General features: G+C 72.7%; 50 protein-coding genes (1 of these 50 only partly in view). 13 read left to right on the top strand and 37 right to left on the bottom strand.

Features of this window, described 5'->3' with window-relative positions; translation table 11 throughout:
* The 3 genes in view from AB0C78_RS09455 to AB0C78_RS09445 are tightly spaced (at most 5 nt apart) and all read right to left on the bottom strand, a layout consistent with a single transcriptional unit that may run on beyond the window.
* Positions 1–533 carry the 5' portion of a DsbA family protein gene (locus AB0C78_RS09455; RefSeq protein ID WP_360744244.1) on the bottom strand. The gene continues 175 nt to the left of window position 1, outside the view, so only the first 533 of its 708 coding nucleotides appear in the window; the start codon lies at positions 531–533; the stop codon falls past the left edge of the window.
* On the bottom strand, positions 530–1,177 hold the full coding sequence (locus tag AB0C78_RS09450; RefSeq protein WP_360744241.1) for a TetR family transcriptional regulator C-terminal domain-containing protein: 648 nt from the start codon (positions 1,175–1,177) through the stop codon (positions 530–532). Before AB0C78_RS09450 ends, AB0C78_RS09455 begins: the two co-directional genes overlap by 4 nt.
* Positions 1,178–1,182: 5 nt before the next feature.
* On the bottom strand, positions 1,183–1,785 hold the full coding sequence (locus AB0C78_RS09445; protein WP_360744239.1) for a TetR/AcrR family transcriptional regulator: 603 nt from the start codon (positions 1,783–1,785) through the stop codon (positions 1,183–1,185).
* A 110-nt stretch (positions 1,786–1,895) separates the two neighbouring features.
* Here AB0C78_RS09445 and AB0C78_RS09440 point away from each other — a divergent pair, with 110 nt between their 5' ends.
* From AB0C78_RS09440 to AB0C78_RS09430, 3 genes are read left to right on the top strand one after another with little or no spacing between them, the layout of a single operon-like run.
* Positions 1,896–2,045 carry a hypothetical protein gene (locus AB0C78_RS09440; protein WP_360744236.1) on the top strand — a complete coding sequence of 50 codons (150 nt, stop codon included), beginning with the start codon at positions 1,896–1,898 and terminating at the stop codon, positions 2,043–2,045.
* 15 nt (positions 2,046–2,060) lie between these two features.
* The gene (locus AB0C78_RS09435) at positions 2,061–4,091 is read left to right on the top strand and encodes a glycoside hydrolase family 3 C-terminal domain-containing protein (protein ID WP_360744233.1); all 2,031 of its coding nucleotides are present in this window, start codon (positions 2,061–2,063) and stop codon (positions 4,089–4,091) included.
* 44 nt (positions 4,092–4,135) lie between these two features.
* The gene (locus tag AB0C78_RS09430; RefSeq protein ID WP_360744230.1) at positions 4,136–6,610 is read left to right on the top strand and encodes a glycoside hydrolase family 2 TIM barrel-domain containing protein; all 2,475 of its coding nucleotides are present in this window, start codon (positions 4,136–4,138) and stop codon (positions 6,608–6,610) included.
* Positions 6,611–6,672: 62 nt separating this feature from the next.
* On the opposite strand, the gene AB0C78_RS09425 is transcribed toward AB0C78_RS09430, so the two are convergent.
* A complete protein-coding gene (locus tag AB0C78_RS09425; RefSeq protein WP_360744227.1) occupies positions 6,673–7,554 on the bottom strand; it encodes an isocitrate lyase/PEP mutase family protein in 882 nt (293 codons plus the stop codon).
* Between the two features lie 182 nt (positions 7,555–7,736).
* Here AB0C78_RS09425 and AB0C78_RS09420 point away from each other — a divergent pair, with 182 nt between their 5' ends.
* Positions 7,737–9,038: an FAD-binding protein gene (locus tag AB0C78_RS09420; protein WP_360744224.1), complete on the top strand. Its 1,302-nt coding sequence runs from the start codon at positions 7,737–7,739 to the stop codon at positions 9,036–9,038.
* A 42-nt stretch (positions 9,039–9,080) separates the two neighbouring features.
* Here AB0C78_RS09420 and AB0C78_RS09415 read toward each other — a convergent pair whose 3' ends face one another.
* The 20 genes from AB0C78_RS09415 to AB0C78_RS09320 form a co-directional block, all read right to left on the bottom strand.
* Positions 9,081–9,680 carry a TetR/AcrR family transcriptional regulator gene (locus tag AB0C78_RS09415; RefSeq protein WP_360744221.1) on the bottom strand — a complete coding sequence of 200 codons (600 nt, stop codon included), beginning with the start codon at positions 9,678–9,680 and terminating at the stop codon, positions 9,081–9,083.
* Positions 9,681–9,759: 79 nt separating this feature from the next.
* Complete coding sequence (locus AB0C78_RS09410; protein ID WP_360744218.1) at positions 9,760–10,710, bottom strand: hypothetical protein; 951 nt, start codon at positions 10,708–10,710, stop codon at positions 9,760–9,762.
* Positions 10,707–12,002: an MCE family protein gene (locus tag AB0C78_RS09405; RefSeq protein ID WP_360744215.1), complete on the bottom strand. Its 1,296-nt coding sequence runs from the start codon at positions 12,000–12,002 to the stop codon at positions 10,707–10,709. The genes AB0C78_RS09410 and AB0C78_RS09405 overlap by 4 nt, the downstream gene beginning before the upstream one ends.
* Complete coding sequence (locus AB0C78_RS09400) at positions 11,999–13,039, bottom strand: MCE family protein (protein WP_360744212.1); 1,041 nt, start codon at positions 13,037–13,039, stop codon at positions 11,999–12,001. The genes AB0C78_RS09405 and AB0C78_RS09400 overlap by 4 nt, the downstream gene beginning before the upstream one ends.
* A gap of 8 nt (positions 13,040–13,047) precedes the next feature.
* Positions 13,048–14,091, bottom strand: a complete 1,044-nt coding sequence (locus tag AB0C78_RS09395; protein WP_360744209.1) for an MlaD family protein — start codon at positions 14,089–14,091, stop codon at positions 13,048–13,050.
* Positions 14,088–15,158, bottom strand: coding sequence for an MlaD family protein (locus AB0C78_RS09390; protein WP_360744206.1), 1,071 nt, complete (start codon positions 15,156–15,158; stop codon positions 14,088–14,090). Before AB0C78_RS09390 ends, AB0C78_RS09395 begins: the two co-directional genes overlap by 4 nt.
* A gap of 29 nt (positions 15,159–15,187) precedes the next feature.
* The gene (locus AB0C78_RS09385) at positions 15,188–16,348 is read right to left on the bottom strand and encodes an MCE family protein (RefSeq protein WP_360744203.1); all 1,161 of its coding nucleotides are present in this window, start codon (positions 16,346–16,348) and stop codon (positions 15,188–15,190) included.
* Positions 16,348–17,415, bottom strand: a complete 1,068-nt coding sequence (locus AB0C78_RS09380) for an MlaD family protein (RefSeq protein WP_360744200.1) — start codon at positions 17,413–17,415, stop codon at positions 16,348–16,350. The genes AB0C78_RS09385 and AB0C78_RS09380 overlap by 1 nt, the downstream gene beginning before the upstream one ends.
* Entirely contained in the window at positions 17,412–18,263 is an 852-nt protein-coding gene (locus AB0C78_RS09375) for an ABC transporter permease (RefSeq protein WP_360744197.1), read from the bottom strand. The genes AB0C78_RS09380 and AB0C78_RS09375 overlap by 4 nt, the downstream gene beginning before the upstream one ends.
* Positions 18,264–18,273: 10 nt before the next feature.
* Entirely contained in the window at positions 18,274–19,035 is a 762-nt protein-coding gene (locus tag AB0C78_RS09370) for an ABC transporter permease (RefSeq protein WP_225991973.1), read from the bottom strand.
* Between the two features lie 414 nt (positions 19,036–19,449).
* Entirely contained in the window at positions 19,450–20,658 is a 1,209-nt protein-coding gene (locus AB0C78_RS09365) for a cytochrome P450 (RefSeq protein WP_360744194.1), read from the bottom strand.
* Positions 20,659–20,672: 14 nt separating this feature from the next.
* Entirely contained in the window at positions 20,673–21,509 is an 837-nt protein-coding gene (locus AB0C78_RS09360; protein ID WP_360744191.1) for a mycofactocin-coupled SDR family oxidoreductase, read from the bottom strand.
* A gap of 29 nt (positions 21,510–21,538) precedes the next feature.
* Positions 21,539–22,234 carry an SRPBCC family protein gene (locus AB0C78_RS09355; RefSeq protein ID WP_360744188.1) on the bottom strand — a complete coding sequence of 232 codons (696 nt, stop codon included), beginning with the start codon at positions 22,232–22,234 and terminating at the stop codon, positions 21,539–21,541.
* Positions 22,231–22,731, bottom strand: coding sequence for a (2Fe-2S)-binding protein (locus AB0C78_RS09350; protein ID WP_360744185.1), 501 nt, complete (start codon positions 22,729–22,731; stop codon positions 22,231–22,233). The genes AB0C78_RS09355 and AB0C78_RS09350 overlap by 4 nt, the downstream gene beginning before the upstream one ends.
* The gene (locus AB0C78_RS09345) at positions 22,724–23,623 is read right to left on the bottom strand and encodes a xanthine dehydrogenase family protein subunit M (RefSeq protein ID WP_360744182.1); all 900 of its coding nucleotides are present in this window, start codon (positions 23,621–23,623) and stop codon (positions 22,724–22,726) included. The genes AB0C78_RS09350 and AB0C78_RS09345 overlap by 8 nt, the downstream gene beginning before the upstream one ends.
* A complete protein-coding gene (locus tag AB0C78_RS09340; RefSeq protein ID WP_360744179.1) occupies positions 23,620–25,962 on the bottom strand; it encodes a xanthine dehydrogenase family protein molybdopterin-binding subunit in 2,343 nt (780 codons plus the stop codon). The genes AB0C78_RS09345 and AB0C78_RS09340 overlap by 4 nt, the downstream gene beginning before the upstream one ends.
* A gap of 519 nt (positions 25,963–26,481) precedes the next feature.
* A complete protein-coding gene (locus AB0C78_RS09335) occupies positions 26,482–27,573 on the bottom strand; it encodes an acyl-CoA dehydrogenase family protein (RefSeq protein WP_360744176.1) in 1,092 nt (363 codons plus the stop codon).
* Positions 27,570–28,784: an acyl-CoA dehydrogenase family protein gene (locus AB0C78_RS09330; RefSeq protein ID WP_360744173.1), complete on the bottom strand. Its 1,215-nt coding sequence runs from the start codon at positions 28,782–28,784 to the stop codon at positions 27,570–27,572. Before AB0C78_RS09330 ends, AB0C78_RS09335 begins: the two co-directional genes overlap by 4 nt.
* A complete protein-coding gene (locus tag AB0C78_RS09325; RefSeq protein ID WP_360744170.1) occupies positions 28,781–29,734 on the bottom strand; it encodes an acyl-CoA dehydrogenase family protein in 954 nt (317 codons plus the stop codon). Before AB0C78_RS09325 ends, AB0C78_RS09330 begins: the two co-directional genes overlap by 4 nt.
* 37 nt (positions 29,735–29,771) lie before the next feature.
* On the bottom strand, positions 29,772–30,917 hold the full coding sequence (locus AB0C78_RS09320) for an acyl-CoA dehydrogenase family protein (protein ID WP_360744167.1): 1,146 nt from the start codon (positions 30,915–30,917) through the stop codon (positions 29,772–29,774).
* Between the two features lie 107 nt (positions 30,918–31,024).
* Here AB0C78_RS09320 and AB0C78_RS09315 point away from each other — a divergent pair, with 107 nt between their 5' ends.
* Positions 31,025–31,831 (top strand): FCD domain-containing protein, encoded by an 807-nt coding sequence (locus AB0C78_RS09315; protein ID WP_360744164.1) that lies wholly within the window; start codon positions 31,025–31,027, stop codon positions 31,829–31,831.
* A gap of 10 nt (positions 31,832–31,841) precedes the next feature.
* Here the strand turns inward: AB0C78_RS09315 and AB0C78_RS09310 are convergent, their stop codons facing one another.
* On the bottom strand, positions 31,842–32,615 hold the full coding sequence (locus AB0C78_RS09310) for an SDR family oxidoreductase (RefSeq protein ID WP_360744162.1): 774 nt from the start codon (positions 32,613–32,615) through the stop codon (positions 31,842–31,844).
* 29 nt (positions 32,616–32,644) lie between these two features.
* Entirely contained in the window at positions 32,645–34,162 is a 1,518-nt protein-coding gene (locus AB0C78_RS09305) for a class I adenylate-forming enzyme family protein (RefSeq protein WP_360744159.1), read from the bottom strand.
* Between the two features lie 89 nt (positions 34,163–34,251).
* Here AB0C78_RS09305 and AB0C78_RS09300 point away from each other — a divergent pair, with 89 nt between their 5' ends.
* From AB0C78_RS09300 to AB0C78_RS09290, 3 genes are read left to right on the top strand one after another with little or no spacing between them, the layout of a single operon-like run.
* Complete coding sequence (locus tag AB0C78_RS09300) at positions 34,252–35,415, top strand: CoA transferase (protein WP_360744156.1); 1,164 nt, start codon at positions 34,252–34,254, stop codon at positions 35,413–35,415.
* Entirely contained in the window at positions 35,412–36,305 is an 894-nt protein-coding gene (locus AB0C78_RS09295; protein ID WP_360744153.1) for a CoA ester lyase, read from the top strand. The genes AB0C78_RS09300 and AB0C78_RS09295 overlap by 4 nt, the downstream gene beginning before the upstream one ends.
* A complete protein-coding gene (locus tag AB0C78_RS09290) occupies positions 36,302–37,573 on the top strand; it encodes an acetyl-CoA hydrolase/transferase C-terminal domain-containing protein (protein ID WP_360744150.1) in 1,272 nt (423 codons plus the stop codon). Before AB0C78_RS09295 ends, AB0C78_RS09290 begins: the two co-directional genes overlap by 4 nt.
* Here AB0C78_RS09290 and AB0C78_RS09285 read toward each other — a convergent pair.
* The 7 genes from AB0C78_RS09285 to AB0C78_RS09255 form a co-directional block, all read right to left on the bottom strand.
* Positions 37,570–39,009 carry an aldehyde dehydrogenase family protein gene (locus AB0C78_RS09285; protein ID WP_360744147.1) on the bottom strand — a complete coding sequence of 480 codons (1,440 nt, stop codon included), beginning with the start codon at positions 39,007–39,009 and terminating at the stop codon, positions 37,570–37,572. The genes AB0C78_RS09290 and AB0C78_RS09285 overlap by 4 nt on opposite strands.
* Positions 39,010–39,014: 5 nt before the next feature.
* Complete coding sequence (locus tag AB0C78_RS09280) at positions 39,015–40,721, bottom strand: thiamine pyrophosphate-binding protein (RefSeq protein WP_360744144.1); 1,707 nt, start codon at positions 40,719–40,721, stop codon at positions 39,015–39,017.
* A gap of 5 nt (positions 40,722–40,726) precedes the next feature.
* Entirely contained in the window at positions 40,727–41,653 is a 927-nt protein-coding gene (locus tag AB0C78_RS09275; RefSeq protein ID WP_360744141.1) for an SDR family NAD(P)-dependent oxidoreductase, read from the bottom strand.
* The gene (locus AB0C78_RS09270; RefSeq protein WP_360744138.1) at positions 41,646–43,475 is read right to left on the bottom strand and encodes an NAD(P)/FAD-dependent oxidoreductase; all 1,830 of its coding nucleotides are present in this window, start codon (positions 43,473–43,475) and stop codon (positions 41,646–41,648) included. The genes AB0C78_RS09275 and AB0C78_RS09270 overlap by 8 nt, the downstream gene beginning before the upstream one ends.
* 68 nt (positions 43,476–43,543) lie before the next feature.
* Entirely contained in the window at positions 43,544–44,920 is a 1,377-nt protein-coding gene (locus AB0C78_RS09265) for an aromatic ring-hydroxylating dioxygenase subunit alpha (protein ID WP_360744135.1), read from the bottom strand.
* 63 nt (positions 44,921–44,983) lie between these two features.
* Positions 44,984–45,829, bottom strand: coding sequence for an SDR family oxidoreductase (locus tag AB0C78_RS09260; RefSeq protein ID WP_360744132.1), 846 nt, complete (start codon positions 45,827–45,829; stop codon positions 44,984–44,986).
* On the bottom strand, positions 45,826–47,466 hold the full coding sequence (locus AB0C78_RS09255) for an SMP-30/gluconolactonase/LRE family protein (RefSeq protein WP_360744129.1): 1,641 nt from the start codon (positions 47,464–47,466) through the stop codon (positions 45,826–45,828). The genes AB0C78_RS09260 and AB0C78_RS09255 overlap by 4 nt, the downstream gene beginning before the upstream one ends.
* A 226-nt stretch (positions 47,467–47,692) precedes the next feature.
* On the opposite strand from AB0C78_RS09255, the gene AB0C78_RS09250 reads away from it, so the two are divergent.
* From AB0C78_RS09250 to AB0C78_RS09230, 5 genes are read left to right on the top strand one after another with little or no spacing between them, the layout of a single operon-like run.
* Positions 47,693–48,676: an MDR family oxidoreductase gene (locus tag AB0C78_RS09250; RefSeq protein ID WP_360744126.1), complete on the top strand. Its 984-nt coding sequence runs from the start codon at positions 47,693–47,695 to the stop codon at positions 48,674–48,676.
* 19 nt (positions 48,677–48,695) lie between these two features.
* Positions 48,696–49,883, top strand: a complete 1,188-nt coding sequence (locus tag AB0C78_RS09245) for a MaoC family dehydratase N-terminal domain-containing protein (protein ID WP_360744123.1) — start codon at positions 48,696–48,698, stop codon at positions 49,881–49,883.
* Positions 49,884–49,905: 22 nt separating this feature from the next.
* The gene (locus tag AB0C78_RS09240) at positions 49,906–51,612 is read left to right on the top strand and encodes an AMP-binding protein (RefSeq protein WP_360744121.1); all 1,707 of its coding nucleotides are present in this window, start codon (positions 49,906–49,908) and stop codon (positions 51,610–51,612) included.
* 60 nt (positions 51,613–51,672) lie between these two features.
* Positions 51,673–52,752, top strand: coding sequence for a dihydrodipicolinate reductase (locus AB0C78_RS09235; protein WP_360744118.1), 1,080 nt, complete (start codon positions 51,673–51,675; stop codon positions 52,750–52,752).
* The gene (locus tag AB0C78_RS09230) at positions 52,749–53,228 is read left to right on the top strand and encodes a carboxymuconolactone decarboxylase family protein (protein ID WP_360744116.1); all 480 of its coding nucleotides are present in this window, start codon (positions 52,749–52,751) and stop codon (positions 53,226–53,228) included. Before AB0C78_RS09235 ends, AB0C78_RS09230 begins: the two co-directional genes overlap by 4 nt.
* Positions 53,229–53,245: 17 nt before the next feature.
* Here the strand turns inward: AB0C78_RS09230 and AB0C78_RS09225 are convergent, their stop codons facing one another.
* From AB0C78_RS09225 to AB0C78_RS09210, 4 genes are read right to left on the bottom strand one after another with little or no spacing between them, the layout of a single operon-like run.
* Positions 53,246–53,551, bottom strand: a complete 306-nt coding sequence (locus AB0C78_RS09225; RefSeq protein WP_360744113.1) for a hypothetical protein — start codon at positions 53,549–53,551, stop codon at positions 53,246–53,248.
* Positions 53,552–53,609: 58 nt separating this feature from the next.
* Positions 53,610–54,854, bottom strand: coding sequence for an amidohydrolase family protein (locus AB0C78_RS09220; RefSeq protein ID WP_360744110.1), 1,245 nt, complete (start codon positions 54,852–54,854; stop codon positions 53,610–53,612).
* Positions 54,851–55,183, bottom strand: a complete 333-nt coding sequence (locus AB0C78_RS09215) for a hypothetical protein (RefSeq protein ID WP_360744107.1) — start codon at positions 55,181–55,183, stop codon at positions 54,851–54,853. The genes AB0C78_RS09220 and AB0C78_RS09215 overlap by 4 nt, the downstream gene beginning before the upstream one ends.
* Positions 55,180–56,439, bottom strand: coding sequence for an aromatic ring-hydroxylating dioxygenase subunit alpha (locus tag AB0C78_RS09210; protein WP_360744104.1), 1,260 nt, complete (start codon positions 56,437–56,439; stop codon positions 55,180–55,182). Before AB0C78_RS09210 ends, AB0C78_RS09215 begins: the two co-directional genes overlap by 4 nt.
* Positions 56,440–56,461 lie beyond the last annotated feature (22 nt).

Raw genomic sequence — 56,461 nt, 5'->3', positions numbered from 1 at the left:
GTGACGGTCTCCCAGAGCCGCACGGCGCGGTCGCCGGCGGGCGGGTCGATCAGCACCGGCCCGAACAGGCACTGGCCGTCCGGGAAGAACAGGGTCGGCACGCCGAAGCCGCCGGCGTCGACCACCCGCCGGTGGTCGGCCCGGACGTCGTCGTGCGTGCCGGGGTCGGCGAGGGCCTCGTCCAGCACCGAGGCGCCGAAGCCGAGCTCGTCGAGCAGCCGCCGCGCGACGGCGGGATCGTGCGGCCTGCCGCCGCGCACGTGCAGCTCGGCGCCGATCGCGCCGTACCAGGCGTCGAGCGCCGCCATGTCGCGGCGCCGCAGCAGCGCGCCGATCCGCATCAGCGACCAGCCGTACGACCACGGCCGCTCCCACGGATGCTTCTTGCCCTCGGCGCGGTTGACCTCCTCCAGGCTGAAGAAGCGCCAGGCGACCTCGATCCCGAGCCGGTCGCGCACCTCGCGCAGCCAGACCGAGGTCGCGTAGGCGAACGGGCACATCGGGTCGAAATGGAAGTCCACGGCTTCGGTCATGCGCGCTCCCGGAGGTTGGCGGCGATCACCTGGTGCAGGGCCCGGGGGATCTGCGACGCGTCCGACCGGCCCGTCTTGGCCAGCAGGATCATGCCCTGGAACTGGGCGACCAGGATCGTGGCCAGCAGGTCCGGGTCGACGCCGTCGCGCAGCGCGCCCCGGTCGGCCGCCGCGCGGCACAGCACGGCGAGGCGCCGCTGCCATCCGGCGAAGACCGCGGCGAGATGCGCGCGGAGGCCGTCCTCGGTGGTCGCCAGCTCGGCGGCGAGGTTCCCGAACGGGCAGCCGACGACCCGTCCGAACCGGGCCTCGAAGCCCGACTGGATCTCCCCCACCGCGTCGGCCATCGCGTGCAGCCGCGCGGCCGCCTCGGCCGCGCCCTCGGAGGCGGGTGAGGCGCCACCGTCGGAGGCCGGCGAGGCGCCGGCGGCCTGGTCCAGGCGCTCCCACAACGCGGCGGCGTGGTGGTCGATGACCGCCTTGGCCAGGTCGGACTTGGCCGGGAAGAAGTGGTAGAAGCTGCCGCGCCGCACGTCGGCGGCCGCGCACAGCTCCTCCACCCCCACCGACTGGTAGCTGCGGGTCAGGAACAGCTGCACGGCGCTCCTCACCAGCCGCTCGCGCGCGTCGCTCGTCCGGGGCACGCCCCTCACCCTCGCGGATAGTTGACCGGTCCGTCAAGAACGAAGAACCGGTCGGCGAACAGCTCCCATTGGGCGAGGAAGTCGATGCCGGGGTCGCGCAGCCAGTGGAGCTGCAGGCCGTCGAGGAAGGACAGCAGCTCCACCGCGGCCAAGCCGGGCCGAGGGTGCCACGAGAGCAGGTAGCGCTCGAACATGGCGCGCCCCTCTTCGAGGCGAGTCTGGAAGTAGGCGTGCGCGGGATGCGCGGGGTTGAGCGCCTCGGCGGCGAGGACGGCGTACAGCTGCAGGATCGAGCGCTGGGTGAGGTTGCGCCGGACGAAGGCCGTCATGGTCGCCCGCGCGGCGGCCGGGTCGCGCGCGGGCTCCAGGGTGCCGCCGACGGTGGCGAGGTCGAGGTCGTCGCGGCGTTCGAGGACCGCGATGAGCAGGGCGTCCTTGGAGGGGAAGTGGTGGAGCATCCCGGCCTTGGTCATGCCGCAGGCGGCGGCGAACGCCTCCAGCGGGACGCCCTTGAAACCGGAGGACGCGATGAGCTCGGTGGCCGCCTTCAGGATCTCCTCGCGGCGTTCGGCGAGCGGCAGCCGGCGGCGGCCTGGCGCTGGGGGCATGCGGGCGCGGTTCCTCCGGACGGGGATTGACGGCGGTCATGGTACCGGCCAAGCTTATCTACGATTCGGTAGATAAGAAGTGCGCCGCCTGCCCACGGAAGGGGCGTGCCATGCCCGCGACTCCCGATCCCGCCGCCTTTCCCGCCGCCGTCGCCGCCGTCCGCGCCGGCGCCTCACCCGACCAGGCCGCCGGAGACCTGCTGGGGCTCCTCACCCCCGAGGAGCGGCTGTGGCTGCTGGACGGCGACCAGCCGTTCTGACAGGGCCTGGCCGCGATGATGACCGACGGCTACAACCGCGCTCCCCTCCCGATGGGCCGGATCGAGCGGCTGGGCGTCCCCGGCCTGCTGTTCTCCGACGGGCCGCGCGGGGTGGTGATGGGGCGATCGACGGCCTTCCCCGTCTCCATGGCCCGCGGCGCCACCTGGGACGTGGGCCTGGAGGAGCGCGTCGGCGTCGCGATCGGCCGCGAGGTGCGCGCCCAGGGCGGCAACTTCTTCGGCGGCGTGTGCGTCAACCTGCCGCGCCACCCCGCCTGGGGGCGGGTGCAGGAGACCTACGGCGAGGACCCGGTCCTGCTCGGGGAGTTCGGCGCCGCGCTGACCCGCGGAGTGCAGCGCAACGCGATGGCGGTGGCCAAGCACTACGCGCTCAACTCCATGGAGAACGCCCGGTTCAAGGTGGACGTCACCGCCGACGACGCGGCACTGCACGAGGTCTACCTGGCGCACTTCCGGCGGGTGGTGGACGAGGGCGTGTCGGGGATCATGACCGCCTACAACGCGGTCAACGGCGAGTGGGCCGGGCAGAACGAGCAGCTCCTCGAAGGCGTGCTGCGCGGACGGTGGGGCTTCACCGGCGTTACCGTCTCCGATTTCGTCTGGGGCCTGCGGGACGCCGCGCTCTCGCTGCGCGCCGGGCTGGACGTGGAGGAGCCCTTCCGGCAGCAGCGGGCGCGGCATCTGCCGTCCGCGTTGGAATCCGGTCGCGTGTCCTGGGACGAGGTCGACCGGGCGGCCCGGCGCGTCCTGCGCACGCAATTGCGGCACTACGCGACCCGCGCCGAGGACGAGCCGCCGGCAGACGTCGTGTTCTGTCCCGAGCATCGCGCGCTGGCGCGCGAGGTCGCGGCCCGGGCGATGGTGCTGCTCAAGAACGCCCCGGTCGACGGTGCTCCCCTGCTGCCATTGCCGCGAGGCCTCTCCTCACTCGCGGTGATCGGGCGCCTGGCGCATCTGCCCAACACCGGCGACCACGGTTCGTCCGACGTGCACGCCCCCGAGGTGGTCACTCCCCTGCGCGGCCTGACCGAGGCGCTCCCGGGCACCCGCGTCGAGCACGTCGCCGAGGACGATCCGGCCGCCGCCGCGGCGGCCGCCGCCCGGTGCGACGCCGTCGTGGTCGTGGTCGGCTACACCGCCGAGGACGAGGGCGAGTACGTCGGCGGGGACGTGCTGTCCGACGCGGCTCTGCTGGGCCTGTTCCCCCCGATCGATGACGACCTCACCCGGCAGCGGTTCGCCTCGTTCATGGACGGTTCCGGCGGGACCGGCGCGAGCGCGGCCGTCGGCGCCGGGGGCGACCGCACGAGCCTGCGGCTGAGGCCGATCGACGCCGGTATCGTCCGCGCCGCCGCGGCGGCCAACCCGCGTACCGTCGTGGCGATCGTGACCGCCGGCGCCGTCATCACCGAAGAATGGCGCGACGCCGTGCCCGCCGTCCTGCTCTCCTGGTACGCGGGGTGCGAAGGCGGCCACGCCCTGGCCGACGTGCTGCTCGGCGACGTGGACGCATCCGGGCGCCTGCCGTACTCCATCCCGGTCTCGGAAGAGCATCTGCCCCGCTTCGACCCCGACGCCACCGCCGTCACCTACGACAAGTGGTTCGGCCAGCGGCTCCTGGACCGGGACGGTCACCGGGCGGCCTTCCCCCTCGGCTACGGGCTGTCCTACACCACCTTCACGCTCACCGACCTCGCCGTCGGCGCCCTCGACGGCGACGCGTTCACCGCCGCCGTGACCGTGACCAACACGGGCGCACGCGCGGGCCGCCACGTCGTCCAGCTGTACGGACGGCCCGTCGGCGCGGGCGGGGACTTCCCGTCCAGGGTCCTGCTCGGCTTCGCCGCCGTCGGCCTGGAACCCGGCGCGGCGGCGCAGGTCACGGTGCCCGCCTCGACCCGTCCCTTGCAGCGCTGGACGGGCGGCGGCTTCGTCCCCGCGGCCTCCGCCGCGGTCATCGAGGCCGCCTCCCACGCCGGCGACCCCGGCGCCGTCACCGCGGCGCTCGAGCTCCGGCCCGCCTGATCCCCGCCGCCATCGCCGGTCAAGAGACGAGAGGACGAGAACCCGTGATCCGCACTTCCTTCAACGACGGCTGGGAGGTCCGGCCGAAGGTCAACCCCTTCGCCGAGCTGATGGGCGCGTCCGCCCCGTTCCGGCCGGTCACGCTGCCGCACGACGCGATGATCGAGCAGGACCGGGCGGCCGTCGGCGGCCGCGAGGACGCGATGGAGGCCGCGTCCCGCGCCCACTTCCCCGGCGGCGCCTTCGAGTACCGCAAGGTCTTCTCCGTCCCGCCCGCGGACCGGGGCAAGCGGATCCTTCTGGAGTTCGAGGGCGTCTACCGGGACGCGACCGTGTACGTCAACGGCGACTTCGCCGGCCAGCGCCCGTACGGCTACTCCCGCTTCCGCGTCGACGCCGGGCGCTTCCTGCGCTTCGGCGAGGACAACGAGATCCGCGTCGAGGCCCGCACCCACCGGGACTCCCGCTGGTACACCGGCGCGGGGATCTACCGGGACACCTGGATGCTCACCGGCGGCCTGGTCCGGATCGCCCCCGACGGCCTGCGGGTGACCACCCCGGACATCGACCGCGAGCGCGCCGTGGTGGAGGTGGCGGCCACGGTCGAGAACGACTCGGTCGAGATCCGCACCCTGGACCTGGTGGCCGGGATCCGCGACGCCGCCGGAGCCGTCGTCGCCGCCGACACCGCGAAGGTCACCGTGCTGCCCGGCGAGCCCGCGACCGTCCGGCGGCGTCTCTACGTGCCCGAACCCGCGCTGTGGAGCCCCGAGTCGCCCGCGCTCTACTCGTGCGAGGTCGCGCTCAGGCAGGACGGCGCCGAGGTGGACGCCGAGGCCACCGCCTTCGGCATCCGCTCGCTTCGACTCGATCCCCGGTCCGGGTTGCGCGTCAACGGCGCGACCGTCGACCTGCGCGGCGCGTGCGTCCACCACGACAACGGGGTCCTGGGCGCGGCGACCCACGCCCGCGCCGAGGAGCGGCGGGTGCGGACCCTCAAGGACGCCGGGTTCAACGCCCTGCGCATGGCCCACCACCCGATGAGCCGCGCGATGCTCGACGCGTGCGACCGGCTCGGCATGCTGGTGATCGACGAGGCGTTCGACGTGTGGACCTCGTCGAAGAGCGACTTCGACTACAGCCTCAGCTTCCCCGAGTGGTGGGAGCGCGACGTCGAGGCGATGGTCGCCAAGGACGTCAACCACCCCAGCGTCATCTGCTACTCCATCGGCAACGAGATCCCCGAGACCGGCACGCCCTCGGGAGCCGCGCTGGGCCGCAGGCTCGCCGAGAAGGTCCGCTCCCTGGACGGCACCCGCTACGTCACCAACGGGATCAACAACCTGCTGGCCGTCCTGCCGGACCTGGCGCGGGCGAGCCGTTCGGCGCGGGAACCGGACGGCGCGGGCATCAACACCCTCATGGCCGACGCCGGGGACATGATGAACCTCGTCGCCGCCTCGGACCTGGTGACCGAGCGGACCGCCGAGTCCTACAGCGTGCTGGACATCGCCGGCATGAACTACTCCGACAGCCGCTACGCCCTGGACCGCGACCTGTTCCCGAACCGGATCATCGTCGGCACCGAGACCTTCCCGACCCGCGTCGACACCACCTGGAGCCTGGTGAAGCGGTACGGGCACGTCATCGGCGACTTCACCTGGACGGGCTGGGACTACCTCGGCGAGTGCGGCATCGGCCGTCCCCGCTACCGCGCGTCCGAGCCCGGCTCCGGCCTCCTCGCCCCGTACCCGCACCTGCTCGCCGGGTGCGGCGACATCGACATCACCGGCCACCGGCGGCCCGCCTCCTACTACCGCGAGATCGTCTTCGGCCTGCGCGCCGCCCCGTACATCGCCGTCCAGCGCCCCGAGCACCACGGACGGGCCTGGGACGCGACGCCCTGGGCCTGGAGCGACGCGATCTCCGGCTGGACCTGGCCGGGGTTCGACGGCAGGCCGGTGAAGGTCGAGGTCTACAGCTCCGCCGACGAGGTGGAACTCCTGGTCAACGGCCGTTCGCTGGGCCGGGAGCCCGCGGGTGAGGAGCACCGGTTCCGCGCCGAGTTCGACACGCTGTACCGGCCCGGCGAACTCGTGGCCATCGCGTACCGGGACGGCGCCGAGACCGGACGCCACGTCCTGCGCACGGCGACCGGCCCGCTCCGGTTGCGCGCCGAGCCCGACCGTCCGGTGATCACCGCCTCCGGCGGCGACCTGGCGTACGTCGCGCTCGCCCTGGCCGACGCCGGCGGCACCGTCCACACCGCGGCCGACCGCCCGGTGACCGTGGAGATCTCCGGCCCGGGCGTGCTGGCGGGATTCGGCAGCGCCGCCCCCTCCACCGAGCAGCGCTTCGACGCCACCGAACACCGCACCTACGAGGGACGTGTGCTGGCCGTCCTGCGCCCCACCGGAACGGGGCGGATCCGTCTTCGCGCTTCGGCCCCCGACTGCGAGCCGGCCGAGGCCCTGATCACCGTGGTGAACGAGCGGGACGAAGCGTTGGCGTCCGGCTGAGCGGCGACGAGGCCAGCAGGCGAACTCGCGACATCGAGCAGACCCGGAAACATCGAGCAGATCTAGAAGAGCCCGGACTCGCGGCGGCCGGTGGCGTGGTGGCGGCTGATGTTGCGCTCCAGCAGCGCCGTGGAGTCGGCGACGCCGATGGAGGCCTCCGGGAGCATCCCGTCGGCCTTCTTCAGCTCCTCGAGCGACCGCCGCATCGCGGTCTGCGCGGCGAACAGGCAGGGCGTGCTGTAGATGGCGACGTCCACGCCGAGGGCGGTGAGGTCGGTCAGCGAGAGCCGCGGCGACTTCCCGCCGGCGATCTGGTTGAACAGCAGCGGCTTGTCGCCGATCACCTCGCGGATCCGCCGGACGGCCTGCGCGCTGCGCACACCGTCGACGAGGACCACGTCGGCGTCGGTGGCGGCGAGCGCGGCCGCGCGGCGCAGGATCTCCTGCTCCTCGGTGGCGTCGGTGCGGGCGACGACGACCAGGTCGCGGCGGGTCGCCAGGACCATCTCGAGCTTGGCCAGGTACTCCTCCAGCGGCAGGATCAGCTTGCCGTCCGCGTGCCCGCAGCGGCGCGGGCGCTTCTGGTCCTCGATGATGACGCCGGAGGCGCCGGCCGCCTCCAGGTGCGCGACGGCGTGGCAGGCCACCTCCGGGTCGACGTAGCCGTCGTCGATGTCCACCAGCAGATGGTGGTGCGGGAAGGCCAGGCGCAGCCGTTGCGCGAAGCCGACCATGTCGGGCCAGGCGATGAACCCGATGTCGGGCAGCCCGTAGTGGGAGGCGGCGAACCCGAACCCGGAGACGAACATGCCGTCGAACTCCTGCGCGGCGATCGACGCGGAGAACATGTCGAACACCCCGATGAGCGGGGTGGCCTCCGCCGTCCGGATCGCTTCCCGGAGCCTGTCCCCGGCGCGAAGCGAGCGTGCCGTTGTGGTGGTCATGCGCAACCCCCGTTTGCTGTCAGCGCGACGATCGGTGACGGCGCCCACCGCGGACGCCCACAGCGAGGATACGGATACCGAGCGTTAAGTTCTACATCCTTGTAGTTTTTCTGCGGGGGTTCTCGGTCGGGGGCGGCGCGCCTCCTGGTCTGGACGGTGCCGTCGTGGGCAGGGAGTCCTTCGTGACGATCGGTGATCTGCGGAGAGCGGTCGAAGGGCGGGTGCTGGGGGTCGGCGACGACGGCTTCGACGAGGCGCGCAGAGCGTGGAACCTGACGATCGAGCAGCCCGTGGCGGCGGTGGTCGAGGCCGAGCACGCGGGCGACGTCGCCGCGCTGGTCCGCTACGCGCGGCGCTCGGGCCTGACGGTGGCCGCCCAGGCCGGCGGCCATGACGCCTCCGGTGACGTGGAGGGGGTGATCCTGCTGCGCACCGGGCGCCTGGACGACCTGCGGGTGTCGGCGCGGGAACGGGTGGCGTGGGCCGGCGCGGGCGTGAACTGGGGGCGGGTGCTGGCGGAGGCCGGGCCGCAGGGCCTGACCGGTCTCGCCGGCAGCTCGCCGGTGGTCAACGTGACCGGGTACACGCTGGGCGGGGGCCTGTCCTGGTTCGGCCGCAGGTACGGCTGGGCCTCGGACGGCGTGCGCGCGTTCGACGCCGTCGACGCCGACGGCGCGCGGGTCCGGGTCACCGGCGCGTCCGACCCGGAACTGTTCTGGGGGCTGAGGGGCGGCGGCGGTGACTTCGCGCTGGTGACGTCGCTGGAGTTCGACCTGCGTCCGGCGCCTTCGCTGTACGGCGGGCGGGTGGTCTGGCGGGGCGCGCGGAGCGGCGAGGTGTTCGAGGCCTTCCGCGGCATCACCGAGGCGGCGCCGCCCGAGCTGACCGTCTGGTTCAACCGCTTCGCCTTCCCCGGGGCGCCGCCCATGGCCGGGCTGGACCTGACCTACCTCGGCGACCCGCGCGAGGGCGCGGCGCTGGTGCGCGAGATCGACGGCATCGGCGACGTGGTCAGCGACGACCGCGGGCCCGTGGCGGTGGCCGGCCTCGGCGGGATCACCGCCGAGCCGACCGCACCGTCCTCCTCGGTGGCCCGCGCGGAACTGCTGACCGGCCTGGACGAGGGCCTGGCGACCGAGCCGATCGACCCGCTGATCTCGATCCAGGTCCGGCACCTCGGCGGGGCGCTGGCCGAGGCCGCCGCCGGCGCCGGCGCGAGCGGAGCCCTGCGCGAGCCGTACCTCCTCCAGATGCTCGGCGTCGGCCCGACCGCGGACGCGGTCGCCGCGGCCCGCGCCGCGCAGGACCGCTTGGCCGAGCGGTTCGGCGCCGTCATCGCGGGGCGCAAGCCCTACACGCTGCTGAACCCCGCCGAGTCGGCGGCCGACGCCTTCCCAGAGCCGGTCCTCTCCCGGTTGCGGGCGTTGAAGCGCTCGCGCGACCCGCACGGCGTCTTCCGCGCCAACCATCCCGTCCTCGGATAGGCCCGTGCACGAGCAGGCGCAAGCGTCCCGGGAAGGGGGACGTCAGGGGGTGGTCTTGGCGAGCAGGGCGGGCGTCAGCCAGCGGCGGAGGAAGGGACGCGGGTCGTCCCCCGTCGCCTCCGGCACCGAAAGGTAGGAGTAGAGCAGGCGCATGAAGAACTCGGCGAGCCCGGTGAGCTCCCCGCCGTCATAGCCGAGGGCGGCCCAGTCGATGTCGAGCCGGGACAGGAACACCTTCATCTCGTCCAGGGCGGCGGCCGAGAGGATCTCGGGGCCGAACATGGGGGCGCGGCCGGTGGCGAAGATCATCCCGACGTGCGGGTCGCGGGGCAGCTGCTCCACGGCCAGCGCGAACACCTCGACGAGGATCTCGGCGGGGTCGGTCAGCGGCCCGATGGCGGCCGCGATCCGCGCCTCGAACTCGGCGGCCGCGGCGAACCCCGCCGCCTTCATCAGCTCGTCGATGTTGCGGTAGTAGCGGTACACCGTCGCGCGGGTGACGCCGAGCTCCTCGGCGACCTGCGTGAATCCGGTCTTGTGCGCGCCGAACCGGTCCACGCACCGGATCAGCGCGCCGATGATGCGCCGCCGGGCCTCGTCGTCGTCGCGAGGAGGATCGCCTCGCCACCCGTGCGTGCGCATCAGTGCCTTTCACAGCGGACGCTCCGGCCGGAGCGGTGAAGGAAACCGGCGTGCGGCCGGGACGGCGTCGCGCCCCGCGTCACCGCGACGGCCGGGCCGAGGGGACGGCGCCCGGCAGCCCGGAGGAGCCGGTCCCGCCCGGGACGGGCTTGCCGTTCTCGTCGGTGGCGGACTCCACGCCCTGGCTCAGCAGCGTGATGTTACCAGCCAGCCATTTCCCCGAGACGAGCTTCATGCTGAGCGCGACCGTCGCGCCGCTGTTGGCCTGCACCGTCTTGCCCGTCGTCACCTTCGTGTTGATGACCACCACGACGTTGGCGGCGCCGCGCTTGACGGCGCCCGGGTAGACGCCGGTGACGGTGGCCCGCGAGCTGACCTTGTTGGTGGTGAAGTAGCTGGTCAGGGTGTCGGCGGTGGGCCGGATGGCGTCGGCGGCGGCCTTGGTGAGCAGCGGGTACTTCGCGGCGAACGATTGGGCCATGTGCTGGTAGTCCCAGTTGAAGAAGACGTCGGCGACCTTGCGCGCGCTGGCGGCGAGGTCGCGCTGCCTCCGGGCGTCCGCGGACAGGTCACCCTTCTGCTGCCAGACGACGCACAGGAGCGCGGTCACCGCGACCAGCGCGACGGCGGGGACGATCGTCAGGACGCGCACGGCGATCGTCTTGCGGCGGCTCCTCTTGCCGAACGGCCCGCTCGCGAGCGACGCCGCCCACACCTTCGGCGCCACTTCGGGGATCCGAGGCGCGGACGTGGCCGCGGCCTTGCGCGTGAACCGGCGCGGCTTCTCCCGCGGGGCCTCGCCGTCGTCGTCGACCTCGGCGGTGTCGTCTTCGTCCTCGGTGTCGCCGGTCGGCTCGTCCGCCGCTCCGGTGGTCTGTTCTTCGCCGCCGCCGGGATCCGCGGCCGCGCTCTTCTTCCTGACGACGACGTAGACCCGCTCGTACTCCTCGTCGGTCTCCGGGAGGTCCGCCTCGTCGATCTCCTGGACGTCCTCGGCGGGCGTCCGGGCGGCCGGGGCCTTGGTCTTCATCGGCTTCTCCTTCTCCAGATCGGGCGCCATGCCACGCCGAGCATGCTCATGACGACGCGCAGCAGGACCAGGCCCGCCAGCAGGGGCGGCAGGTAGATCAGCCAGGCCGGCGGCCCGTGGTGCTCGGGGGCGGTGTCGGCGGCGTTGCCGGCGGGCACCGCGGTCGCGGTGGTCGCGGTCCCCGTCGCGGAGCCGCCCTTGGCGGTCGTCTCCGCCTTCTTCAGCGGAGGGCTCTGCTGGGCGGGCAGGTCCACGCCCGGGCAGGACGGGATGCGCGGGATCGACGGCAGCGGCGTGAGGTTGCGGTACTCGACGGCGCCCTTCTCCGGCGTCAGCGTGAGGATGAACTTGATGTTGAGGTTGGGCTGGCCGTTGACGAACGTGATGACGCCGCGCATCGCGGACGCCAGCTGGGGCGACCACTGCAGACCCCGGGAGAGGTCGGACACGTTGGCGGGCGTCAGCAGTGCCGGCAGGGCGTCGCCGAGGGCGCCGAGCATGCACTGCGCGGCGGGCCGCGACTCGCGCAGCACCTTGGCGGTGCGCGCCAGCAGGTCGGGGGTGGTGTCGCGGATCCGGACGAGCGAGTCGTTCACGTCGGCGAGCGAGGAGGTGATGTCGGCGGTGGCGGTGATCCCGGCGGCCAGGTCGGCGCGCTTCCCGGCGAGGACGCCGGTCAGTGCGCCGAGGTTGGTGATCAGGCTGTCGAGCGTGGTGGTGTTGCTCGCGAACGTCCGGGCGAGCTGGGAGGCGCCGTCGACGCTGAGCCGGAGCGTGTCGCCGCGCCCGTCCAGTCCCCGCGCCAGCTCCCGGGTGACGATCCTGAGGTTCGCGGGGTCGAGCCCGTTGACGGCCTTGGTCACGGACGCGAACAGGTCGCCGTAGCTCTCGCTGACGCTCGTCCTGGACAGCGGGATGACGTCGCCGGGGCGCATCGGGGGCGCGTCGGCCCGGCCGCCCGCCGGTTCCAGGTCCACGTACGGCTCGCCGATCGCGGACTTGAGCGCGGCCGTGGCGGTGACGCCCTGCGGGACCCGCCGGCCCTTGTCGATGGCGAGGCGGACGACGACCTTCCCGCCGTCGAGCCGGACCGACTGGATCTTGCCGACGGCGACGCCGAGGTAGGTCACGTCGAATCCGGGCTGCAGGCCCCGCGAGTCGGTGAACTGCGCGCTGATCCGGTACGGGCGGGAGAACGGGTCGAAGCCGAGGACGTTGCGCACCGCCCACACCGTGAGGACGACCCCGAGCAGCGCGAACACGGCCAGGTTGACCCTGATCCGGCGGGTCACCGCTGCGGTCCCAGCATCCGGACGAGCTCGGCCAGCGACGACGGCGTCCGTCCGGCGCCGCGGGTGGCCGAGCCGTTGAAGTCCATCACCGGATAGGTGAGCAGCTGCCCGTTGTAGACCTGCCTGGGCATCCGGCTCACGAACTCCTGGACGCGGTTGATGAGCGTGCCGAGCTTGGTCCTGTCGGAGGCGAGCACCTGCAGCGTGGGGCCCATCTGCTCGATGAGCCGGCGGAGCTGGTCGGTGTGCCCGATGAGGACGGTGTCGTTCACGGTCCGGGCGAGGTCGGACAGGGAGTGCACCGCAGTGAGGATCTTCTGCCGGTCGTCCGCGAGGAGTCTCGTGGCGTCGGCGACCCGTCCCGGCAGCCGCTTCAGCGAGTCCTCGTGCGAGGCGAGCTTCTCGCCGAGGCCGGCGAGGTCGTCGACGGCCCGCCCGAGCTGCTCGCGGCGGGCGCCGAACGTCTTCAGCAGCGTGTCCGCGTTGGCGATCATCGCGTTCAGCTGCGGGCCGCGGCCGGCGAACGCGGTGCTCGCGGTGCGCACCAGCCCGGGGGCGTCGCCGTCGGCGAGGGCGCCGACGAGCGGGGCGGCCTTGCCGACGATGTCCTCGAAGCCGGGACTGGTGGTGGTCTGGGCGAGGCGGGCGTGGTCGGCGAGGAACGGCCCCTGGTTCAGCGCCCGGCCCGGCGGCGGCTGGAGCTGGACGTAGTTCTCGCCGAGCAGCGAGGTCGTGGTGACCTTCGCGGTCGTCCCGGTGGGGATGTGCACGCCCTTCTTGATCGACATGGTGACCCGGGAGCGGTAGCCGCTCCCCGCGTCCACCAGCGTGATCTTCGTGACGGAGCCGACGGCGACGTCCGCGACCTTGACGCTGTGCCCGGTGACGAGGTTCTGCACGTCGGCGAAGTCGGCGGTGAGGGTGAGCGGCCCCTTCGGCGCGTGCAGCGTCTGGACCGAGCAGCCGGACAGCGCCGCGCAGCCCGCCAGCACCGCGCAGAGCACGAGCGTCCCGGCGCGCAGGAGGGTTCGTGTCACGGTGGCTCCTACTGGCAGTTGGAGTAGGGGGGCGGGAGCGGGCACGGCACGCTCTCGTCGATCGTGGGCGACTTCAGGACCGCGGCCAGGTAGGACCGCGCGAAGTTGTCGAGGGTGACCCGCAGGACGATCGCGTGGTTCTCCGGCTGGTAGGCGTTGACGAACTGGAACGCGATGTTCGGCAGCGCCTGCAGCACGCCGCCGAGCGTGTCCGCGCTGCCCTTGAGCGTCAGGCTGACCTGCGCGGTCTTCTCCAGGTCGGAGGGGATCGTGTCCTGGTGCATCTTGATGAGGACGTCGCCGCGCTCGGCGAGGTCGGCGATCGCCTCGACCAGCGTCCGGATGCTCTGGCGCTCGTTCGCCAGCATCGTCGACGCCTTGGAGAAGTCGCTGACGAGCCGGCCGAGCGTCTTCTCCCGGCCGCGGACGATCCCGGCGAGCCGGTCGAGGTTCTGCGCGACCTCGAGGAGCTGCTCGTCCTGCCCGGCGAGGCTGTTCACCAGCTGCCCGGCCTGCTGGAACGCCTGGTTGAAGGCGGCGCCGTTGCCGTTGAGGCTGCCGGCGGCGTTGCCGAGCGCGGTGTCGGCCTTGGCCGGGTCGACGTTGTCGAGGAGCCTGCCGAACGACTTGAGGGCGTCGTTGACCTCGACGGGGACCTGCGTCCGGTCGGTCCGCAGCACGGCGCCGTCCGCCATCCTCGCGAGGCCGGGGTGCCAGGCGGGGCTGAACGTCAGCGTGCGCTCGCCGATGAGGCTCAGCGGCACGATGGCGGCGGTGGCCGCGGCGGGCAGCGGCACGTCGCCGTCGATCGAGGCGACGACCCGGACCTGCCCGTTCACCGGGGTGACCGAGTCGACCTTCCCCACGTTGACGCCCATGACCTGCACCCGGGAGCCGGGATAGAACGACACGGCCCGGGTGAAGTAGGCGGTGACGTGGTAGGACGGCGTGGACGACAGCGCGCCCGGGAGCACCGAGCAGGCGCTGAGGGCGGCGCCGAGCACGGCCGCCATGGCGGCGGCGAGCGGGCGGCGCGGCGGTCGCATCCTCATCCTCCGACCTGCCCCGTCGGGACGAGCGGGTAGTTGGGCGGGTTGAAGTTCGGCTGCGGCCCGACCACGCCGGGCTGGACGGGGCCGAACCCGACGAACCCGCCCTCCATCCACCGGCCGCGGCGGCTGCCGGCGGTGCCGAGGCCGTAGAACGCGGGCCCGAACCAGGCGAGGGCGACGTTCATGGACGGCAGGTTCTCGCCCGCCACGGTCTGCGCGGCGAGGTGGAAGTCGTTGAGCACCGTGTTCAGCTGCTTCTGGTGCGTGGCGAGGGTGTCGTCGAGGCTCTTGACGACCCGGCTGCCGCTGCCGAGCGCGGCGGCGAGATCGTCGCGCCGCCGGACCAGCTCCTTCAGGAGCGTGTCGCCGTAGTCCAGCAGCTGCGTGAGCTGCCGGTCCTTGGACGCGAGCGCGCCGCTCAGCTTCCCGCTGTTGGCGATGATCGCGGCGACCTGCGGGAAGGAGTCGTTCAGCGCGGCGCTGACCTTCCGCAGGTCCGCGAGCATCTTCGCGGTCTCCTGCTGGGACGGCAGCTTCACCTTGGCGGCCTCGGCGAGCAGCCGGTCGACCGACCGGGCGTCCAGCTTCCCGGCGATGGTCGACGCGGAGCCGAGCGTGTTGCTCAGCGTGTACGGGATGCTGGTGCGCTCCAGCGGGATGCGCCTGCGGCCGTCCGGCAGCGTGTTCAGGTAGGGCCGCGCGACCGGCCCGGACAGCCGGATGTACTGCCCGCCCAGCAGGTTCGACAGCCGGATGTCGGCGTGCATCCGCGGGCCCAGCCTGATCCCGGAGTCGACCTTCCAGGTGACGACGACATGGCCGTTGCGGAAGTCGGGGCGGACGCCGGTGACCTTGCCGACCTTCACGCCGGCGAGCTGCACCTCGGCGCCCTTCTGCAGGCCGCCGGTGCCGGCGAAGACGCCGCTGACGGTGTAGCCGCCCTGGAAGAGGCCGAGGGTGCCGTAGGCGTACGCCGCGATCACCAGCGCGGCCAGCGTCGGGATCGTCACCGCGGCGATCGCCACGGGGCTGCGGTCGCGGAACGACCGCGTGAACGCGTCCTTCATCCGGCCTCTCGTCCGGTCCGTCCGCCCCATCACCCGCCCCCGTTCTGGCCGCCGAGGAACGCCAGCTTGACCATGGCCTGGAACACCCGCTGCTGGTCGGGGCTCAGCTTGGCGCCGTCGCCGGTCACCGCCGCCCCGCTGCTGGAACCGCCGGAGCCGCCGGGGCCGCTGGCGGGCGGGGGCGGCAGGTTCTCGGGGAACGGGCAGGTGTCGCTGTAGACGACGTTCATGCAGAGCGCGTTGCCGCGCAGGAACTTGCCGCCGTCCATGAGGGTCAGCAGCGCCTGCAGCGCCGCCGGCAGGCTCTTGATCATCTTGTCGATGTCGCGCATCCGGCGGTGCGCGATCTCCATCAGGTCGGTGGTGCCCTGCACCAGCCGGCCGAGCTGCGGGGCGGACCCGCCGAGCACCCTGTCCAGGTTGGTCGCGACGTCGCCGAGCCGCGTGCTCGCGGTGCCGAGGGCCGTGCGGTCCTGCGCGAAGGCCTGGGTGAGGTCGGTGAGGTTCCCGATGGTCTCGGTGATCTGCCGGTCGCGCGCCGCGAGCGCGTCGGTGACCGTCTTGTAGTCGCCGACCATCCGCCGGATCGTGTCGCTGCGCGACCCGAGCGTGCGCAGCAGCGCCGCCAGGTTCACCGACATCTGGTCGATCCTGTCCTGGTTGCCGTCCAGCGCGGTCGCGAACGACTGCAGGATCTTGTTGATCTCGTCCGGGTCGATCCCGCCGACCAGCGGCCCGAGGTCGTTGATGAGCGCGCCGAGGTCGGCCGCCGACCTGGTCCGGGTGAGCCGCTGGCCGTCCTTGAGCATGACGCGGCTCGAGCCGGTCTCCAGGTAGATCTCGCGCTTGCCGATGAGGTCCTTCCAGCGGATGACGGCCGAGGAGTCCACCGGGATGTGCAGCGACGGGCGGATCTTCATCCCCACCACCGCCCGCCCGTCCACCACCTTCACCGACGTCACCCGGCCGACCGGGGTGCCGGCGACCTTCACCTCGTCGCCCGACCGCAGGCCGCTGACGTCGTCGAACGTCGCCCGCAGATGCAGCCCGGACCCGAGGTCGGTGCCGACGATCCGGAACGCCATGTAGACGGTCAGCAGGGTCGTGACGACGCCGAACACCAGGAACTTGCGGGCCGAGCGCATGTCCAGGCCCTGCCTGCGCAGCCGGAGCCGGCGTGAGGCGGCCATCACTCGCCTCCGTTCGCGGGAGGGTTCGGCTTGTTCGGGACCGCGGGCTCGATCGGCCCGCAGATCCCCGGCAGCGAGTCGCACAGCGCGGTGCTCGGGTTGATGTGGATGGTGACCCGGGAGAGCAGCGTCCCGTGCGGCCCCGGGATGTTGGCGATGCCGGCCAGCTGCGTCAGGATGAGCCCGCTGCTGCTGATGAGGTCGGGGAAGTAGCCGCGGTACTTGGACAGGACGGAGGCCGCCGGTGTGAACGCGTCGATGGCGCGGCCCGCGGCCTTCGGGTTCGAGGCGAGGATCTGGTTCAGGGTGCGGGCCGACTCGTCCAGCCCGGCGAGCATCTTCGCGAACTGCCCGGGGTCCCCGGTGATGGACGGCGCGACCTTGGTCAGGTCGTCGGTGATCCGGCCGATCTCGTCGCCGTGCCGGGCCGCTGTGCCGGCGAGCGCGCCGCCATTGCCGATGAGCGTTCCGAGGTCGCCGCTGCGCCGCGCCGTCACGCCGAGCAGCTTCGAGGAGTCGTCGACGAGGCTCGCGAGCTCGGCTCCCCGGCCGTCCAGGCCGGTCCCCAGCGACCGCATGATGGTGGCGACGTCGTCCGGGCCGAGCGCGTCGAGCAGGTCGACGGTCGGCGCGGCGACGTCGGTGAGGTCCTGGGGGTCGCTGGTCCTGGCGATCGTGCCGCCGTCGCGCAGGTACGGCCCGCCGCCCTCGTCCCGGCCGGGCCGCAGGTCGACGTACTTGGGTCCGAACGCCGACAGCGGCGAGATCGCCGCCTCCGCGGTGACGGGCGCGCGGACCCCGTGGTCCAGCCGGATCCGCACCAGCGCCTTCCCCTCGGGGGTGAGGCGGACCGAGGCGACCTGCCCGACCTTGACGCCGCGGATCTTGACGTCGGAGCGGTCGTCCAGCCCCTCCCCCGCGCGGCCGAACGTCGCCCTCAGGTACGTCGAGCCGGGGTGGGTGTCGCGCGCGGCCAGATAGGACCCGAGCCCGGCGGCGGCGACGAGGGCGGCCCCGAGGGCGCCGAACCGGCGGCGGGTGCGCGGCGTGAGGTCGACGGTCCTCATCCGGTCAGGCTCACTGTTCCGCCGTTGCCCCAGAAGATGTAGGACAGCAGCAGGTTGACCATGACGATCGTCACCATGGACTCGCGGATCGCCTGCCCGGTCGCCAGCCCCACCCCGACCGGCCCGCCGGAGGCGTTGTAGCCGCGGTAGCAGTGGATGAGCACGATGATCACCGTGAAGACGACGACCTTGACGACGCTGTAGAACACGTCGATCGGCGGCAGGTAGAGGTGGAAGTAATAGTCGTAGATCCCGGGCGAGATGCCGAAGAAGTCGATGGAGATGATCCGGGTGGCGAAGAAGCTGGCGAACAGGGCCAGCAGGTACAGCGGGACGAGCGTGACCAGCGCGGCGGCGAGCCGGGTGCACACCAGGTAGGCGAGCGAGTTGATGCCCATGACCTCTAGGGCGTCGATCTCCTCGGAGATCCGCATCGCCCCGAGCTCGGCGGTGAACGACCCGCCGAGCTGGAACACCATCGCCACCCCCGCGATGATCGGCGTCACCTCGCGGACGTTGGCGTAGCTGGCGATGATCCCGGCGAGCGACTGCACGCCGACCCGCTGCAGGCCGGGGATGGCCTGCAGGCCGACGGTGGTGCCGGTGAAGAACGACATGAAGAAGATGACGACGACCATGCCGAGGCCCATCACGACCGCGCCGACGCCGGCGCTGATGTCGCTGACCTGCCGGACCACGGCCTTCAGGTGCTTCCCGCGCGCGATGTCGGCCACCATGTGGTGAAGGACCATCCCGGAGAAGACCAGGAACTCGGTGAACTCGGGGGCGCGCGGCCGCCATCGGCGGCGCAGCACCACGGCCGCGCGGTACGGGACGATGGAGTTCATCAGATCTCCGTCAGATCCGGGGCGGGAAGAGGCTGTAGGCCAGCGTCGACAGCACGTAGTTCGCCGCGAACACCAGCATCGCGGCGACGACGGCCGACTGGTTGACCGCGCGCCCGACGCCGCTCGCGCCGTACCGGCAGGTCATGCCCTTCCAGCAGGCCACCGCGGCGGCGATGAAGCCGAACACCCACGCCTTGAACAGGGTGATCAGCAGGTCGGAGAGCTGCAGGAGCGACGTCGCCCCGTCGAAGTAGGACCCGGGCGTCACGCCCTCCCGGATCACGTTGAAGAAGAACCCGCCGGCGATGCCCGCGAGGATGATCAGCGAGCAGAGCATCACGCCGACCGTGCTGGCCGCCCAGAGCCGGGGCGTGACGAGCCGGTGCACCGGGTTGATGCCCATGACCTCCATGGCGTCGAGCTCGTCGCGGATCCGCCGCGAGCCGATGTCGGAGGTGATGGCCGAGCCGCCGGCCCCCGAGATCAGCAGGGCCGCCGCCATCGGCGCGACCTGCGTGACCAGGGCCTGCACGACGGTGGCGCCGGTGCCGGACTCGGCGCCGATCTGCCGGACGATCTGCCCGACCTGCAGCGCGATCGTGCCGCCGAGCGGCAGCGCGATCAGCATCACCGGCAGGGTGGTGACGCGGGCGATGAACCAGCACTGCTCGATCCACTCGACCCACCAGCGGCGCACGTCCCAGGTCTTGCGAAAGCCCTCGAGCGTGATCGCGAACAGCAGGCCGGCCTGCTCCAGCCACCCGAAGAGCAGCCGCCGCGGCACCCCGGCCCAGGAGGGCCGGGGCGCGCGCAGGCGGTGTCCCGCTGCCGCGCTCATGGACGTGTTCCCTGCCGTTCGCGCATCCTCTGCTCCCCCTCGTCGGACGGCGGCCCGAAGCGCGTTGATAACTTTCGGTGTCGACTGTGAGAGTTCAGTTCTTCATTCTGAGAACACAGATAAGCAGTTTTCGAGTCTGTGACTCTCGTCTCAGGCGAAAGACAGTACATCCCCGGCCTCGCAGTACTGTCAAGTGGCTGTCCGCGAAAGAACGCGGACGGTGCGTGATCACCATCGGGCCTCGGCGGCCCGCCGGGCATGCCGGGGCCGCCGCGGTCGTCGGGCGACGCCTCCGCCGGTACGCGGGCGCTCAGGAGGCCGCCCGCACGGCCTCCTGAGCGGGGCGCTTCAGCGCAGGACGAGCGGCAGCCTCTCCCATCCCCGGACGGTCGACGTCTGCGCGAGCTTGGCGCCGTCCCAGTCCACCTCCCAGGTCGGGAAGCGCCGCAGCAGCTCCTCCAGCGCCACCCGTCCCTCCAGCCGGGCGAGCGCGGCGCCGAGGCAGTAGTGCGCGCCGACGCCGAACGCCAGGTGCTGGCCCATCTTGCGGTGGACGTCGAAGCGGTCCGGGTCCGGATAGCGCCGCTCGTCGCGGTTGGCGGCGGCGAGGACGAGCATCATCGCGCTGCCCTCCGGCACCGTCCGCCCGTAGAACTCCACGTCCCGGGTCACGTACCGCGCCGCGAAGGGGCCGGGCGACTGGAAGCGCAGCACCTCCTCCACCGCGTTGGCGATCAGCGACGGGTCGTCGACGAGCTCGCGGCGCTGGTCCGGATGGTCGGCGAGGACCGACGCGATCCACCCGATGAGCCGTCCCGTGGTCTCGTTGCCGGCGCCCGCGACGACCGTGCAGTAGACGAGCACCTCGTCGCGGGTGAGGGTGCGCCGCTCGCCGTTCTCGTCCTCGAACTCGGCGGTCATCAGCATCGTCATGAGGTCGTCGGACGGGTGCTCGCGCCGCCAGTCGATGTAGTCGCCGAACATCTCGTTGCTGAGCCCGGCGCCGCCCTGCAGGTCCATCTGCCCGCCGGCCTCGGTGCGCAGGCTCTCGTCGGCGGACTCGCGCAGCGCTTCCAGGTCGGCGTCCGGGATCCCGAACAGCATGCCGATGACCCGCATCGGCATGTCGGTGGCGACGGCCTCGACGATGTCGAACCGGTCCCGCCCCACCAGCGGGTCGAGGGTGCGGACGCAGAAGTCGCGCACCCGCGGCTCCAGCTCGGCGATGCGGCGCGGGGTGAAGACGCGGGCCAGCAGCCTGCGGTGGATGTCGTGGATCTCGGGATCCTCGAAGATGAGGGTGCCCGGCGGCATCACGATGCCCGACTTGACGAACTCGAGGATGTTGCCGCGCGCCGAGGAGAACGTCTGCCAGTCCGGCAGGCACCGGTCGACGTCGTCGTACCGGCCGAGGGCGTAGAAGTCGTGCTTCTCGTTGTAGTAGAGCGGCGCCTCGTCCCTGAGCCGGCGGTACGTCGGGTACGGGTCGGGGGTGAACCGCGGGTCGTAGGGGTCCCAGTAGAAGGCGTCGCCGGTGTCCATGTCGTCGGTGCCCATCCGATCCCTCCGGGTCACTTGAGCATCGAGCCCGCGTCGATGGGAAGCGGGACGCCGGTGATGTAGCGGGCCTCGTCCGAGACGAGGAACAGGACGGCGTTGGCGATGTCCTCGGCCTCGACCCAGGGCACCGGGAGCGCGTTCATCATCTGCGAGATGGGCGCCATGTCCTCCTGGGTCGGGTTCTCCAGGTCGGGACGGAACATCCGGTAGGTGAGGTCGTTCAGCAGCATCGGCGTGCCCACCTGCGTCGGATGGACGGAGTTGACGCGGATGTTGTGCTGCGCCAGCTCGACGGCCATCGACCGCATCAGCCCGACCACGCCGTGCTTGCCGGCGACGTAGTTGGCGATGTTGGGGTGCGCCTTCAGGCCGCCGACGGAGCTGGTCAGCACGATGGCGCCGCCGCGCCCCCCGGCGATGAGGTGCGGGATGGCGGCCTTGCCGGTGTGGAACACGCCGGTCAGGTTGACGTCGATCGAGTCGCGCCACAGCTTCTCGTCGAGGTCCTGGATGGGGGCGCCGTCGGCGGCGAGGCCGGCGTTGGCCACCACGATGTCGAGCCGTCCCAGCTGGGTGACGCCGTCGTCGACGGCGGCCTTCAGCCCGTCGTAGTCGCGCACGTCGACCTGGGCGGCGACGACGCGGCGGCCCGTCGCCTTCACCTGCGCCACGGTCTCGTCCAGGTCCTCGGGGGTGGACATGGGGATCGGCACGGTGTCGAGCTGCTTGCAGATGTCGATCGCGATGATGTCCGCGCCTTCCTGTGCGAGGCGCACGGCGTGGGCGCGTCCCTGCCCGCGGGCGGCTCCGGTGATGAACGCGACCTTGCCTTCGACTCGTCCGGGCATCGCTTCCTCTTCTCTCGGGTGGGGGTGGGCTACGGGCGCCCGGCCCGCCGCCGGCGGCGGACGGCCAGGAGCACCATGAGCAGGGCGAGGCCCGCCGCGGCCGGCGCGGCGGCGAGGCGGGCCGCGCCGGGGCCGGCGGTGCGGAGCAGGTCCACGGGCTCGGCCCGCCGTCCGGCGGCCGCGGGTTCGGCGGGGTCTGCGGGTTCGGCGGGGTCTGCGGCGGGCGGGGGCGGTGCGTCCCCGGACCCGGAGGAGGCGTCCGGGGCCGGGGACGCGTCCCCGCCGGGCGCGATCTCCTCGGCGAGGTTCGCGGCGAACCTGCCGAGGAGGGCGGCCGAGACGTCGGCGAGGGCGCCGCGGCCGAACTGCGCGGGCTTGCCGGTGATGGCGAGGTCGGTCTCCACCCGGACGTCGGTGGTGTCGCCGCGTCCGGTGAGGCGGCAGGTGACGACCGCCTTCGCGGTGCCGCCGCCGCGCGTCTCCCGCCCGGCGGCCTCCATCACCGCGACCCCGGCGTCCTCGTCGAGCGAGACGAACGCGACCGACCCGCTGTAGGTGAGGCCGATCGGGCCGAGCCTGACCTTGACCTTCCCGTCGAAGCGGTCGCCGTCGCGGGAGGTGAGCGTCGCGCCCGGAACGCACGGGGCGATCCGCTCGATGTCGAGCAGGACGCGCCACGCCTCGTCCGCGGGCACGGGGATCGTGAAGGCGTTCTCCAGCTTCATCCGGTCTCCTCCGGCGCGGCGGCGCCCGCGGACGGGCCCGCCGCCGCGCGGACGGCCTTGAGGATCCCCTGGTAGCCGGTGCAGCGGCACAGGTTGCCGGACAGGCCGTCGCGGATCTGCTCGTCGGTGGGGTCGGGGTTGTCGCGCAGGAACGCCGTCACGGAGACGACGAACCCGGGCGTGCAGAAGCCGCACTGCAGGCCGTGGTGGTCGCGGAACGCCTGCTGCACCGGGGACAGCTCGCCGTCCGGCGAGGCGATCCCCTCCACGGTGGTGATCTCGGCGCCGTCGGCCTGCACGGCGAGGACGAGGCAGGCGCGGACGGCCTGCCCGTCCAGCAGGACGGTGCACGCGCCGCAGACGCCGTGCTCGCAGCCGAGGTGGGTGCCGGTGAGCCCGCACCGCTCGCGCAGGAAGTCGGCGAGGGTGAGCCGGGGCGGCACGGACGCGCTCCGCGGCCCGCCGTTGACCCGCATCCGGACGGTGACGTCAGCCATTCGCAGCCTCCTCGGCGGCGCGCCGCCCGGCCTCTTCGGCGGCGCGCCGCCATGCGCGCGCCACGATGACGGCGCCGACGTGCGCGCGGTGGTCGGCGGACGCGTGCAGGTCGGCGGGGACCGCGTCCAGTTCCCCGATGGCCGTGCGGCCGAGTTCGTCGGGGTCGATGTCGGCCAGTGCGGCGCCGGTCGCGGCCGTCTCCGCGGCCGGGGCGCGCAGCGGCGTGGAGCCGAGCCCGAACAGCCCGATCCCGCAGCGGGCGACCCGGCCGGCGTCGTCCACTTCGACAGCGACGGCCGCGCCGGCGATGGCGAAGTCGCCGCCGCGCCTCGCGAACTCCTCGATCGCGAAGCCGCTGCGCCCGCGCCGGACCGGGAGGTCGATCGCGGTCAGGAGCTCGTCCTCGTCCAGCGCGGTGCTCCACAGGCCGGTGAAGAAGTCCCCGGCGGGGATGGTGCGGGTGCCGCGCGGCGAGACCGCCTGGAGTTCCGCGTCGAGTGCGAGGACGACGGCGGGGTACTCGGCGGCGGCGTCGGCGTGCGCGAGCGATCCCCCGACGGTGCCGCGGTTCCGGATCTGGAAGTGCCCGATCAGCGGGGTGGCGCGGGCCATCAGCGGGACGGACCGGGCGACCTCGGCGGACCGCGCGACGGCCGCCTGCGTGGTGCCCGCCCCGATCCGGACCGTCGCGCCGCGCTCCTCGACGCCGCGCAGGCCGTCCAGCCTGCGCAGGTCCACGAGGTGCTCGGGGTTGGCGAGCCGGAGCGCGAGCATCGGGACGAGGCTCTGCCCGCCCGCGATGGCCTTGGCGTCCTCGCCGAGTTCGGCGAGCAGCCCGACGGCCTCGTCCACGTCGCCGGGGACGTGGTACTCGAACGACGGCGGTTTCATCGCGTCACCGTCCCGTCCGCGCCGCGCACCAGCGCCACGATCGTCTCGGGCGTCAGCGGCAGGCTGGTGATCTCCGCGCCGAACGGCGCGAGCGCGTCGGCGACGGCGTTCGCCACCGCCGGCGGCGCGCCGATCGCACCGCCCTCGCCGACGCCCTTGTAGCCGCCGGGCCCCGGCGACGGCGTCTCGACGTGGCCGTACTCGATGTCGGGTATCTCGGCGGCCGTGGGCAGCAGGTAGTCCATGAAGGTGGTGGCGACGGGGTTGCCGTCGGCGTCGTAGGCGAGGTGCTCGCAGAGCGCGTTGCCGATGCCCTGCACGACGCCGCCCGCGATCTGCCCCTCCACGACGTTCGGGTTGATCATCGGGCCGCAGTCCTCGCTGACGATGTAGCGCAGCAGCTTCACCGCGCCGGTCACCACGTCCACCTCGCAGGTGCACAGGTGGGTGGCGTTGGCGTAGATGAGCGGGTGCTCCGGCCGGTACCGGCCGGACGCCTCCAGGCCCGCCGGCACGTCCGGCGGCAGGGTCTCCGGCTGGAAATAGGCGGCGTTCGCGATCTCGGCGAGCGTGACGCCCGCCTCCGGCACGCCGCGCACGCGGGCGCGCCCGCCGTCCAGCTCGATGTCGCCGGGGTCGGCCTCCAGCCGGTGCGCCGCGATCGCGACGATCCGCTCCCGCAGCACCGACGCCGTCTCCGCCACGGCGCCCGCGGTCATCGAGCCCGACCGGCTGCCGGCCGCGCCGCCGCCGAACGGGGTGACGGCCGTGTCGCCCTGCACCGTGCTGACGTCGGCGATGTCCACGCCGAGCGCGTCCGCGGTGAGCTGCACGACCGTGGTCTCGATGCTGTTGCCGCTCGACCCGCCGGACACGTACACGTTGACCTTGCCGGACGGCTCGATCCGGATCGTCGCGCCCTCGGTGGCGTGCAGCGCCATCGCGGCCGAGGTCGGCTCCACGTACGTGCAGGTGCCGACGCCGATGTACCGGCCCTCCGCGCGGGCGAGCTCCTGCTCGCGCCGGAACGCCTCGTAGTCGAGCATCTTCAGCGCCTGCTCGAACGTCTCCAGCGGCGTGATGCCGTCGTAGGGGACGCCGCACGGGTTGGTGTACGGCAGCTCGTCGCGGCGCAGCAGGTTCCGGCGGCGCAGTTCGGCCGGGTCGAGGCCCATCCTGCGGGCGGCCGAGTCCAGGAGCAGCTCGCGCGCCAGCGACTCGAACTGCCACGGCCCGCGGTAGGCGGTGCGGCCGGAGGTGTTGGAGAACACCGACGCCGTCGCCCACGCGGCCTTCGGGACGCGGTACGGGCCGGGGAAGAACATCCCGACCGCCGCGGACGTCCCGACCGGCCACGGCACCGGGTAGGCGCCGACGTCCTCGACGTAGTCGATCGCGGCGGCGAGGATCGCGCCGCCGTCGTCGAGGGCGATCCGGACGTCGCCGTGGGCGTGCCGCGCCATGCCGGCCGACTGGAGGTTCTCCCGCCGGTCCTCGATCCACTTCAGCGGGCCGGGCACCTTGCGGGCGGCGAGCATGACGCACATGTCCTCGCGCTGCGGGATCACCTTCTGCCCGAAGCCGCCGCCGGTGTCGCGCATCACCACCCGCACCCGCTGCTCGGGCAGCCCCAGCAGCCGGGAGCAGAACAGCCGCACCTCGTGCGGGGACTGCGTCGCCGCCCAGATCGTCAGCTCGCCGGCCGGCCCGGACCATTCGGCGACCATGCCGCGCGTCTCGATCGGCACCTGGCTGCAGGCCTGCTGGCGGATCGTGCGCCGCACGACCACGGGCGCCTCGGCGAAGACGGGCTCGACCTCCTCGAACGGCGCGCCGGGGAACTCGCCCGCGAGGTTGCCGGGGTAGCCGTCGTGCACCAGCTCCGCGGACTCCCCCGCGGCGGCGTAGTCGACGACCGGGGGCAGCGGCTCGTAGTCGACGGCGACCAGCTCGGCGGCGTCCTCGGCGACGTAGCGGTCGGTGGCGACCACCATCGCGACCGGGTCGCCGACGAACCGGACCTCGCCCTCGGCGAGCGGGGGCCGCGGCGTGTCCGGGACGTCCTTGCCGATCAGCGTGTACCACTGCTCGCGCACGTCCGGGTTGAGGTCCGCGGCGGTGAACACCGCGTGGACGCCGTCGACGGCGAGCGCCTCGGCCGCGTCGACGCCGAGGATCCGGGCGCGCGCCAGGGGGCTGCGGACGAAGCAGGCGTGCAGCATCCCGGGCCGCGTGACGTCGTCGACGTAGGTGCCGTGGCCGGTCAGCAGCCGCGGGTCCTCCACGCGCGGGACCCGCGTTCCGGCGTACCGCGCCGCGGCCGCCGCCGCGCCGGTCACGGGCGCACCGGCCCGGGCGTCCGGCTGCCGGCGGCCGGCCGGACGGACGGGGACAACTCACCCAACGGAGGACCTCCCTGTGCCAGGTGCGCGGTCGTCGCCGCGCACGCCGTTCCGCATCCGCCGCTCGTGCCGCTGGACGGTCGTTCAGCGATGCTGAACACCTGGATAGCACCGCTCCGAAAAGAGGGTCAATATCCCCTCTGACCAGGGAATACGCCCTGCCGTCCGGCCATTGACGGCATGCCGGAATGAGCGTCTCGCGCGTCCTGCGGGAACGTCCACCCGGGGGTGGCGCCCGCCCACCGGAACGAGCGAGAAGAAAATTCTTTCTGATCGATATTGAGTTCTTGTCTACCGATAACGGGCTTACCATGAGGGCGTGACCGTCCGCGCCCCGCCCGGACGTCCGGGGGCGGCCACGGGCCTCTCACGACCTCGACCGAACAAGATCAGAGAATCTGTATTGTCTTGCTGCCGAGTCCACCTCATCCCGGCACGAAACGCAAGAGGCGGCGCTCACCGATACCGGCGCGCGACGCGGCGCCGGTGGTCCGCGGGCGAACCGAACAGGGAGCGGTCGAGCATCGCGCGCTTCAGGTGGACGTGGACGCCGCTCTCCCACGTGTAGCCCATGCCCCCGTGCAGCTGCATCGCCTTGCCCGCGACGTCCACCGCGGCCTCGCAGGCGTACGACTTCGCCATGGACACCGTCACCCAGCAGTCCGGGTCGCCGGCGGCCAGCGCCCGCGCTGCGGCCTCCACGAGGCGGCGCGCCACGGTGACCCGGACGAGCATGTCGGCGCACGCGTGCTTGACCGCCTGGAAGGAGCCGATGGGGCGGCCGAACTGCTCGCGCACGCCCGCGTAGGCGACGGTCGCGTCCAGCATGGCCTCGCTCAGGCCGAGGCCGTCGCAGGCGACGGCCATGGCGGCACGGTCACCCAGGTGCCGGAAGGCGGCCGCGGGGTCTCCGGTGAACCTCCGGAGCGAGCCCTCCGCCACGACCGCGCCTTCGGCGGTCACCCGGCCGAACGCGCGGGTGTCATCGAGGAGCGGCTGAGCGGTCACCCGGATCCCCGCGAGGTCCGGACCGGCGTCGACCATGACCGGTTCTCCACCGGGTGCGAGCGCGGGCAGCAGGAGCCGGTCGGCGCCGGCCGCGTCGGGCACGAACGCCGCGTCGCCGCGCAGGACGAGCCCTCGCGGCGACCGCTCCAGGCGGAACGGCGGCTCCGCGGCGACGGCGGTGCCCATGTCGCCCGTGTCGCCTGCCAGCGCGACGGCCGGACGCGCGGCCCCCGACGCGATGGCGCGCAGCAGGCCGTCTCGCTCCGGTCCCGGTTCGAGCAGGTTGAGCGCTCCGGCGCCCAGGACCGCCGCGCCGACGTACGGAGTGGACGCCGCCGCGCGGCCCATCTCCTCCAGGACGACGGCGACCTCCGCGAAGGTGGCACCGGAGCCGCCCAGCGCTTCCGGCACCTCCAGGCCGGGCCAGCCGGATCCGGTGATCGCCTTCCAGCCGGGCGCCCGGTCCGGGCCGGCGCCGGAGAGCAGGTCGCGCGCCACGGCGCGGAGCTCGCCGTGCAGATCGGAGAGGTCCTGGCTCATCGGCCGCCCCGGGGTTCGCGGGGCAGGCCGAGGCCGCGCTCGCCGATGATGGTGCGCTGGATCTCGCTCGTCCCGCCCGGGATCGTCCACTCCCACGAGCCGATGAAGTCCAGCGCCCAGGCACCCGACTCCCATCCGCTGGACAGGGGTTTGCGCAGCTCGGCGTGGGCGGCGGGCCCGGCGATCTCGGCGCCGAAGCCGGTCATCCGCTGGAGCAGCTCGCTGTAGAACAGCTTGACCACGGACGCGTCGGCCGGACCGGACGTGCCCGCGTCGTGGCGTTCCACCAGGTCGCGGCAGAGCGCGCGGAGCGCGGTCAGCTCGGTCTCGAAACCGGCCAGCCGGTCGGCGACGAGCGCGTCGTCGACGGGCCTCGCGCCGGCCGGCCCGGGGCGGGCGCACGTCTCCAGCAGCCATCGGAAGCCGGCGTTGCCGAGCCGCTCGGCCAGCTCCAGCATCGTCATGCCGCGCTCGGCGCCCAGCGTTTCCTGCGCCACCCGCCAGCCGTCGTTCTCGCGCCCGACGAGGCAGGTCCGGGGGATGACGACGTCGTCGAGGAAGATCTCGCAGAAGTGCGACTCGCCGGTCGCCTGCCGGATGGGGCGGACGTCGATCCCCGGCGTGGTCATGTCGAGCAGGAAGTAGGAGATGCCGCGCCGCTTCGGCGCGCCGGGGTCGGTGCGGGCGAGCAGCAGGCACCAGTCGGCGTGCGCGGCGCCGCTCGCCCACACCTTCTGACCGTTGACGACGTACCCGCCGCCCTGCCTGCGGGCGGTGGTCGAGAGCGCGGCCAGGTCGGACCCGGCGCCGGGCTCGGAGAAGCCCTGGGCCCAGATCTCGCCGTCCAGGATCGCCGGGAGGTGGCGGCGGCGCTGCTCGTCGGTCCCGGCGGCCAGCAGCGTCGCGGCGGCGTGGTGGATCGCGACGAACGCCAGCACGAGCCGCGGCGCGTCGTGGGCGGCGAGTTCCTGGTGCAGGACGATCTGCTCGGCGACCGGCATCCCGCCGCCCCATTCACGCGGCCAATGCGGGACGGCGAACCCGGCACGGCGCAGTTCCTGGAACCACTCCTTCTGGAAGGCGACGAACTCCTCCTCTGGGACGCCCGTCTGCGCCCGCCGCCAATCGGCCGGGACGTGTTCGCGGCACCATCCGCGCACCTCGGCGCGGAACTCCGCGAGGTCGTGTGCGGTCCCGCGAATTCCGGTCACCGCGCCGCCCGCTCCCGCGCCTCGCCGAACGGCCCGGTCAGGCCGCGCCGGCCCAGGCTGCGCGTCAGCCGGTCGCGCGTCCCCGACGGGCCCAGCGGCAGGCGCCGCAGCGGCTGGCCGTAGCGGGAGAGCCACGACAGGAACGCCTCGTCGCAGAAGCCGAAGGCACCGTGCAGCTGGTGCGCGACGCGGAAGACGACGTCGGCCGCCTCGACGGCCGCGAGCCGCAGCGCGAGCGCGTCGTCGACCGCCTCGCGGCGATGGTCCTGGACGCTCCAGAGCGCGTACTTCGCCAGCGCCTCGGCACCGCTGCGCTCGACCTCCGCCTCGGTGAGCTGGAAGCGGACGCCCTGGAACCGCGCGAGCGCCTGCCCGAACTGCTCGCGGAGGAGGACGTGCTCCCGGGTGAGGTCGAGTGCCCGGTCGAGCATGCCGAGCAGCGTCCAGCACGGCAGGACCAGGCCGAGGGCGAGGTCTCGCGCGCAATCGCCGTCGGCGCCGGCAGGCCGCAGGTCCAGTCCCGTGACGAACGCCGACGTGCGGGGCGGGCCCTCCGGTGCCCGCGCGGCGGCGTCGCAGCGCCGGCCGTCCAGCGTCACAGCCGTCCAGCGCAGGTCGAGCCCCGCGACGGCGGCGGCTGGACGGGCGCCGTCGACGACGAGCAGCCCGTCGGCGCCGGCCGGGCGGGACAGGCGCTCGGCCACCGGGAACGGAACCGCGAAATAGCCCGCCGCGCGGCACAGTGCCGCCGCCGCCTCCAGCTCCGCCGCGTCGCCGCGCGGGTCGAGGTCGAGCGCGCCCAACTCGTCGAGGACCGGCCCGACGAGCGCCGCCCTGCGCTTGGGTTCGCGTTCGGCCTTCCGGACGAGGTCGTCACCTCCGGCCCCCTCGAACGCCCGGACCGCCTGCCGCCCGTACTCGGCGGCCTCTTCGCTCAGGTCGATGTTCATGCGGTGCCGGCCGTCGGGGCGGTGCTCAGCGGTCCGGTCATGACGCCAGCAGCGATCGGGACAGCAGGATCTGCTGCATCTCGATGCTCCCCGACGCGACCGTGGACGCCCGGGAGTAGCGCCAGTGGTCCTCGACCCGCAGGCGGAACCGGCGGGCCTCCGCGCCGTCCGCCCCGGCCGACGCGACGATCTCCATCAGCACGTCGGCGCTGTCCTGGTCGAGCCGGGTCACCGCGATCCGGTACGCGGCCGCGTCGGCGGGCCGCACCGTGCCCTTGGCCTGTTTCGCCACCACCTCGTAGGCGAGCAGGCGCGCGCGCCGGCAGTGCGTCAGCATCCGGGCCCACCGCCCGCGCAGCTCGTCCGGCAGGCCGTCCCACCGGTCGCCGAGCACCGAGGGCGCCGCCTGGAGCAGCCGCTCGCACCGGGCGTAGCGGGCGATGCCGACGCGCTCGAACGACAGCACCTCCTGCACCACCTCCCATCCCCGGTCGACGGCGCCGAGGACGTCCGCGCCGGTCACCCGCAGGTCGCTGAAGAAGACCTCGTTGAGGTGGTGCGGCCCCATCATCGACGCGATCGGCCGGACCTCGATGCCCGGCGCGTCCATCGGCACGAGGAAGATCGTCAGCCCGTGCTGCCGCCGCTCCCCCGTCGAGGTGCGGGCGAGCAGGAAGCACCACTGCGCCATGCCGGCGTAGGACGTCCAGATCTTCTGGCCGGAGATGCGCCAGGCGCCGCCGTCCCAGCGGGCGGACGTGCGCAGCGCCGCGAGGTCGGAGCCGGCGTCGGGCTCGCTGAACCCCTGGCACCAGATGACCTCGCCGCGCGCGATCGGCGGCAGGTGCCGGCGGCGCTGCTCCGCCGTGCCGTGCCGCATGATCGTCGGCCCCACCCAGTTGACGCCCATGTACTGCGCGCCCCGGGGCTCGTGGTGCGCCCACATCTCCTCGCGGACGACGGTCTGCTCCCAGACCGAGGCGTCCGCGCCGCCGTACTCCCCGGGCCAGGCGAGGCAGAGCAGTCCGCGGTCGGCGAGCAGGCGGCAGAAGCGCTGCGCGGTCTCCAGGTCGGACGGGTCGTCGGTGAAGGCGCCGAGGAAGCCGGGCGGGACGTGCTCGGCGACCAGCCTGCGCAGGTCGCCGCGGAGGGCGGTGGCGGCCTCGCCCATCGTGAAGTCCATGCCGACGACGCTATTTCAATCCTTGTAAGGATTGCAATACTGCCTTTGGTTACCCGGTCACGGTAGACTCGCCGCATGGTCCCTCAGCTCCACGGGAAGCGGCCTGCGTGACGACACCGCGACGCAGCCGAGTCCACCAGCACCGCATCGCCGAGACCGTCGCCGGCGAGCTGCGCACCCGCATCCTCGCCAGCGACTACGACTACGCGCTCCCCACCCAGGACCAGCTGGTCAGGGAGTTCGGCGTCAGCTACCCCTCGGTGCGGGAGGCGCTGCGCATCCTGGAGACCGAGGGCCTGGTGACGGTCCGGCGCGGCAACGTCGGCGGCGCCGAGGTGCACCGGCCGGACCAGTCGTCGGCCGCGTACCACCTCGGCCTCGCGCTCCAGGGCGACCGGGTCTCGCTCGGCGACCTGGCGGCCGGGCTGCGGATGCTGGAACCGCTGTGCGCCGCCGAATGCGCGCGACGCGAGGACCGCGCGGAGGTCGTCGTCCCCGCCCTGCGCGCCAACGTCGAGGAGTGCACCGCGCTGGTGGACGACGGCGTCGCGTTCACGCAGACCGCCCGCGAGTTCCACGACCTCCTCGTCGCCTTCACCCCGAACGCGACGGTCCGCAACGTCGTCGGCAGCCTCGTCGCGCTGTGGTCGGCGCAGGAGGAGGCGTGGGCCGAGGCGCTCACCCGGCGCGGCGAGTACCCGACCCGCGACGAGGCGATGACGGCCGTCCGCACCCACCGCCGGATCGTCGACGACATCGCCGCCGGGCGCGCCGGGGAGGCGGAGCGGGTCGCCTGCGCCCACCTCACCGCGACCCAGTCCCTGCTCCTGGAGCGTTTCGACGACGGGATCGTCAACGCCGCGTCGCCCGCCGCCCGGCAGGCGATCCAGTCCGGCGTGCGCGCGCGCCACTGACCGCAGCGGACTACCGGGCGGTCCAGCCGCCGTCGACGACGATCGTCTGCCCCGTGACGTAGCTCGCGGCGTCCCCGGCGAGCCAGACGATGGCACCGACGATGTCGTCCGCGCCGCCCTCCTTCGGCAGCGGCGTGTTGCGGCGCAGGTACTCGGCCGGCCGCTCGTTCTCGTACAGCGGGCCGGTGATCTCGCTGCGGAAGAAGCCCGGCGCCACCGTGTTCACCCGGATCGAGTGCCGCGCCCACTGCACGGCCAGCTCGGCGGTGAGGCCGGACAGGCCCGCCTTGCTCGCCGCGTAGGACGCCTGCGGGATCCCCGGCACGCCGACGCGTCCGCTGATGGACGACACGTTGACGATGGAGCCCCGCCCAGCGGCGCGCATGTGCGGGAAGACCGCCTGCGCCAGCACGAACGGCGCCACCAGGTTGAGGTCCAGGGTCGCGCGGACGGCGTCGAGCGGTTCGGATTCGGCGCGCTCCTCGGTGAACATGGCGCCCGCCGCGTTGACGAGGATCTCCGGCGGGCCGAGCCCGTCCGCCACCGCGGGCGCGACCGTCCCGGCCCGCTCGGGATCGGACAGGTCGCAGGCGACGGGCAGGCCGCCGATCTCCGCGGCGAGCGCGTCCAGCCTGTCCCTGCGCCGGGCCACCAGGCCGACCCGGGCGCCGAAGGCGGCCAGTGCGCGCGCGACCGCGGCGCCCAGCCCCGACGAGGCTCCCGTCACGATCGCCACCCGGCCGTCGAGACCGAACATCCCGCGTGCGGCGGCATCGGCGTCCACGCGCGCCTCCCTTTGGTGAAGCTCCGGATTCACCGGTCGCCCGGTGCGTCCCGTGCGACGAGGTCGGCCAGCCCGGCGCGCTGCACCTTCCCCATGGCGTTGACCGGCAGCGCGTCGACCCGCGTCCAGATCTCCGGCACCTTGTAGGGCGCGAGCTCCCGGCGGCACGCCTCGGTGAGCGCCGCGACGTCCAGCCGCGCGCCGGTGCTCTCGACGACGGCGGCCACCCGCTGCCCGAGGCGGTCGTCGGGCACCCCGCACACCGCCGCGTTGGCGACACCGGGATGCGCCAGGAGCACCCGCTCCACTTCGAGCGGATAGACGTTCGCGCCGCCCCTGACGATGACCAGCTTCTTACGGTCGAGCACGGTCAGCCATCCGTCGCCGTCGACCGTACCGATGTCGCCGGTGGGCACGGGGCCGGGTTCCGGCGGGCGGACGCGGCCGTTCTCCCAGTAGCCGAGCAGCGGCGTCCAAGCCCCCGCCCAGGGGCCCGACGTCGCGCCGCTCAGCCGCAGCTCGCCCGGCTCACCCGCGGGGAGGCGGCGGCCGTCGTCGTTGTAGGCGGCGACGTCGATGTGGGGCAGCACGCGCCCGCTCGTGCCCGGGCGCCACTGCTCGCCGGGTGGGTCGATGGACACGACGGTCGGCGCCTCGGTCAGGCCGTAGGTAGCGCGGGGCACGAGCCCGTGCGTCGCGGAGAAGGCCTCGCGCAGCGCGTCGGAGGTGTCGCCGCCCCCGCTCCACGCCTCCTGGAGCGGGCCGAGCCCGAGGTCCGGGCGCCGGGCCAGGTCGTAGAGCTGCGCGGGCGCGCCGTTCCACGCGGTGACGCCCCGCTCGCAGATCCAGCCGGCCAGGCCGTCGGCGTCGCGCCGGTCCATGATGACCGAGCATCCGCCGGCCTGCGCGGCGAGCAGCGTCGACAGGACCATGAGGTTGAGGATCGTGAGCGGGAAGCCGTCGCCCTTGCGCAGCTCCGGGCCCCAGCCGCGGGTGGCGACGAGCACCGCGCCAGGCAGGAGCAGGTTGCGCTGGCTGTGCACGACGGCCTTCGGACGTCCTGACGTCCCGCTGGTGAACGCGATCCCGGCGGGCGCGTCGATGTCGAGGGCGACCTCCGGGGCCGTCTCCTCCCCCTCCATGAGCCGCGCCCACCGGTCGGGGTCGACGCGGCCCGGCACGTCGAGCCGGCAGCGCGGTCCGGCGAGGACGACCGCCGGATCGCAGATGCCGTGCAACTCCTCCTGCTCGGCGGGCGCGAGCGCCTCGCCGATCCCCGCCCACATCGCGCCGATCCGCTGGGCGCCGTGGAAGGCCGCCACGATGTCCAGGTCGTTGGGCAGGCACGCGGCGACGCGGTCCCCGGGCCGCACCCCGAGCGACCACAGCGCACCGGCCGCTCTCCGCGCCCGGTCGTCGAGCTCGGCGTACGTCCAGGCGCCGGAGGCCGCCTCGATCGCGGTCGCGCCGGGCCGCGCGGCGAGCGGTGCGTCCAGCACGGCGGCGATGGAGGGCGGAGGGGCGCTGCCGGCTTCGGTGCTCCTCATGACCCTCTTGATATCATCATCCTTGTAAGGATTAACAGCATCATCTGGATACAGGGTTCCCGGGCGCGAGAATCCGGTGGGAGCGGCCGATGTCGGACGAACGCGGATACCATCCGGGCCCGCTGTCGGGAGTGCGGGTCGTCGACCTGACGGCGATGGTGATGGGCGCGCACTGCACCCAGATCATGGCCGACATGGGGGCGGACGTCATCAAGGTCGAACCTCCCGCCGGCGACAACACCCGGCGGATCTCGGCCGGGCCCGAACCAGGGATGGCCGGCGTCTTCGCCAACGTCAACCGCGGCAAGCGCAGCGTGGTGCTCGACCTGCGCACGGACGGGGGCAAGGACGCCCTGCGCGGCCTCATCGAACGCGGCGACGTCTTCATCCATTCGATGCGCGCGCGGGCGATCGCCGGACTGGGATTCGCCTATCCCGACGTGGCCGCGATCAACCCGTCGATCGTCTACACCAATTGCTACGGCTACGGACGGCGCGGGCCGGACGCGGGCCGCACCGCCTACGACGACACGATCCAGGCGGAATGCGGGCTGCCGTCCGTCCAGGAGCAGCTGACCGGCGAGGCCGGCTACGTCGGGACGATCATGGCCGACAAGGTCGCCGGGATAACGGCGCTGTACGCCACGATGATGGCGCTGTTCCATCGCGAGCGGACCGGCGAGGGCCAGGAGGTCGAGGTCGCGATGTTCGAGACGATGGCCGCGTTCATGCTGGTCGAGCACGCCAACGGCGCGCTGTTCACCCCTCCGCTCGGCCCTGCGGTCTATCCGCGCGCCGTCTCCCGGAACCGCAGGCCGTACCGCACCAAGGACGGCCACGTCTCCGCGCTCGTGTACAACGACAAGCAATGGTCGGCGTTCGTCGGCGCCGTGAAGCCGGAATGGGCGGGCGAGCATTTCGCCACCCTCGAACAGCGGGCCAGGCAGATCGACACCGTTTACGCACTTCTCGGGGAGACCTTCAGGCAGCGCACGACGCAGGAATGGCTGGAACTGCTCTCGTCCCTGGACATTCCCGCCGCGCCGGTCCGCACCCTGGACGACCTGTTCGACGACCCGCACCTGAACGCCGTCGGCTTCTTCGAGACCGTCGACACCCCGAACGGGCCGGTGCGGTTCCCGGGGACGCCGGCCTGGTTCTCGCGGACGCCGGGCCGGGTCGCCGGCCCGGCCCCGAGGCTCGGCGCCCACACGGCGGAAGTACTGGACGAACTGGGATGGGAGCGGAAATGACCCGCGACGCGGAAACGTTCTCCGCACGCTCGTGGCTGTTCGCTCCCGGCGACAGCGAACGGAAGATGGAGAAGGCCACGGCGTCTCCGGCCGACATCGTGCTCTTCGACCTGGAGGACGCGGTCGCCGAAGAGCGCAAGCCGTCCGCCCGGACGATGGTCGCGGACTTCCTGCGATCCAGTCCGGACAACGACAGAGACCGGCTCTGGGTGCGCATCAACCCCCTGGACGGCCCGCACGCGCTGGCGGACCTGGCGGCGGTGATGCCCGCCCGCCCCGGCGGCGTCATGCTCCCCAAGGCGCGCGGCCGCGCGGACGTGGAGAAGCTCGACCACTACCTGTCCGCGCTGGAGGTCTCGGCGGGCACCGAGGAGGGCTCGACCAGGGTCATCGCACTGGTGACGGAGACGGCCGAGGCCATGTTCACCACCGGCACCTACGCGGGCGCGCCGCGCCTGGTCGCCATGACCTGGGGCGCCGAGGACCTCGCCGACGCGGTGGGCGCCTCCGGCAACCGCACCGCCGACGGCGAGTACGGGTTCACCTACGAGCTGGCCCGGAGCCTGTGCCTCCTCGGCGCCGCCGCCGCAGGAGCGGTGCCGGTCGACACCATCCACGGCGACTTCCGCGACCTGGACGGGCTGCGCGCGCGGGCCGAGCGGGTGCGCCGCGACGGCTACCGCGGCATGCTCGCCATCCACCCCGCCCAGGTCGAGGTGATCAACGCGGCCTTCACCCCGACGGACGCGGAAGTGGCCGCCGCGCAGGAGATCGTCGACCTGTTCGCCGCCAACCCGGGCGCGGGCACCCTCGCCCACGACGGCGCCATGCTCGACCGTCCCCACCTCGCCCGCGCGCGGGCGCTGCTCGCCCAGGCGGGACGCGCGTGAAGACCGTCACCGATCCCGCCGGCCTCGACCTGAGCCGGTTCCTGCGCCCCGGGGACCACATCGTCGTCGGGCAGGCATGCGGCGAGCCGACCACGCTGGTCGAGGCCCTGATCGAGCAGGGCCCCGCCATCGGCGGCCTGTCGGTCTTCATCGCGACGAGCTTCTCCGGCCTCCTCACCCCGGACGCGATGGACGGCGTCGCCGTGTCCAGCATGGGGGCGATCGGCGCGCTGCGCGCCCTCTCCGCGAAGCACCGGCTCACCGTCGTCCCCTGCCACGTCGGCCAGGTCGGCCCGATGATCGAGGCGGGGATCCTGCGGTGCGACGCCGCGTTCGTCCAGGTCGGTCCCGCCGGCGCGGACGGGGACCACAGCCTCGGCCTCATCAGCGACCATGTCCGCGCCGCCGCCGCGAAGGCGCGCGTCGTCATCGCCGAGGTGAACGAGCGGGTGCCCCGCACGTACGGGGAGGTGCTCCCCGCCGCCGGGATCGACTGCGCGGTGCACGTCTCGCGGCCCCCGGTCGAGGTCCCTCCGGCGACGATCGGCGCGACCGACCGGGCCATCGCCGAGCACGCCGCCGCCTACATCGAGGACGGCTCGGTCATCCAGACCGGGATCGGCGCCGTCCCGGACGCCCTGCTCCGCCTCCTCCACGACCGCGCGGACCTCGGCGTCCACTCCGGCATGATCGGGGACGGGCTGGTCGACCTGGTCGAGGCGGGCGTCGTCACCAACGCGCGCAAGCCCATCGACCGGGGCGTGTCCATCACCGGCGCGCTGATCGGCACCGAGCGCCTCTACCGGTTCGCCGACCGCAACCCGGCGATCCGCATGCGCGCCGCGGACTACACCCACGACGCCGCGGTCCTCGCGCGGCTGGAGAGGCTGGTGACGCTGAACTCGGCGATCGAGGTGGACCTGACCGGCCAGGTCAACGCCGAGCAGACGGGCCCCGCCTACCTGGGCGGCACCGGCGGGCAGGCGGACTTCGTCCGGGCGGGCGCGCGCTCGCCCGGCGGGCACGCGATCATCGCGCTGCCCGCCACGGCGCGGCGCGGCACCGTCAGCAGGATCACCGCCGCGCTGTCGGGCCCGGTCACCACGGCCCGCAGCGACGCGGACGTCATCGTCACCGAGTTCGGGGCGGCCGAGCTCAAGGGCAGGCCGCTCGCCGAGCGCGCCCGCCGCCTCGTCGCCATCGCCCACCCCGACTTCCAGGAGGAGCTGGCGCGGGAAGCGGACGCGATCGGCAAGCGCGGGTTCTAGCCCGCGGCCTGCTCGGGTTCGTAGCCGAGGACGCCCTTGGTCTCCAGGTAGTCGTGGAAGCCGAACTCGCCCCATTCGCGGCCGTTGCCGCTCTTCTTGTAGCCGCCGAAGGGGCAGCCGAAGTCGAACCCGTCGTTGATGGAGACCCAGCCCGCGCGGATGCGGCGGGCGACGGCGCGGGCGGCGTCGAGGTCGGCGCCGGCGACGTTGCCGGCCAGGCCGTACTCGGTGTCGTTGGCGATCTCGACGGCGTGGTCGACGTCGTCGTAGCCGATGATCGTCAGGACCGGGCCGAAGATCTCCTCGCGGGCGATGGTCATGTCGTTGGTGACGTCGGCGAAGACGGTCGGCCTGACGTAGAAGCCGGTCGGCAGGCCGTCCGGGCGGCCGGTGCCTCCGGCCACGAGGGTGGCGCCCTCGTCGATGCCCTGCTGGATGAGCGCCTGCACCTTCTCGAACTGGGCCCGCGACGCCACCGGGCCCATCACGACGTCGTCGGCGGGGTCGCCCACGGTGACGCCGGCGACGGCCTCGCGCGCAACGGCGGCGGCCTCGTCCATCCGCGACCTCGGCACCAGCATCCGTGACAGGGCGCTGCAGGTCTGCCCGGAGTTGCCCATCATGGTGGTGACGCCGGACGCGACGTTCGCGGCGAAGGCCGCGTCGTCCAGGACGATGTTCGGGCTCTTGCCGCCGAGTTCCTGGGTGACCCGCTTGACGCCGGGCGCGGCGTTCCGCGCGACCTCGACGCCCGCGCGCACCGACCCGGTGAAGGAGACCATGTCGACGCCGGGGTGCGACGAGAGCGGCGCGCCGGCGCCGGGCCCGTCGCCCTGCACGAGGTTGAACACTCCGGCGGGGACGCCCGCGGCGTCCAGGATCTCGGCGAAGATCCGCCCGGCGGACGGCGCGATCTCCGACGGCTTGAGGACCATGGTGCAGCCGGTCGCCAGCGCCGGGAACACCTTCACCGCGATCTGGTTGAGCGGCCAGTTCCAGGGCGTGATCAGCGCGCACACGCCGATCGGCTCCTTCACGACGAGGGTGGCGCCGCGCCGCTCCTCGAACGCGAAGTCCTGGAGGATCTCGATCGCCTTGGCGAGGTGGCCGGCGCCGAGCCCGACCTGGAACCCGCCGGCGAGCGAGGCGGGCGCGCCCATCTCCTCGGTCAGCGCGGCGGCGAGGTCGCCGGACCGTTTCTGGTACGCCTCCTGGACGTTCCGGAGCACCTCGGTCCGGTCGGCGGCGCTCGTCCGCGACCAGGAGCCGAACGCGCCGCGCGCCGCCGCGACCGCACGGTCCACGTCGGCGGCCGAGCCGGCCGCCACCTGGCCGCAGACCTGCTCGGTCGCTGGGTTCACCACGTCGAGGGTCCGTGACGGATCGGCCGGGGCGCTCCACTCCCCGCCGATGTAGAACTCCAGGTTGTCTCCCATGGCCGTCACTGCATCCCTTCCGCGTACCAGGTCCGGAACTCGGCGTAGCTCGGCATCTCCTCCGAGTTCGCCTTGGGGTCGACCGCGACGTGGACGACCGCCGGCTTCCCGCTCGCGTAGGCGCGCTTGATGGCGGGGGCGATGTCCGCGTCGCGGTCGACGTACTCACCGTGGCAGCCGAAGCCTTCGGCGACCTTGTCGAGCCGGGTGCCGGTGCTCCAGTGCACGCCGGGCATCCGCGCGTCCTGCCCGAAGGTGCGCTTGTAGACGCCCACCTCCAGGCCCCACGCGTAATCGACGGCCACGACGCAGACCAGCGGCAGGTTCAGCCGCGCGGCCGTCTCAAGCTCCGCGATCTGGAACAGGAACGACGAGTCGCCGGTGATCAGCATCAGCGGGCGCGCGCCGCCGTCGGCGACCCCGGCGCCCACGGCGTAGGGCAGCCCGGTGCCGAGGTGGCCGAAGTTCTGGTTCCAGAGCACGTCGTGCGGTTTGGCCTGCGAGTACGTCCAGCCGAAGATCGTGGTGGCGCCGCCGTCACGGACCATGATCCCGTCCGGCGGGAACGCCCTGGTCGCCTCGACGACGAGCCGCGCGGGGTGGACGGGCGACCCGCCGGACGGGGCCGTCTCTGCCAGGTCCGCGAGCCGCGCCGCGTCCTGCTCGATCCAGCCGGCGAGCTCCGGCGACGGTGTGCGGGGAGAGTCGGAGAGCGCGTCCACGAGCTGCGGGACGACCGCGCGCAGGTCGCCGACCAGCGGGATGTCGATGGGGCGGTTGACGCCGATCGCCCCGGGGTCCTGCTCGACGAGGATCCAGGTGCGTCCGGCGGCGTTCTCCAGCCAGTGCCGGCCCCGCCCGTAGTGGACGGGCTCGCCCAGTTCGGTGCCGATCGCCAGGCACAGGTCCGACTTCACGACCGCGTCGACGGCCGATGGCGAGAAGCCGTAGGACCAGGTGCGGTCCTCCAGTCCCTTGATGTAGGAGGTGCCGCCGGACGTCTGGATGACGGGGCATGCCATCAGGTCGGCGAGCCGCTTGACCTGCTCCCCCGCGCGGGCGGTGTGCACGCCGTGGCCGACGAGGAGGATCGGCTGCTTCGCCGCCCGCACGGCCGCCGCCGCCTCGGCGACCTTGTCCGGCCCCGCCGTCTGCCCGACCAGGCGGTACGTCTCGGGCGGCGCCGCCGGCGGGACGTCGAGCTCCTCCTGGATCACGTGCGACGGGTACTCGATGTAGACGGGGCCGGGCGTGCCCGACAGCGCCTTCCGCAGCCCCTCGCGGACGATCTCGTCGGTCTGGTCGGCGTACTCGATGCTGGCGGCGTACTTCACCGACGGCGCGAACAGCTCGGCCTGCTTGACGAACTGGATGCGGCCGCGCCGCACCCGCTGCTCGGTGATGCGGGCCCGCTGCCCGCCGAGGAACACGACCGGCGAGTTCTCGACCTTGGCGCACATCATCGCCCCGGCCATGTTGGCCATGCCGGGGCCGAGCGTGCCGATGCACACGGCCGGCTTCCCCGTCATCCGGGACACCGCCTCCGCCATGAAGCCGGCGGCCTCCTCGTGGTGCGGGGCGACCACGCTCCAGCCGCGCTCCTCGGCGAGGTGGAAGAGGTGCACGAAGTTCGGATCGGGGATGCCGAAGATGGTGCTGATCCCCTCGGCCTCGAAGAGGCGAAGGATGCGTTCGTAGACCTTGACCGCCATGGCGGCTAGCCCTCCTTGGCCGTTGCGGGGCTCGCCATCGCGAAGCTCCTGCTGATGTGGTCGTTGTGCGCCGAGGGGACGACCGGCAGGATCCAGGGGTCGCGGGCGTCGCGGATCTCCGCGATCCGCTCGCCGACCTCCTCGATCGTCCAGGACGGCCGGTGCACGCCCGGGGTCTCGCCGACGAACGCCCGCGCGACCCGTCCGGCGATCGCCACCAGCATCTCGCCGGTGATCGAGCAGGACTCGTGCGCGAGCCAGCCGACGGCGGGCGCCGCGAGCTCGGGCTCCATCGGCGGGTAGGCGGAGGTGTCGATGCCCGCGGCCATCCGGGTGACGGCGGCGGGCACGATGACGTTGCATTTCACGCCGTGTTCGGCGCCTTCGAGCGCGACCACGTTGGACAGCCCGATCACGCCCGCCTTCGCCATCGCGTAGTTCGCGACACGGTGGTTGCCGTACAGGCCGCCGATCGAGGAGGTCAGCACGACGCGCCCGTATCCGGCGGCGTACATGGCGGGGAACGCGTGCCGGACGACGTTGAAAGCGCCGCGCAGGTGGACGTCCAGCACGGCGTCGAGGTCCTCGGGCGTCATCTCCGCGAGCGGCGCCGGACGATGGTTCCCCGCGTTGTGGACCAGCACGTCGATCCGGCCGAAGCGGTCGAGCGCCGCGTCGATGATCGCCCGGCCGCCCTCGAACGTCGCCACGGACGCGTGGCAGGCGGCGGCCTCTCCCCCGGCCTCCTCGATCTCCCGGACGACCGCGTCCGCCGGACCGGGGTCGGTGCCCTCGCCGCTCATCGCGCCGCCCGGGTCGTTGACGACGACCTTGGCGCCCCGCGCGCCGAGCAGCCGGGCGTAGGCGCGCCCGAGTCCGCGGCCTGCGCCGGTGACGACGGCGACCCGGCCGTCGAACCCGAGGTCAGCCATGGACGACCATGCCCTCCATGTCGCCGGCGTCGCGCCACGCCTGCAGCAGGTCCTCCATGGCGTAGAAGCCGGGCCAGTACGGCTCGCCCAGATGCGAGCGGATCTTCTTCTCGCCCTCGCCGTTGTAGTAGCCGGGCGTGCACTCCCGCTCGAAGGTGCTGTTGTCGACGGCGGTCTCCTTGACCGTCCGGCACCACTGGGCCTGCGCGTCGGCGGTCGGTTCGACGGTCGTAGCGCCGCGCGCCAGCGTCTCGCCGATCAGGTAGGAGATGTGCCGGGCCTGCTGCTCGAACATCGCTGTCGTGCTCGCGGTGACGCCGCCCTGGAGGAACCCGGTGAAGAACAGGTTCGGGAAGCCGTGCGTGGTGATGCCGTGGAGGGTGCGGTACCCATCGGCCCAGTGGTCGTACAGCGACACGCCGCCGCGTCCAGCGAAGGGCTGGATGCCGAACCGCCGGTCGAGGTCGGTGGTGATCTCGAAGCCGCTGGCGAAGACGATGCAGTCGACCTCGTGCTCGACGCCGTGCGCCATGATCCCCTTCGGGGTGATGCGCTCGACGCCCTTGGTCCCGGACACGTCGACGAGCGTGACGTTCGGGCGGTTGAACGTCGGCAGGTACTGGTCGTTGAAGCACGGCCGCTTGCACAGGAAGCGGTAGTAGGGCTTGAGGATCTCGGCCGTCTCCGGGTCGTCGACGAGCGCCTCGACGCGGCCGCGAAGCCGCTCCATGACCCGGTAGTCCACGAGTTCGCGCAGCTCCATGAACTTCGCGGGGTCGGCCATCGCGGCCCAGCCGTCCGTCTCGTCCAGGTGCGCGGCCAGGTTGCGGCTGATCTCCGTCCAGCCGTCGCACACCAGGTCGGGCTGCCCCGGCGCGAACGCCTCGAACGCGGCGGTGTGGAAGCTGCGGCGCCGCTCCTCCTGCCAGCCGGGACGCAGCGTCTTCGCCCATTCGGGGTCGGTGGGGACGTCGCCGCGCTCGTCGATGGTCGACGCCGTCCGCTGGAAGACGTACAGGTGCTCGGCGGCGCGGGCGATGTGCGGGATCACCTGGACGCCGCTCGCGCCGGTGCCGATGACGGCGACCTTCTTGCCGGCCAGGCCGCTCAGCCCGCCGCTCATGTCGCCGCCGGAGTAGTCGTAGTCCCAGCGTGCGGTGTGGATGGTGCGGCCCTCGAACTCGGTGATGCCGGGGACGCCGGGCAGCTTCGGGCGGTTGAACGGGCCCTGGCACATGGCGACGAAGCGGGCCCTGATGTCGTCCCCGCGGTTGGTGCCGATCCGCCAGCGGCCGATCGGCTCGTCCCACTCCAGCGAGGTCACCAGGGTGTGGAAGAGCGCGTTGTCGTAGAGGCCGAAGTGCTTGGCGATGCGTTGGCAGTGCTCGTACACCTCGTCGCCGAAGGCGTACTTCTGCTTCGGCATGTACCCGACCTCTTCGAGCAGCGGCAGGTAGCAGTAGCTGTCGGTGTCGCACTGGATCCCCGGATACCGGTTCCAGTACCAGGCGCCGCCGAAGTCGCCCGCCCAGTCGACGACGCGCAGGTCCGTGACGCCGGCCTGCTTGATCCGCGCCGCGGTGACGAGGCCGGAGAAGCCGGCGCCGAGCACCACCGCGTCCACGTCGCCGGTGATCGGCTCTCGGGGCTGGACCGGCAGGTACGGGTCGGACTCGTAGAAGTCCGCGAACTCCCCCTCGGTCACCACGTACTGGCCGCGTCCCTCGGGGTGCAGGCGCTTGTCGCGTTCGGACAGGTACTTCGCTCGGAGGGCGTCGCGGTCGACCTCGGGGGTCCGCGTCGGCGCGCATTCGTGCGGCATCCAATGATTCCTCGGCTCGGGGCGGTGACTCCGGGTCGTCCGCCGTCACGTCGGTGCGGGTGGGCGGCTCAGGCGAGGTCGCGCGGCGCGCCGGTGCCCATGTACTTCGCGAGGTTGTGGTGCAGGTTCACGACGCTGCGCTCGCGGTACGGGTTGGGCTTGGGACCGGAGAAACCGCGCGACTTCATCCCCTGCTGGACGGCCGCCATGTTGGAGAAGTCCTGCGGCAGGACGGTGCGCCAGCCCGGATCGTCCTCCGGTGTGTGGATCCACTCGGTCTCGGGCTCCTCGCCGGGTGGGAACAGCTCGTAGACGGCGGCCTCGAACACGCACTTGTCGGGGTCGTGCCCGTACGGCCGGAACCGGTAGCAGAGCATGTTGTTGGGCGCGTGCCCGATCTGGAAGTTGGGGAAGATCTGCCAGGCTGTGCCGGCCTTCGCGGTGATCTCCGGCGGGACGGTCGGCCAGACCACGCCGCGTTCGGCGTCCTTCGCGCGGGCCGTGGACAGCCAGTGCGCGAGCACCTCGGGCGCCGGGGTGCCCTCGGGCAGGTCCTTGACGAGTTCCTGCGCCACCTCGACCAGCGTCCAGGTGGTGTTGGTGTTGGCGTTCTCCCAGGTGAAACGCTGCAGCTCGGCCGTCGACGCGCGCGGGTCGTCGCCGGTGCCGAGGCGGAGCTTGGCCTGGTTCTCGTCCATGCTCTTCGGCGCGTCGTAACCGATGTTGCTGTGCCTGCCGTGCGAGCGGGCCCAGCCGAGGAACCCGCCGAACTTCATGAACTCCGGGTGCGTGTAGGGGACGTGGTAGGTCTCCATGAACGCCTCGAAGGCGACCTTCCAGTTGCAGTCGAAGACCAGCCAGCGCCGCCACCGGTAGCGCATGTTCTCCAGCTGGAAGGGGTCGAGCAGGGTGGCGGCGGGTTCGAGGTAGTCGCGCAGCGGCTCGCAGTCCGGGTCCATGTTGATCCACACCCAGCCGCCCCAGGTGTCGACGGCGACCTGCTTCAACGCGATGCGCTCGTCGGTCAGCCCGCACGGCCAGTCCTCGCGTTCGGGGACGTGGGTGCAGTCGCCGTCGATGCCGTACCGCCAGCCGTGGAAGCCGCAGACGAACTGGCGTCCGTGGCCGCGGGCGTCGTGCGCGCCGGGCGGGGTGTCCACCAGCCGCCGGCCGCGGTGCGAGCAGACGTTGTGGTAGGCGCGGAACCGGTCCTTCGCCGTGCGCACGACGATGATCGAGTCGTCGACGATGTCGTAGGTGAGCCAGTCGCCGACCTCGGGCAGTTCCTCGACCCGGGCGACCTGCTGCCACACCCTGCTCCACAGCCGGTCGCCCTCCGCGCGGGCGTACTCCTCCGAGACGTACGCCTCCACGCCGATCGTCATCGGCTCCGACAGCGGTTCCGCGGATAGGGCTTCGGGGACGTTCTCGAGGGTCTCGCTCATGGCTTCCTCCAACCCGCGTCGGGGATGCGTCGGGAGATTCGGGCAGGTGGCCGGGCCGTGGGGTCAGTGCGTGATGGCGTCGCGGAAGCCCTCGTCCTTGAGGAAGAGGGACGTGTTGTCGGCGCCCAGGTGGGTCCACTTGAGGTTGAGGCCGCCGTCGACCAGGAGCGTCTGCCCCGTGATGTACGACGACAGGTCCGACAGGAGGAAGAGGACGGCGCCCGCCTGCTCCTCGGGGCGTCCGCGCCGTCCCATGGCGATGGCGCGGCGGTCGCGTTCCGGGTCCTCGTCGACGTAGGTGCCGGACGCCGGGGTCTCGGTCACCCCCGGCGCGACGGCGTTCACCCGGATGCCGTCGAGGGCCAGTTCGACGGCCATCGTGCGGGTCGCCGCCACCAGCGCCGCCTTGGCCGTGCCGTAGGCGATGTGGAACGGCGCCGTGTTCATGCCGCTGATCGACGACAGCGAGACGATCGAGCCCGGACGGCCCCGCGCCTTCAGCTCGGCGGCGACGGCCTGGCTCATGAAGAACATCGTCTCCAGGTTCTGGTGGAACAGCGCCCGCCAGTCGTCGCGGGTGACGCGGGTGGCGGGCATCCAGGTCGCGGGCGCGGCGCCGCCCGCGACGTTGACCAGGCCGTGCAGGTCGCCGCCGGCCTTCGCGGCGTGCTCCATCACCTCCGCGACGCCCTCGGCGGTGGACACGTCGGCCGGGACCGGGACGACGGGCAGCCCCTCGTCCGCCAGCGGCCCGACGTGCTCGTCGAGGTTCTCGCGCCGCCGGCTCACCGCGATCACGGTCGCTCCGGCGCGGGCGATGAGGGCGGCCGTCGCGGTGCCGATGCCGCCGCCGCCCGCACCGGCGACGACGACGACGCGTCCGTCCAGGCCGAGGAGATCGTGCTTCATGCGAGGTCACCTTTCCGGTGGTCGCCGCCGCGGAGATCGCGGAGTGCCAGGACGCTGCCTTCGGCGTCGCCGGAGACGTAGACGGTGCCGTCCGGCCCTGCGGCGACGCCCGCGAACAGGCCTTGCGGCCCGCTGAACGGCGGCAGTCCTTTCAGCGGCTTCGGATCCACTCCGGGCGGAGGGCCCACCGGCAGGTCGCTGGCGATCGTCGTCCGGGACCGGCCGTCGAGGGAGGCGGCGATCAGCGTCTTCGTCTCCGCGTCGACGACGAAGAGGGTTCCGGCGCGGACCGCGAGGCCCTGCGGCGTCGCCAGCCCGTCCAGCACGGTGACCGGGCCGGTGCCGGTGATCGAGACGACCCGTCCCGCACCGGACTCGGAGACCAGGCAGGTGCCGTCGGCGGCGAACGCGACGCCCATCGGCCGGTCCAGCCCCGAGGCCAGGGTCGTCACCTCGCCCGTGGCCCGCACCGAGACCACGCGCCCGGTGCCGAGCTCGGCGGCCGCCACGTCGCCGCCGGGTCCGACGGCCACGCCGTAGAGCTGGTCGAACGGCTCGCTCTCCCCGGCGAGCACCTGGTGCTCGCCGGGCGCCGGCGTCCACCGCGCGATCTGGCCGTTCGACGTGGTGACGACGAACGCGCCCTGCCCGACGGCCGCGGCGCCGCGGATGTAGCCGGGCCAGCCGGGACTGAACAGCATGCCCAGCACCTCCAGGCCGCTGCCGGGCGTGAACCTGTGGAAGTAGGTGCCGTCGGCGACGTGCAGCACGCCACCGGCGTCGACGGTGAGGTCCAGCGGCCAGGTCAGCCCCTCCGGCAGGACCGCCCGGGTCCGTCCGCCGCCGAGGATCTCGGTGATCTGCCCGGTGAAGCCCGAGACGAACAGGCGCCCGCCGACGAACGTCAGGTTGTCCAGGCCGGGGGCGACGGTCGCGAGGACGGTGCGCTCGCCGTTGCGGGGATCGATCCGCAGCACCTCGCCGCTGCCGACCTGGGTGGAGACGATGCGGCCGTCGGAGTCGAACTTCACCGCGTCCGGGACGCCGAGGTCCGCCGCCACCCGCTCGGGCTCGCCGCCGTCGGGGTCGATGCGCCAGATGTCGTTGCCGCCCAGCGTCGGGTAGTACAGCATGCCGTCCGGCCCGACCTCCATGGCGTTCGGCATCGGCAGGTTCTCCAGCAGCACCCGGGGCGCGCCGCCGTTCAGGTCGAGCTCCATCAGGCGCCCGCCGATCCGGCACTCGTTCACGAACAGCCGGCCCTGGTGGAAGGTGATGCCGTTCGCGCCCGGCAGGTCGTCGCGCAGCACGCGGGAGCCGCCGTCCGCGCCGCGCACGCTGACGCGGCCGTCGTAGTACTCGGTGATGTAGAGGTCGCCCTCGGGTCCGAAGTCGACGTCGTCGGGCGCGACGACGTCGCCGCCCTGCGCGCTGATCGTCTCCAGGTCGCCGGAGTCGACGTCGAGCGCGCTGATCTGGCTGCCGGCCACCTGCGCCACGTAGACGCGGCCGTCCGGGCCCGTGCGCAGGCCGTTCGCGCCGAACAGCCGGCTCGGCGGAGCGAGCCGCTCCAGGCTCCACCCTCCGGCGAGGCCGACCGGGGCCGCACCGGTGTACCGCGCCTTCGCACCCGCCATGCCGACCGACCTCCAGCAGCCTCGACGCTGCGGTTACGCCGGTTCATCCTGCGAGAACCGACCTCTCATATCGAGCGAATCTAACGACCGGCACGAGTGAACGCAATAGTCTTGCAATCCTTGTAATGATGGCGAGGACCTGGTTACGATGCGGGCCGCGCCGCCCCATCGCGGCGCGCAGGCCGGCACCCCGGCCCCGAGGGGACGAGGAAGGGCGGACCATCAGGTGTTCTCGGCGATTCTCATCGACCAGGGCGAGGCCGGGCGGACGGCCGCGCTCACGACGCTGGACGAGGCCGAACTCCCCGAAGGGGACGTCCGCGTCGAGGTCGCCTACTCCACGCTGAACTACAAGGACGCCCTCGCCATCACCGGCCGCTCCCCCGTGGTGCGCGATTTCCCGATGGTGCCCGGCATCGACCTCGCGGGCGTGGTCACCGAGAGCACGCATCGCGGGTGGGAGAAGGGCGACCTGGTGGTGCTCAACGGCTGGGGCGTGGGCGAGCGGCACTGGGGCGGGCTCGCCCAGCAGGCGCGTCTCAACGGGGACTGGCTCGTCCCGTTGCCCTCTGCCTTCACGCCGCGGCAGGCGATGGCGATCGGCACCGCGGGCTACACCGCGAGCCTGTGCGTGAACGCCCTCGTGGACCGCGGCGTCCACCCCGACCAGGGCGAGATCCTCGTGACCGGGGCGACCGGCGGCGTCGGCAGCGTCGCGATCGCCCTGCTGAGCAAGGCCGGCTTCAGCGTCGCCGCCGCGACCGGCAAATCGTCCGAGGGCGATTACCTCCGGCGGCTCGGCGCCGCGACCGTCCTCGACCGCGCCGAACTGGCCGCGCCCGGCAAACCGCTGCAGAAGGAGCGCTGGGCGGGCGTCATCGATTCCGCCGGAAGCCACACGCTGGCGAACGCCTGCGCGCAGACCCGCTACGGCGGCACGGTCGTCGCGTGCGGCCTGGCCCAGGGCATGGACCTGCCCGCGACCGTCGCGCCGTTCATCCTGCGCGGCGTGGCGCTCATCGGCATCGACAGCGTCATGGCGCCCGCCCGGCCGCGCATGGCGGCCTGGGACCGCCTCGCCCGCGACCTGGAACCGGACGTCCTCGACGAGATCGCCCAGGACGTCGCGCTGCCGGACGCCATCGCCGCGGCCGACCGGCTGCTCGAAGGCGGCGTCCGCGGCCGCATCGTCGTCGACGTCAACCGCTAGCCGACAGCCGGGAGCACCCGTGAGCGCAGAGTCCAGCAAGCCCGCCCTCGACCTGTCCGACGTCGACCACCGCGTCGGCCTGCCGGTCGGCGGCGGCCAGCTGTGGGACCCGTGCAGTTCCTCCGACATCCGCCGCTGGGTGATGGCGATGGACTACCCTAACCCGCTGCACTGGGACGAGGAGTTCGCCCGCGAGTCCGGATTCGGCGGCATCGTCGCGCCGCAGTCCATCGCGGTGGCGCTGGACTACGGGCACGGCGCCGCGCCCGCGTGCGTCGGCCGCATCCCCGGCAGCCATCTGATCTTCGGCGGCGAGGAGTGGTGGTTCTACGGCTGCCCCGTCCGCCCCGGCGACAAGCTGTTCCAGGAGCGGCGCTTCCACGACTACAAGGTGACCGAGACAAGGTTCGCCGGGCCCACCATGTTCTCGCGGGGCGACACCGTCCACACCAACCAGAACGGCGTGCTGGTGGCGCGCGAGCGGTCGACCGCGATCCGCTACCTCTACGAGGAGGCGCGCAGGCGCGGCATGTACGAGGACCGGCTCGGCGAGATCAAGCGCTGGACGGCCGGCGAGCTGGCCGAGATCGAGAAGGTGCGGCGGGCGTGGCTCGAATCCAACCGCGCGGGCGCGTCACCCCATTTCGAGGAGGTGAAGGTCGGCGACCGGCTGCCGCGCCGCGTCATCGGCCCGCACAGCATCGCCTCCTTCACCACCGAGTACCGGGCGTTCCTCTTCAACATCTGGGGCACCTTCCACTGGGTCGCTCCCCCGGGCGTCGACGACCCGTGGGTCAACCAGGACCCCGGCTGGGGCGACGACTTCCGCTTCGACGAGGAGGACGCGAGGATCGACCCGCGCAAGCGGGACGGCCTGTACGTCGGCCCGTCGCGCGGCCACATCGACGCCGAGCGGGCGAGCGAGGTCGGCATGGCGCGGGCCTACGGCTACGGCGCGACGATGGGCGCGTGGTGCACCGACTACCTCGCCTACTGGGCGGGCCACAAGGGCATGGTGCGCCATTCCAAGGCGGACTTCCGGGGACCTGCGTTCGAGGGTGACGTCACGTACTTCGACGCGGAGGTCATCGACAAGAGGACCGAGTCGGAATGGGGGGTCCCGCTCGTCCAGGTGAAGCTGCGCCTCACCGACCAGGACGGCGGAGTGCTGGTGACCTGCACCGCCGAGATCGAGCTGCCGTTCTAGCGCTGCCGGACGGAGGCGAGCGATGGATGCCGCGACGGGAAACGGACCCGGACGGCCCCTTTCGATCGCGGCGGGGCCGCCGCTGAGCGAGGAGCCGGGCCTCGGCCCGCTCACCCTTCCCGGCTTCCTGCGGGAGGTCACGGAGAGGTACGGCGAGCGCGAGGCGGTCGTCCTGCGGGGACCGGACGGCACCGTCCGCTGGACGTACACCGACCTCTGGGAACGCGCGACGGAGGTCGCCCGCGCGTTGCGCGCGTGCGGCCTGGGCAAGGACGGCCGCGTCGGCGTCCTGATGACGAACCGGCCCGAATGGATCGCCGCCGTCTTCGGGGTGTCGCTCGCCGGCGGCGTGGCCGTCGCGCTCAGCACCTTCTCCACGCCTCCCGAACTCGACCACCTGCTCCGGGTGTCCTGCGTCTCGGTGCTGCTCTTCGAGCGCACCGTGCTGAAGACGGACTTCGCGGCCGTCCTGACCGGGCTCGAACCGGAGATCGGCACGGCGCCGCCGGGCGGGCTGCGGTCGGCGCGGTACCCGTACCTGCGCCATCTGGCGGCGATCGGCGACGCCGCGCCGGGCGGGGCGGTCGACGCGTGGGACACGTTCCTCGCTCGCGGCGTCGCGGAACCGCGCGAACTGGTCGAGGCCGCCTCAGCGGCCACGCGCCCCGGCGATCCGGCGGTGCTGTTCTTCTCGTCGGGCTCCACCAGCAGGCCGAAGGGCATCCTCAGCGCGCACCGCGGCGTCTGCGTCCAGATGTGGCGCTTCCGGCGGCTGTACGGGTTCGGCCCGGAGGACGAGGTCCGGGGCTGGACGGCGAACGGCTACTTCTGGTCCGGCAATTTCGCCATGTCGCTCGGCTCAACCCTCGCCGCCGGGGGCGCGCTCGTGCTGCAGCCCACCTTCGACGCCGCCGAGGCCCTCGACCTCATCCAGGCGGAACGGGTCAACTTCCCCTTCGCGTGGCCGCACCAGTGGGCGCAGTTCGAAGCGGCCCCCAACTGGGCGGACGCGGACCTCAGCGGCCTGCGCTTCGTCGACCACGCCACCCCGGTCGCGCGCCACCCCACCGTCACCACCGTCTGGTACGAGCCGGGCCGCGCCTACGGCAACACCGAGACGTTCACCATCAGCACCTGCTACCCGGCCGACACGCCGCCCGAGGTGCACGCCGGGAGCAGCGGAGTGCCGCTGCCCGGCGTCACGGTGAAGATCGTCGACCCGCTCACCGGCGCCGTCGTGCCGCGCGGCGAGCGCGGGGAGATCTGCGTCAAGGGCCCCACCCTCATGCTCTGCTACCTCGGCACCCCGCTCGACGAGACCGTCGACGGCGAGGGCTTCTTCCACACCGGCGACGGCGGCCGCCTCGACGACGCCGGCCGCCTGTACTGGGAGGGCCGGCTCACCGACATCATCAAGACGGGCGGCGCCAACGTCTCGCCGCGCGAGGTCGACGAGGCCGCGTCCGCGCACCCCTGCGTGCGGCTGGCGCAGACCGTCGGGGTGCCGCACGAGACGCTCGGCGAGGTCGTGGTCACCTGCGTCGTCCCCCATGACGGCCGGACCCTGGAGGCGCAGGAGCTCCGGACGTTCCTGCGGGAGCGGCTGGCGAGCTACAAGGTCCCGCGCCACGTCCTGTTCTTCCGCCAGGACGAGATCGCGCTGACCGGCACCGCGAAGATCAAGTCCAGTGACCTGCGGGAACTGGCCGCCGCACGGCTCGGGCCCTGACCGGCGGGCCGCGCCGGGAACGGCCTGTACCTGAGACCAAGCGCTTGCTACGCTTCGCGCATGATCCCGACGGTCGTGTGGGGCACCGGCAACGTCGGCCGGCTGGCCGTCCGGGCCGTCGACGCCCACCCCTCCCTCGGCCTCGCGGCCGTGCTCGTCCACGACCCCGCCAAGGCCGGCCGCGACGCGGGCGACCTCGCGGGCCTCGGCCGCGACCTCGGCGTCGCGGCGACCACCGACATCGGCGCGGTGCTGGCCGCCGGGCCGCGCGCGGTCGTGTACGCGGCGTCCGGGGACGTCCGGCCCGACGACGCCCTCGCCGACATCGTCCGCGCGGTCCGGGCCGGCGCCGTGGTCGTCACCCCGGCCCTCTACGCGCTCTACGACCAGCGCAACGCGCCGCCCGAGGTGCGGGAGCCGGTGCTCGCGGCCGTCAAGGAGGGCGGCGGCTCGCTGTTCGTCTCGGGGATCGACCCGGGCTGGGGCAACGACGTGCTGCCGCTGCTGATCAGCGGGCTCGGCACCACGCTCGACGCGATCCGCTGCCAGGAGATCTTCGACTACTCGACGTACGACCAGCCGGACGCGGTCCGGTTCCTGGTGGGCATGGGGCAGCCGATGGACTACGAGCCCCCGATGCTCGCGCCGACCGTCCCGACGATGGTGTGGGGCGGGCAGGTGCGGCTGATGGCCCGCGCCCTCGGGGTCGAGCTGGACGAGGTCCGCGAGACCGTGGAGCGGCACCCGCTCGACGCGACCGTGACCACCGAGGCGATGGGCGCGTTCGAGGCCGGCACCCAGGGCGCGGTGCGCTTCGAGGTGCAGGGCGTCGTCGGCGGCGAGCCGCGGATCATCGTCGAGCACGTCACCCGCATCCACCCGTCCTGCGCGCCGGACTGGCCCGTGCCGCCGACCGGCGACGGCGCGCACCGCGTCGTCATCGAGGGCGATCCGCGCATCGAGGTCACCGTCGAGGCCACCGGCGAGGACGGCAACCGCTCGGTCGGAGGGAACGCCACGGCCGTCGGTCGGCTGGTCGGCGCCATCGACTGGCTCGCGGACGCCGAGCCCGGCCTCTACGACGCGCTCGACGTCCCGCTCCGCCCCGCCGTCGGAAGGCTCGGAAGGAAGCACCCGTGAACATCGACGTCCCCGAAGGCAAGGACCCGATCCAGTACGTGTGGGGCGAGATGGTCCCCGGCATCGGCCCCGCCGCCTCGCGCCTCTCGCTCGCGGTGTACGCCGACACCACCCTCGGCCTCCGCGAGTTCGAGGCCGCGAGGCTGCGCATCGCGCAGATCAACGGCTGCCTGTTCTGCATGGACTGGCGGACCGAGCGGGACGGGGAGAAGGTCGAGGAGGAGTTCGCCGGCGCGGTCACCGAGTGGCGCACCACCGCGGCCTTCGACGACCGCACGCGGCTGGCCGCCGAGTACGCCGAACGCTACGCCCTGGACCACCACGGCCTCGACGAGGCGTTCTGGACGCGGATGACCGCGCACTACAGCCAGGCGGAGATCGTCGAGCTGAGCATGTGCATCGGCTCGTGGCTGGCGTTCGGGCGTCTCAACCACGTGCTGGGCCTCGACACCATGTGCATGCTTCCCCGTCCCTGACCGGCACGCCGGCCGCGCTAGTCGCCCATCTGGCGGAGGTAGCGGACCGTCGGCGGCGGGTCGAGGCTGACGCCCTCCGGCCGCGACACCTTCCCGGACGACAGCGCCTCGGCCAGCGCCGCCTTGGCCTTCTCCGGATCGCCCTCGATCTCGTAGATCACGACGAAGGAGCCGCCTTCGAGGGGCTCCAGCCGCCGTGCGGAGACGAACCCTTCGACCCGCAGCATCTCGGGGATGTGCGTGTTCTCGTACCAGTCGTGGTACGCCGGGCCGTCCCGGTCGGACGAGGGGGACGATTCGACGATCATCACGCCGCTGGGCATGTCGGGCTCCGTTCAGTGGGTGCTGTCGGATTTCGGGGGGCTGTCGGGTGGGGGGCGGTCAGGTGTTCTTGTAGACGCGGCCGTCCTTCATGACGAACCGCACGTCCTGGGTGACGGTGATGTCCTGCGACGGGTCGCCGGGGACGGCGATGACGTCGGCGAGGAAGCCCTCCTTCAGCCGGCCGAGCTCGTCGTCCAGCTCGACCAGTTCCGCGCTGGTGACGGTCGCGGCCCGCAGCGCCTGCATCGGGGTCATCCCCCGCGCCACCAGGGCGGCGAGTTCCTTGGCGTTGTCGCCGTGCGGGACGGCCGGGGCGTCGGTCCCGCAGGCGATCCTGACGCCGGCGGCGATGGCCTTGGGCAGCATCGACCTGGCGCGGGGGAAGACCTCGGCCGCCTTCTTCCGCAGTTCCGGCGCGGCCCGCTCGATGTCCATCGCGTCGGTGAGGTAGGTCGTCGACACGAGGAACGTGCCGTGCTCCGCCATCAGGCCGAGGGTCTCCTCACCGGCGAGGAAGCCGTGCTCGACGCAGTCGATGCCGGCCCGGACGCACGCCCGCACCGCCCGGTCCCCCACCGCGTGCGCGGCGACGCGGACGCCGGCGCGGTGCGCCTCGTCGGCGATGGCCGCCAGCTCCTCGTCGGAGTACTGCTGGGAGCCGGGGCCGGTGCTGTGCGACATCACCCCGCCGGACGCCGACACCTTGATCACCTTGGCGCCGTGCCGGATCTGGTAGCGGACGCAGGCCCGTACCTCCCCGACGCCGTTGGCGATGCCCTCGCCGATGCTCAGCGGCATGATCCCCGGCGCGAGCCGCTGGAAGACGGTCGGGTCGAGGTGGCCGCCGTACGGGGTGACCGCGTGGCCCGCCGGGATGATGCGGGGGCCGTCCACCCATCCCTGGTCGATGGCGCGCTGCACCGCGACGTCGAGGAGGTAGCCGCCCGTCTTGACCATCAGGCCGAGGTTGCGGACGGTGGTGAACCCGGCGAGCAGCGTCGTGCGGGCGTTCAGGGTCGCGCGGATCGTGCGGTACGCGGGGTCGTCCTGGACGCCGTGCATCGGCAGCGGCAGGCCCGTCGGGGTCCCGGGGCCGCCGATGAGGAAGTTCAGCTCCATGTCCATCAGGCCCGGCAGCAGCGTCACGTCGCCGAGGTCGATCTCGGTCGCTCCGGCGGGGACCTCGGCGGGGTTCACCGCGACGATCCGGTTCCCCTCCACCACGATCACCACCGGCGACCGGACCTCCCCCGCCTCGACGTCCGCCCAGCGCCGGGCCCTCAGGACGATGGGTGCCGTCACGGCACCGGCTCGATGACGCAGTCGAAGCTCGACGACCCGCTGTCGGGGACGCGCGGCTGGCGCCACACCTCGACCGGGAAGGACACCTGGATCATCGAGTACAGCAGGTGCAGGAGGTTCGTCGCGTCGTCGGGCAGCGCGTCGAACGGGAGCCCTTCGAGATAGGCCATCGCCTCCTCGGCGCGGGGCACGACGGCGTCGTAGAACTCCTGCATCTCCTCCGTCGTGCTGGCGAGCCGGGTGCCGTACCGCTCGTGCTCGGTGGCCAGGCACCATTTCTCGGCGAACGGCTCCAGAGCGGCGAATTCCTCGGGCAGCAGCGCGCTCACTTGCGGGCCCCCTCGTGGTCGTCGACCCAGTCGCCGACGACCTTGTGCAGGTGCCGGCAGAGGATCTCCTGGTCGTTGAGAAGGAAGCGGTCGATGTACCGGGTCTCCAGCATCATCTGCGTGGCCTCCAGGGTGTTGGAGTCCTGGAGCGCGAATTCCTTGAACGTCACCGCCGCCATTTCCTGGGCGATGCGCTCGCGGACGTTCGCCGCCGGCAGGAAGTAGACGTTGCCCTCGAAGACGTGCGTGTTGTAGGACGTCGGCCAGTAGTGGTACGTCAGGTACCAGCCCTGGCTCCAGATGAGGATCACGAAGTTCGGGAAGAGCTGGAAGGAGTCCAGCCCCCACGGGTCGCATTTCGCCGGGTTGACGCCGGCCGGCATCTCGCCGAGGTCGGCCGTGTCCCACGGGCCGAACAGCCCGCTGCGGGTCAGGATCTCCATCGGCTTGACCAGCTCGGAGTCCATCTCCCAGAAGCGGACGCCGGACGTGCTGACCATCCGGTGCGGGCCGTCGATCTGGTAGTGCGGCGCCTCGAATCCGGCCTGCTGCGCGGCCGTGGAGTACTTCTCCGGCGACTGCTTCGCGTGCAGGACGGGCGCGTGGTAGAACTCCGCGAACGCGTCCATGTACAGCTTCCAGTTCGCATGGATCGTGGTGCTGTACGCGAAACGGGCGGTCTGCTTCTCGAACGGATAGCCTTCGAGCGCGGTCACCATCGGGCCGAGGAATTCGCGGAGCGGCTGCTCGGGTTCCCGGGCGAAGTTGACGAAGATGAAACCCGCCCAGACGTCGCAGTGCACCGGCGCGAGACCGTACCGGCTCTTGTCGACGTCGAAGAACTCGCCCTCCTGCTGGATGAAGGTCAGCGCGCCGTCGAGCCCGTAGCGCCAGCCGTGGTATTTGCAGGTGAACTGGCGGCAGAAGCCCGCCGTGTCCTGCTTCGGGTCGTCGGACCAGACGAGCTTGTTGCCGCGGTGGCGGCAGATGTTGTGGAAGGCCCGGACCTGCCCTTCCTTGTCCCGCAGGACGATGATCGACGCGTGCGCGGCGTCGACGTCCTTGGTGAAGTAGCTGCCCTTGCGCGGGAGCTGCTCCACCCGCCCGACGTTCAGCCAGGCCCGCTTGAAGATCGCGGCCTTCTCGCGCTCGTAGAACTCCGGGGTGATCGAGTCCTCGTAGGACACCGGGTCCGTGCCGAGTTCGGGATAGTGCTCGGTCCAGCTGCCTTCCGGTGGTTTGGGGAAACGCGGCATGGTCCTCCTCCTTCGGGGGTGC

Origin of the sequence: Actinomadura sp. NPDC048394 (assembly GCF_040651755.1) — a bacterium.
GTDB lineage: Bacteria > Actinomycetota > Actinomycetes > Streptosporangiales > Streptosporangiaceae > Spirillospora > Spirillospora montaniterrae.
Note: the sequence above shows the minus strand (reverse complement) of the source record. Positions and strands in the feature narration are given on the sequence as shown.

Coding starts and splice junctions, on each gene's coding strand:
- AB0C78_RS09280 (WP_360744144.1), bottom strand. CDS start 40,721: ATGGCGGTCAAGGTCTACGAACGCATCCTTCGCCTCTTCGAGGCCGAG.
- AB0C78_RS09415 (WP_360744221.1), bottom strand. CDS start 9,680: ATGCGCACGCACGGGTGGCGAGGCGATCCTCCTCGCGACGACGACGAG.
- AB0C78_RS09395 (WP_360744209.1), bottom strand. CDS start 14,091: ATGAGGATGCGACCGCCGCGCCGCCCGCTCGCCGCCGCCATGGCGGCC.
- AB0C78_RS09425 (WP_360744227.1), bottom strand. CDS start 7,554: ATGACCACCACAACGGCACGCTCGCTTCGCGCCGGGGACAGGCTCCGG.
- AB0C78_RS09275 (WP_360744141.1), bottom strand. CDS start 41,653: ATGGCTGACCTCGGGTTCGACGGCCGGGTCGCCGTCGTCACCGGCGCA.
- AB0C78_RS09320 (WP_360744167.1), bottom strand. CDS start 30,917: ATGGACTTCACGATGGGCGAGGCCGCCACCGCCCTCCGCGGCGACCTG.
- AB0C78_RS09335 (WP_360744176.1), bottom strand. CDS start 27,573: ATGAGCCAGGACCTCTCCGATCTGCACGGCGAGCTCCGCGCCGTGGCG.
- AB0C78_RS09350 (WP_360744185.1), bottom strand. CDS start 22,731: ATGGCTGACGTCACCGTCCGGATGCGGGTCAACGGCGGGCCGCGGAGC.
- AB0C78_RS09305 (WP_360744159.1), bottom strand. CDS start 34,162: ATGAGGAGCACCGAAGCCGGCAGCGCCCCTCCGCCCTCCATCGCCGCC.
- AB0C78_RS09345 (WP_360744182.1), bottom strand. CDS start 23,623: ATGAAACCGCCGTCGTTCGAGTACCACGTCCCCGGCGACGTGGACGAG.
- AB0C78_RS09365 (WP_360744194.1), bottom strand. CDS start 20,658: ATGGGCACCGACGACATGGACACCGGCGACGCCTTCTACTGGGACCCC.
- AB0C78_RS09435 (WP_360744233.1), top strand. CDS start 2,061: ATGATGACCGACGGCTACAACCGCGCTCCCCTCCCGATGGGCCGGATC.
- AB0C78_RS09210 (WP_360744104.1), bottom strand. CDS start 56,439: ATGCCGCGTTTCCCCAAACCACCGGAAGGCAGCTGGACCGAGCACTAT.
- AB0C78_RS09380 (WP_360744200.1), bottom strand. CDS start 17,415: ATGAGGACCGTCGACCTCACGCCGCGCACCCGCCGCCGGTTCGGCGCC.
- AB0C78_RS09355 (WP_360744188.1), bottom strand. CDS start 22,234: ATGAAGCTGGAGAACGCCTTCACGATCCCCGTGCCCGCGGACGAGGCG.
- AB0C78_RS09445 (WP_360744239.1), bottom strand. CDS start 1,785: ATGCCCCCAGCGCCAGGCCGCCGCCGGCTGCCGCTCGCCGAACGCCGC.
- AB0C78_RS09385 (WP_360744203.1), bottom strand. CDS start 16,348: ATGGCCGCCTCACGCCGGCTCCGGCTGCGCAGGCAGGGCCTGGACATG.
- AB0C78_RS09240 (WP_360744121.1), top strand. CDS start 49,906: ATGGATGCCGCGACGGGAAACGGACCCGGACGGCCCCTTTCGATCGCG.
- AB0C78_RS09260 (WP_360744132.1), bottom strand. CDS start 45,829: ATGAAGCACGATCTCCTCGGCCTGGACGGACGCGTCGTCGTCGTCGCC.
- AB0C78_RS09440 (WP_360744236.1), top strand. CDS start 1,896: ATGCCCGCGACTCCCGATCCCGCCGCCTTTCCCGCCGCCGTCGCCGCC.
- AB0C78_RS09225 (WP_360744113.1), bottom strand. CDS start 53,551: ATGCCCAGCGGCGTGATGATCGTCGAATCGTCCCCCTCGTCCGACCGG.
- AB0C78_RS09360 (WP_360744191.1), bottom strand. CDS start 21,509: ATGCCCGGACGAGTCGAAGGCAAGGTCGCGTTCATCACCGGAGCCGCC.
- AB0C78_RS09300 (WP_360744156.1), top strand. CDS start 34,252: ATGTCGGACGAACGCGGATACCATCCGGGCCCGCTGTCGGGAGTGCGG.
- AB0C78_RS09270 (WP_360744138.1), bottom strand. CDS start 43,475: ATGCCGCACGAATGCGCGCCGACGCGGACCCCCGAGGTCGACCGCGAC.
- AB0C78_RS09390 (WP_360744206.1), bottom strand. CDS start 15,158: ATGAAGGACGCGTTCACGCGGTCGTTCCGCGACCGCAGCCCCGTGGCG.
- AB0C78_RS09410 (WP_360744218.1), bottom strand. CDS start 10,710: ATGAAGACCAAGGCCCCGGCCGCCCGGACGCCCGCCGAGGACGTCCAG.
- AB0C78_RS09265 (WP_360744135.1), bottom strand. CDS start 44,920: ATGAGCGAGACCCTCGAGAACGTCCCCGAAGCCCTATCCGCGGAACCG.
- AB0C78_RS09325 (WP_360744170.1), bottom strand. CDS start 29,734: ATGAACATCGACCTGAGCGAAGAGGCCGCCGAGTACGGGCGGCAGGCG.
- AB0C78_RS09255 (WP_360744129.1), bottom strand. CDS start 47,466: ATGGCGGGTGCGAAGGCGCGGTACACCGGTGCGGCCCCGGTCGGCCTC.
- AB0C78_RS09375 (WP_360744197.1), bottom strand. CDS start 18,263: ATGAACTCCATCGTCCCGTACCGCGCGGCCGTGGTGCTGCGCCGCCGA.
- AB0C78_RS09285 (WP_360744147.1), bottom strand. CDS start 39,009: ATGGGAGACAACCTGGAGTTCTACATCGGCGGGGAGTGGAGCGCCCCG.
- AB0C78_RS09295 (WP_360744153.1), top strand. CDS start 35,412: ATGACCCGCGACGCGGAAACGTTCTCCGCACGCTCGTGGCTGTTCGCT.
- AB0C78_RS09235 (WP_360744118.1), top strand. CDS start 51,673: ATGATCCCGACGGTCGTGTGGGGCACCGGCAACGTCGGCCGGCTGGCC.